56 protein-coding genes, 3 tRNA genes and 1 pseudogene (1 of these 60 cut by a window edge) are annotated in these 56,995 nt (G+C 64.5%); 25 read left to right on the top strand and 35 right to left on the bottom strand.

All coding sequences use genetic code 11. From position 1 onward, the window contains the following. The 9 genes and pseudogenes from E3O62_RS11265 to E3O62_RS11225 form a co-directional block, all read right to left on the bottom strand. A protein-coding gene (locus E3O62_RS11265) for an NAD(P)(+) transhydrogenase (Re/Si-specific) subunit beta (RefSeq protein WP_134398556.1) crosses the window boundary here: on the bottom strand, positions 1-223 show its 5' end (the start). 1,151 nt of this gene lie to the left of the window's left edge; only the first 223 of its 1,374 coding nucleotides appear in the window; the start codon lies at positions 221-223; the stop codon falls past the left edge of the window. After that, positions 220-543 carry an NAD(P) transhydrogenase subunit alpha gene (locus tag E3O62_RS11260; RefSeq protein ID WP_104099771.1) on the bottom strand — a complete coding sequence of 108 codons (324 nt, stop codon included), beginning with the start codon at positions 541-543 and terminating at the stop codon, positions 220-222. Before E3O62_RS11260 ends, E3O62_RS11265 begins: the two co-directional genes overlap by 4 nt. Next, on the bottom strand, positions 543-1,700 hold the full coding sequence (locus E3O62_RS11255) for an NAD(P) transhydrogenase subunit alpha (RefSeq protein ID WP_134398555.1): 1,158 nt from the start codon (positions 1,698-1,700) through the stop codon (positions 543-545). The genes E3O62_RS11260 and E3O62_RS11255 overlap by 1 nt, the downstream gene beginning before the upstream one ends. Positions 1,701-1,835: 135 nt before the next feature. Beyond that, positions 1,836-3,227, bottom strand: a complete 1,392-nt coding sequence (dnaB, locus tag E3O62_RS11250; protein WP_104100664.1) for a replicative DNA helicase — start codon at positions 3,225-3,227, stop codon at positions 1,836-1,838. A 443-nt stretch (positions 3,228-3,670) separates the two neighbouring features. Further along, positions 3,671-4,120 carry a 50S ribosomal protein L9 gene (rplI, locus tag E3O62_RS11245; RefSeq protein ID WP_104100663.1) on the bottom strand — a complete coding sequence of 150 codons (450 nt, stop codon included), beginning with the start codon at positions 4,118-4,120 and terminating at the stop codon, positions 3,671-3,673. An 8-nt stretch (positions 4,121-4,128) separates the two neighbouring features. After that, positions 4,129-4,392 carry a 30S ribosomal protein S18 gene (rpsR, locus tag E3O62_RS11240; protein WP_035835236.1) on the bottom strand — a complete coding sequence of 88 codons (264 nt, stop codon included), beginning with the start codon at positions 4,390-4,392 and terminating at the stop codon, positions 4,129-4,131. A gap of 56 nt (positions 4,393-4,448) precedes the next feature. Then, complete coding sequence (locus E3O62_RS11235; RefSeq protein ID WP_104100662.1) at positions 4,449-4,952, bottom strand: single-stranded DNA-binding protein; 504 nt, start codon at positions 4,950-4,952, stop codon at positions 4,449-4,451. 195 nt (positions 4,953-5,147) lie between these two features. Then, positions 5,148-5,516: pseudogene (gene rpsF, locus E3O62_RS11230) on the bottom strand (30S ribosomal protein S6); the annotation flags it as partial. 1,105 nt (positions 5,517-6,621) lie between these two features. Next, complete coding sequence (locus tag E3O62_RS11225; RefSeq protein ID WP_134398554.1) at positions 6,622-8,052, bottom strand: CCA tRNA nucleotidyltransferase; 1,431 nt, start codon at positions 8,050-8,052, stop codon at positions 6,622-6,624. 81 nt (positions 8,053-8,133) lie between these two features. Here E3O62_RS11225 and E3O62_RS11220 point away from each other — a divergent pair, with 81 nt between their 5' ends. The 6 genes from E3O62_RS11220 to E3O62_RS11195 all read left to right on the top strand — a co-directional run bounded on the left by E3O62_RS11220 (position 8,134) and on the right by E3O62_RS11195 (position 16,005). After that, on the top strand, positions 8,134-10,518 hold the full coding sequence (locus tag E3O62_RS11220; RefSeq protein WP_134398553.1) for a DUF6049 family protein: 2,385 nt from the start codon (positions 8,134-8,136) through the stop codon (positions 10,516-10,518). Further along, a complete protein-coding gene (gene murJ / locus E3O62_RS11215) occupies positions 10,511-12,130 on the top strand; it encodes a murein biosynthesis integral membrane protein MurJ (protein WP_370448918.1) in 1,620 nt (539 codons plus the stop codon). The genes E3O62_RS11220 and murJ overlap by 8 nt, the downstream gene beginning before the upstream one ends. 101 nt (positions 12,131-12,231) lie before the next feature. Further along, positions 12,232-13,194 carry a thioredoxin-disulfide reductase gene (trxB, locus tag E3O62_RS11210; RefSeq protein ID WP_134398551.1) on the top strand — a complete coding sequence of 321 codons (963 nt, stop codon included), beginning with the start codon at positions 12,232-12,234 and terminating at the stop codon, positions 13,192-13,194. Positions 13,195-13,237: 43 nt separating this feature from the next. Beyond that, entirely contained in the window at positions 13,238-13,561 is a 324-nt protein-coding gene (gene trxA / locus E3O62_RS11205) for a thioredoxin (protein ID WP_104100656.1), read from the top strand. Positions 13,562-13,679: 118 nt separating this feature from the next. Further along, on the top strand, positions 13,680-14,999 hold the full coding sequence (locus tag E3O62_RS11200; protein ID WP_134398550.1) for a PLP-dependent aminotransferase family protein: 1,320 nt from the start codon (positions 13,680-13,682) through the stop codon (positions 14,997-14,999). Positions 15,000-15,048: 49 nt separating this feature from the next. Further along, positions 15,049-16,005 (top strand): ATP-grasp domain-containing protein, encoded by a 957-nt coding sequence (locus E3O62_RS11195; RefSeq protein ID WP_134398549.1) that lies wholly within the window; start codon positions 15,049-15,051, stop codon positions 16,003-16,005. A gap of 2,146 nt (positions 16,006-18,151) precedes the next feature. Here the strand turns inward: E3O62_RS11195 and E3O62_RS11185 are convergent. From E3O62_RS11185 to rpmH, 8 genes are all read right to left on the bottom strand, one after another. After that, on the bottom strand, positions 18,152-19,102 hold the full coding sequence (locus E3O62_RS11185) for a ParB/RepB/Spo0J family partition protein (RefSeq protein WP_134398548.1): 951 nt from the start codon (positions 19,100-19,102) through the stop codon (positions 18,152-18,154). After that, positions 19,102-19,995: a ParA family protein gene (locus E3O62_RS11180; protein WP_134394368.1), complete on the bottom strand. Its 894-nt coding sequence runs from the start codon at positions 19,993-19,995 to the stop codon at positions 19,102-19,104. Before E3O62_RS11180 ends, E3O62_RS11185 begins: the two co-directional genes overlap by 1 nt. 132 nt (positions 19,996-20,127) lie before the next feature. Then, positions 20,128-20,760: a 16S rRNA (guanine(527)-N(7))-methyltransferase RsmG gene (gene rsmG, locus E3O62_RS11175; RefSeq protein WP_134398547.1), complete on the bottom strand. Its 633-nt coding sequence runs from the start codon at positions 20,758-20,760 to the stop codon at positions 20,128-20,130. A gap of 11 nt (positions 20,761-20,771) precedes the next feature. Further along, positions 20,772-21,287 (bottom strand): protein jag, encoded by a 516-nt coding sequence (locus E3O62_RS11170; protein ID WP_370448917.1) that lies wholly within the window; start codon positions 21,285-21,287, stop codon positions 20,772-20,774. A gap of 13 nt (positions 21,288-21,300) precedes the next feature. After that, positions 21,301-22,272 carry a membrane protein insertase YidC gene (gene yidC, locus E3O62_RS11165; protein ID WP_104100649.1) on the bottom strand — a complete coding sequence of 324 codons (972 nt, stop codon included), beginning with the start codon at positions 22,270-22,272 and terminating at the stop codon, positions 21,301-21,303. Between the two features lie 7 nt (positions 22,273-22,279). Beyond that, a complete protein-coding gene (gene yidD, locus E3O62_RS11160) occupies positions 22,280-22,576 on the bottom strand; it encodes a membrane protein insertion efficiency factor YidD (RefSeq protein WP_370448916.1) in 297 nt (98 codons plus the stop codon). Between the two features lie 18 nt (positions 22,577-22,594). Next, on the bottom strand, positions 22,595-22,984 hold the full coding sequence (gene rnpA, locus E3O62_RS11155; RefSeq protein ID WP_134398544.1) for a ribonuclease P protein component: 390 nt from the start codon (positions 22,982-22,984) through the stop codon (positions 22,595-22,597). 8 nt (positions 22,985-22,992) lie between these two features. After that, positions 22,993-23,130 (bottom strand): 50S ribosomal protein L34, encoded by a 138-nt coding sequence (rpmH, locus tag E3O62_RS11150; protein WP_104100646.1) that lies wholly within the window; start codon positions 23,128-23,130, stop codon positions 22,993-22,995. 401 nt (positions 23,131-23,531) lie between these two features. Between rpmH and dnaA the strand changes: the two genes are divergently transcribed. The 11 genes from dnaA (at position 23,532) to E3O62_RS11095 (ending at position 34,853) form a co-directional block, all read left to right on the top strand. Continuing rightward, the gene (dnaA, locus tag E3O62_RS11145; RefSeq protein ID WP_104100645.1) at positions 23,532-24,950 is read left to right on the top strand and encodes a chromosomal replication initiator protein DnaA; all 1,419 of its coding nucleotides are present in this window, start codon (positions 23,532-23,534) and stop codon (positions 24,948-24,950) included. Between the two features lie 363 nt (positions 24,951-25,313). Further along, on the top strand, positions 25,314-26,462 hold the full coding sequence (dnaN, locus tag E3O62_RS11140) for a DNA polymerase III subunit beta (RefSeq protein WP_134394362.1): 1,149 nt from the start codon (positions 25,314-25,316) through the stop codon (positions 26,460-26,462). 22 nt (positions 26,463-26,484) lie between these two features. Continuing rightward, positions 26,485-27,372: a phosphogluconate dehydrogenase (NAD(+)-dependent, decarboxylating) gene (gene gnd, locus E3O62_RS11135; protein ID WP_134398543.1), complete on the top strand. Its 888-nt coding sequence runs from the start codon at positions 26,485-26,487 to the stop codon at positions 27,370-27,372. Positions 27,373-27,377: 5 nt separating this feature from the next. Then, positions 27,378-28,550: a DNA replication/repair protein RecF gene (gene recF / locus E3O62_RS11130; protein ID WP_134398542.1), complete on the top strand. Its 1,173-nt coding sequence runs from the start codon at positions 27,378-27,380 to the stop codon at positions 28,548-28,550. Beyond that, positions 28,543-29,031 carry a DUF721 domain-containing protein gene (locus tag E3O62_RS11125; protein ID WP_241973444.1) on the top strand — a complete coding sequence of 163 codons (489 nt, stop codon included), beginning with the start codon at positions 28,543-28,545 and terminating at the stop codon, positions 29,029-29,031. The genes recF and E3O62_RS11125 overlap by 8 nt, the downstream gene beginning before the upstream one ends. Before the next feature lie 121 nt (positions 29,032-29,152). Continuing rightward, complete coding sequence (gyrB, locus tag E3O62_RS11120) at positions 29,153-31,129, top strand: DNA topoisomerase (ATP-hydrolyzing) subunit B (RefSeq protein WP_134394358.1); 1,977 nt, start codon at positions 29,153-29,155, stop codon at positions 31,127-31,129. Between the two features lie 64 nt (positions 31,130-31,193). Beyond that, positions 31,194-33,737, top strand: a complete 2,544-nt coding sequence (gene gyrA, locus E3O62_RS11115) for a DNA gyrase subunit A (RefSeq protein WP_241973445.1) — start codon at positions 31,194-31,196, stop codon at positions 33,735-33,737. Continuing rightward, the gene (locus E3O62_RS11110) at positions 33,730-34,137 is read left to right on the top strand and encodes a DUF3566 domain-containing protein (RefSeq protein WP_134394356.1); all 408 of its coding nucleotides are present in this window, start codon (positions 33,730-33,732) and stop codon (positions 34,135-34,137) included. Before gyrA ends, E3O62_RS11110 begins: the two co-directional genes overlap by 8 nt. An 84-nt stretch (positions 34,138-34,221) precedes the next feature. Continuing rightward, positions 34,222-34,295 (top strand) — tRNA-Ile (locus E3O62_RS11105). Between the two features lie 47 nt (positions 34,296-34,342). After that, positions 34,343-34,415, top strand: a tRNA-Ala gene (locus tag E3O62_RS11100). A gap of 108 nt (positions 34,416-34,523) precedes the next feature. After that, the gene (locus E3O62_RS11095) at positions 34,524-34,853 is read left to right on the top strand and encodes a hypothetical protein (protein WP_134398540.1); all 330 of its coding nucleotides are present in this window, start codon (positions 34,524-34,526) and stop codon (positions 34,851-34,853) included. Positions 34,854-34,931: 78 nt separating this feature from the next. Here the strand turns inward: E3O62_RS11095 and E3O62_RS11090 are convergent, their stop codons facing one another. Beyond that, positions 34,932-35,471, bottom strand: a complete 540-nt coding sequence (locus E3O62_RS11090) for a hypothetical protein (RefSeq protein ID WP_134394354.1) — start codon at positions 35,469-35,471, stop codon at positions 34,932-34,934. 125 nt (positions 35,472-35,596) lie between these two features. Here E3O62_RS11090 and E3O62_RS11085 point away from each other — a divergent pair, with 125 nt between their 5' ends. Further along, a complete protein-coding gene (locus E3O62_RS11085) occupies positions 35,597-36,136 on the top strand; it encodes a peptidylprolyl isomerase (RefSeq protein WP_134398539.1) in 540 nt (179 codons plus the stop codon). Between the two features lie 156 nt (positions 36,137-36,292). Further along, a complete protein-coding gene (locus E3O62_RS11080) occupies positions 36,293-36,979 on the top strand; it encodes a rhomboid family intramembrane serine protease (RefSeq protein WP_241973443.1) in 687 nt (228 codons plus the stop codon). 182 nt (positions 36,980-37,161) lie between these two features. On the opposite strand, the gene E3O62_RS11075 is transcribed toward E3O62_RS11080, so the two are convergent. The 5 genes from E3O62_RS11075 to E3O62_RS11055 form a co-directional block, all read right to left on the bottom strand. Then, complete coding sequence (locus E3O62_RS11075; RefSeq protein ID WP_134398537.1) at positions 37,162-37,881, bottom strand: glycosyltransferase family A protein; 720 nt, start codon at positions 37,879-37,881, stop codon at positions 37,162-37,164. After that, complete coding sequence (locus tag E3O62_RS11070; protein ID WP_134398536.1) at positions 37,878-39,263, bottom strand: bifunctional PIG-L family deacetylase/class I SAM-dependent methyltransferase; 1,386 nt, start codon at positions 39,261-39,263, stop codon at positions 37,878-37,880. Before E3O62_RS11070 ends, E3O62_RS11075 begins: the two co-directional genes overlap by 4 nt. Next, positions 39,257-40,333, bottom strand: coding sequence for an acyl-CoA dehydrogenase (locus tag E3O62_RS11065; protein ID WP_134398535.1), 1,077 nt, complete (start codon positions 40,331-40,333; stop codon positions 39,257-39,259). The genes E3O62_RS11070 and E3O62_RS11065 overlap by 7 nt, the downstream gene beginning before the upstream one ends. Positions 40,334-40,409: 76 nt before the next feature. Continuing rightward, entirely contained in the window at positions 40,410-40,904 is a 495-nt protein-coding gene (locus E3O62_RS11060) for a Dps family protein (protein ID WP_134394349.1), read from the bottom strand. A 269-nt stretch (positions 40,905-41,173) separates the two neighbouring features. Continuing rightward, positions 41,174-41,419, bottom strand: coding sequence for a cell division protein CrgA (locus E3O62_RS11055; RefSeq protein ID WP_104100630.1), 246 nt, complete (start codon positions 41,417-41,419; stop codon positions 41,174-41,176). An 83-nt stretch (positions 41,420-41,502) separates the two neighbouring features. Between E3O62_RS11055 and E3O62_RS11050 the strand changes: the two genes are divergently transcribed. Genes E3O62_RS11050 through E3O62_RS11045 form a run of 3 tightly spaced genes read left to right on the top strand, consistent with a single transcriptional unit; the run spans position 41,503 to position 43,136 of the window. Then, entirely contained in the window at positions 41,503-42,330 is an 828-nt protein-coding gene (locus E3O62_RS11050) for a class E sortase (protein ID WP_134394348.1), read from the top strand. 9 nt (positions 42,331-42,339) lie between these two features. Next, positions 42,340-42,501: a DUF4175 domain-containing protein gene (locus E3O62_RS16590; protein ID WP_166786469.1), complete on the top strand. Its 162-nt coding sequence runs from the start codon at positions 42,340-42,342 to the stop codon at positions 42,499-42,501. Continuing rightward, on the top strand, positions 42,498-43,136 hold the full coding sequence (locus tag E3O62_RS11045) for an aminodeoxychorismate/anthranilate synthase component II (protein WP_134394347.1): 639 nt from the start codon (positions 42,498-42,500) through the stop codon (positions 43,134-43,136). The genes E3O62_RS16590 and E3O62_RS11045 overlap by 4 nt, the downstream gene beginning before the upstream one ends. A 24-nt stretch (positions 43,137-43,160) precedes the next feature. Here E3O62_RS11045 and pknB read toward each other — a convergent pair whose 3' ends face one another. The 7 genes from pknB to E3O62_RS11010 form a co-directional block, all read right to left on the bottom strand. Beyond that, positions 43,161-44,870, bottom strand: coding sequence for a Stk1 family PASTA domain-containing Ser/Thr kinase (pknB, locus tag E3O62_RS11040; protein WP_134398534.1), 1,710 nt, complete (start codon positions 44,868-44,870; stop codon positions 43,161-43,163). A 63-nt stretch (positions 44,871-44,933) separates the two neighbouring features. Continuing rightward, positions 44,934-46,637: a serine/threonine-protein kinase gene (locus tag E3O62_RS11035; RefSeq protein WP_134394345.1), complete on the bottom strand. Its 1,704-nt coding sequence runs from the start codon at positions 46,635-46,637 to the stop codon at positions 44,934-44,936. Then, positions 46,634-48,085 carry a penicillin-binding protein 2 gene (locus tag E3O62_RS11030; RefSeq protein ID WP_134398533.1) on the bottom strand — a complete coding sequence of 484 codons (1,452 nt, stop codon included), beginning with the start codon at positions 48,083-48,085 and terminating at the stop codon, positions 46,634-46,636. The genes E3O62_RS11035 and E3O62_RS11030 overlap by 4 nt, the downstream gene beginning before the upstream one ends. Continuing rightward, positions 48,085-49,491: an FtsW/RodA/SpoVE family cell cycle protein gene (locus E3O62_RS11025; RefSeq protein WP_134394343.1), complete on the bottom strand. Its 1,407-nt coding sequence runs from the start codon at positions 49,489-49,491 to the stop codon at positions 48,085-48,087. Before E3O62_RS11025 ends, E3O62_RS11030 begins: the two co-directional genes overlap by 1 nt. Next, the gene (locus E3O62_RS11020) at positions 49,475-50,704 is read right to left on the bottom strand and encodes a PP2C family serine/threonine-protein phosphatase (RefSeq protein ID WP_134394342.1); all 1,230 of its coding nucleotides are present in this window, start codon (positions 50,702-50,704) and stop codon (positions 49,475-49,477) included. The genes E3O62_RS11025 and E3O62_RS11020 overlap by 17 nt, the downstream gene beginning before the upstream one ends. Before the next feature lie 4 nt (positions 50,705-50,708). Continuing rightward, positions 50,709-51,293: an FHA domain-containing protein gene (locus E3O62_RS11015; RefSeq protein WP_134394341.1), complete on the bottom strand. Its 585-nt coding sequence runs from the start codon at positions 51,291-51,293 to the stop codon at positions 50,709-50,711. After that, the gene (locus E3O62_RS11010) at positions 51,290-52,039 is read right to left on the bottom strand and encodes a DUF3662 and FHA domain-containing protein (RefSeq protein WP_134394340.1); all 750 of its coding nucleotides are present in this window, start codon (positions 52,037-52,039) and stop codon (positions 51,290-51,292) included. The genes E3O62_RS11015 and E3O62_RS11010 overlap by 4 nt, the downstream gene beginning before the upstream one ends. A gap of 239 nt (positions 52,040-52,278) precedes the next feature. Between E3O62_RS11010 and E3O62_RS11005 the strand changes: the two genes are divergently transcribed. Then, a tRNA-Leu gene (locus E3O62_RS11005) sits at positions 52,279-52,362 on the top strand. Positions 52,363-52,594: 232 nt separating this feature from the next. Here the strand turns inward: E3O62_RS11005 and E3O62_RS11000 are convergent. The 4 genes from E3O62_RS11000 to E3O62_RS10985 are packed head-to-tail and all read right to left on the bottom strand — an operon-like array spanning position 52,595 to position 55,174. Beyond that, positions 52,595-52,939 (bottom strand): hypothetical protein, encoded by a 345-nt coding sequence (locus tag E3O62_RS11000; RefSeq protein ID WP_134398532.1) that lies wholly within the window; start codon positions 52,937-52,939, stop codon positions 52,595-52,597. A gap of 10 nt (positions 52,940-52,949) precedes the next feature. Next, entirely contained in the window at positions 52,950-53,942 is a 993-nt protein-coding gene (locus E3O62_RS10995; RefSeq protein ID WP_134398531.1) for a hypothetical protein, read from the bottom strand. A 30-nt stretch (positions 53,943-53,972) separates the two neighbouring features. Then, positions 53,973-54,347 carry a hypothetical protein gene (locus E3O62_RS10990; protein ID WP_134398530.1) on the bottom strand — a complete coding sequence of 125 codons (375 nt, stop codon included), beginning with the start codon at positions 54,345-54,347 and terminating at the stop codon, positions 53,973-53,975. Next, on the bottom strand, positions 54,344-55,174 hold the full coding sequence (locus E3O62_RS10985; protein WP_134398529.1) for a site-specific integrase: 831 nt from the start codon (positions 55,172-55,174) through the stop codon (positions 54,344-54,346). Before E3O62_RS10985 ends, E3O62_RS10990 begins: the two co-directional genes overlap by 4 nt. Before the next feature lie 70 nt (positions 55,175-55,244). On the opposite strand from E3O62_RS10985, the gene E3O62_RS10980 reads away from it, so the two are divergent. Further along, positions 55,245-55,532, top strand: coding sequence for a helix-turn-helix transcriptional regulator (locus tag E3O62_RS10980; RefSeq protein ID WP_134394336.1), 288 nt, complete (start codon positions 55,245-55,247; stop codon positions 55,530-55,532). A gap of 370 nt (positions 55,533-55,902) precedes the next feature. After that, positions 55,903-56,112: a hypothetical protein gene (locus tag E3O62_RS10975; RefSeq protein WP_134394335.1), complete on the top strand. Its 210-nt coding sequence runs from the start codon at positions 55,903-55,905 to the stop codon at positions 56,110-56,112. 447 nt (positions 56,113-56,559) lie between these two features. Here E3O62_RS10975 and E3O62_RS10965 read toward each other — a convergent pair. Then, the coding region (locus tag E3O62_RS10965) for a transposase (RefSeq protein ID WP_174720136.1) at positions 56,560-56,995 on the bottom strand (436 nt) is incomplete at its 5' end.

The raw sequence follows: 56,995 nt of genomic DNA, 5'->3' as shown, positions 1-56,995 counted from the left end.
CGGCGATCGCCGACCCCACCGCGATGGCGATGATGATGGCCGGGATGTTCTCGATCCGGGCGGAGAGGAAGACGGTGATCACGGCCAGCAGCGCGCCGGCGGCCCCGATCAGGTTGCCGCGGCGGGCGGTCTTCGGCGAGGAGAGCCCGCGCAGGGCCAGGATGAAACAGACCGCGGCGATCAGGTAGAGCAGGCTGGTCCACTCGGGGCTGAGCAGGCTCATTTCGTCGCGTCCTTCGGATCGGTCTTCGGGCCGGCGCCGGCCGGTTTGCGGGGGGCGAACATTTTGAGCATCCGGTCGGTCACGACGAAGCCGCCGACGAGATTCGCGGTGGCCATCACCACGGCGAGCAGGGCGACCGCGAGCAGCCACGGCTCCAGGGTCTGCCCGGCGACGATGATGGCGCCGATCAGGATGATGCCGTGGATGGCGTTCGCCCCGCTCATCAGTGGGGTGTGCAGGGTGCTCGAGACCTTCGAGACGACCTCGAAGCCGACGAAGACCGCCAGCACGACGACGGTCAGTAGGGTGATCGGATCCATCAGTGTTCTCCTGTCGCGGCGTCGGCCACGGCGGCGGCCGTGGGTTCGTGCCGGATGGTGCCGTCATGCGTCAGGCAGGCTCCGGCGACGACCTCGTCCGTGAAATCGGGCGTCACCGTGCGGTCGACGGTCATCAAAGCGAGCAGGTTGGCCACGTTCTTGGCGAAAAGCCGCGAGGCGTCCGCCGGCATCGTGGAGGGGGCGTCCTTCATGCCCACGAGCGTGACGGAGCCGTCACCGGCCTGGGTGGGCACCAGGGTGTCCACACCGGCGAGAACACCCTCGACGTTCCCGCCGGTCTCGGCGGCCAGGTCGATCACGACCGAGCCCGGACGCATCGCGGCCACCATCTCGTGCGTGACGAGCAGCGGGGCCGCGCGACCGGGGATGGCCGCCGTCGTGATCATGACGTCGGCTGCGGCCACGTAGGGTGCGAGCAGTTCGCGCTGGCGCACGGCACGGTCTTCGCTCAGTTCCCGGGCGTAGCCACCCGCACCCTCGACGGCGTCCAGGTCGAGGTCGACGAAGGTGCCGCCCATGGAGGTGACCTCATCGGCCGAGGCCGGGCGCACGTCGTAGGCCGAGACCCGGGCACCCAGGCGCTTGGCCGTGGCGATGGCCTGCAGTCCGGCCACGCCGGCCCCGAGCACGAGCACTCGTGCCGGCGGAATCGTGCCGGCTGCGGTCATGTAGAGCGGGAAGAAGCGGGGGAATCGGATGGCCGCCTCGAGCACCACGCGGTAGCCGGAGACCAGCGATTGGGACGTGAGCGCGTCCATCGACTGGGCGCGCGAGATGCGCGGGACCAGCTCGAGGGCGAAGGCCGTCGCGCCGGCCGTGGCCAGGGCGGCGACGGTGGCCAGCTCGGAGGCCGGCGACGCCAGGCCGACCGTGATCGTGCCGGGGCGGAGAGTAGCCGCGAACTCCGGGGCGAGGGGGCGCACGTGGCAGTAGACATCGAGGTCGCCCGGGGTGAGGTGCGTCACAACGGCGGCACCGGCATCCGTGTAGGCGGCGTCGCCGTGACCGGAAGGGGCGCCCGCACCGGACTCAACCAGCACCTCGAGTCCAAGGGTGGTGAGCTGGGTTACTGTCTCGGGGGTCGCCGCGACGCGGCGCTCACCCTGCAGGCGTTCTCGTCCGATGCCGACTCTCACGCGCGTCTCCTTCGTGGCGAACGGCCACGAGCGAGAACGGACCGATCCGAACGCTTGCGCGGCACTTTCGTCCCCGTTCGTAGCGTAGTGGGATTCGCGTGCCGCCCGGAGAATATGACCGCGCTGGGGTGGGTATCAGGCGCCCGGCACCATATCGGCGAAGCGGGAGTAATGGCCGTGGAACGCGACCGTGACGGTGCGCGTGGGGCCGTTACGGTGCTTGGCGACGATCAGGTCCGCCTCGCCGGCACGCGGATTGTCCTTCTCGTACGCGCTCTCGCGGTGCAGCAGGATGACCATGTCGGCGTCCTGCTCGAGCGAACCGGACTCGCGCAGGTCTGAGATGGCCGGCATCTTGTCCGCGCGCTGTTCGGGACCACGGTTGAGCTGGGAGAGGGCGATGACGGGAACCTGTAGCTCCTTGGCCATCAACTTGAGCGCGCGGGAGAACTCACTGACCTCCTGCTGGCGCGACTCGACCTTCTTGCCCGACGTCATCAGCTGCAGGTAGTCGATGATGACCATCTTGAGGCCGACCCGTTGCTTCAGCCGGCGGCACTTGGCCCGGATCTCGACCAGGGTCATGTTGGGGCTGTCGTCGATGTAAAGCGGGGCGTCGTTGATACGACCGCGGGTGGCGGCAATGGTGGTCCAGTCGCGCGCGTCGACGGCGCCCTTGCGCATGCTCTGCAAGGGCACGGATGCTTCGGCCGCGAGCAGACGCATCGCGATTTCGCTGCGGCCCATTTCCAGGGAGAAGAAAATGCTGGGCATGTCGTGCTTGATGGAGGCTGCCCGGGCGAAGTCGAGGGCGAGCGTGGACTTACCCAGCGCCGGACGGGCCGCCACGATGATCAGCTGGCCGGGATGGAAGCCGTTGGTCAGCTCGTCCATATCGGCGAAGCCGGTGGGGACACCGGTCATCTGACCGTCCTTGAGCTTGGCAGCCTCGATCTCCTCGATCGCGGCTGTGACCGCATCGGTCAGCGGCACATAGTCTTCGGTTTCGCTGCCACCCGTGACGGCATAGACCTCGGCCTGGGCGGTATTGACCAGATCCAACACCTCGCCCTCACCCGAATAACCCATCTGGGCGATGCGGGTGCCGACCTCGACGAGGCGCCGGAGGAGGGCGCGCTCGGCGACGATCGAAGAGTAGAAACCGGCGTTGGCCGCGGTCGGCACGAGGCTCGTGAGCGTGTGCAAGTAGTCGGCGCCGCCGGCCCGGGATAGTTCGCCGAGCTTGGTGAGCTCGTCGGTGACGGCGATGACGTCGGTCGGCTCGCCCTGCGCGTAGAGCGACAGAATCGCGTCGAAGATGATCTCGTGCTTGGGAATGTAAAAGTCTGCGGCGCGCACGGTCTCGACGACGTCGGCGACGGCATCCTTGCTCAGCATCATGCCGCCGAGCGCGCTCTGCTCGGCCAGGAGGTCGTGCGGGAGCGTGCGCTCGGTGTGCCGGGCTTCCAGTCCGCCGCGTGAGTCTGCCCCGCGCTTGTCCGCCAGACCCAAGTGAGAGATCGACACTTGTGCCTCCTTTACTCGTGGTGCAGTTCTATCAGGGCCCACCGACATCGCTGCCGGGCACTGTGCATACCCCGATTGCGGCCGCGTGCTCACCATACGGACCCGGCTCGGCGGAGAACAAACCACCCTGTGGATAAGCCTGTGGAGAATCTGGGCGAAACGCCGCGTGTCTTGTGCACAAGCTGTGGAATCAACTGTGGACAACTTAAGTTTTTCAGCAGATAAATACCATTTGATCAGGCATTAATTCTATTCACAACGATGTGAAGAAAACCTGTCTAAAGTACGTGTTGAATCTTGTCGAGGTGTGGGAAAACCTGTGTACAGCACCTCATGTTCTGGGACTGAAATCACCCCCAATTGGGTGTGCGGCATCGCTTAAACAGGTGTGGCGGTGGGTTCCTTTCGGAACCCACCGCCACACGGGTGCACAGCTGTAACGCTTACTTGGCAGCTACCACCAGCAGTGTGATGGTCGCACTCAGTTCGTCACGAAGGCGAACCGTTGCCTGGTGCTCACCCGTCATCTTGATCGGGCTGAGCTCGATTTTGCGCCTGTCGAGGGCACCGAGACCCGCTGCGGCAACTGCATCCGCAACATCCGTGGTCTTGACGGAGCCGAAAAGGCGTCCGCCTTCGCCGGCCTTGACGACCAACTTGACCTTGGCGTTCTCGAGTGCAGCCTTGAGGGCCTGCGCCTCCTCGAGGGTGGCGTGCTCGCGGGCTACGCGAGCGGCCTTGATCTGCTGAATCTGCTTCTCGCCACCGCGAGTCCAGGAAACAGCAAATCCCTGCGGGTAGAGGTAGTTGCGGGCGTACCCGTTCTTGACCTCGACGATGTCACCGGGTGCACCGAGGCCGGAGACCTCGTGCGTCAGAATGATTTTTGACATGAGGTGTCCTACCTGCCTGAACCGGCGTAGGGCAGCAGCGCCATTTCGCGAGCGTTCTTGACGGCGCGGGCGATGAGACGCTGCTCCTGAACGGAAACACCGGTGATACGACGGGCGCGGATCTTTCCACGCTCGGAGATGAACTTGCGGAGGGTGGGGACATCTTTGTAATCGATGACACCAACCCGGATCGACTTCGCGGGAGCGGCATTCTTGCCACCCTTAGCACCGCGGAGCGGCTTGCGGCGGTCGCCGCTCGACTTTCCAGCCATGATTTCCTTACTTTCTCAAAGAAGTGTTTTTCAGCCAACAGCCTGTACGGCTCGGCTTAGAAGGGTGTCTCGTCGCTGAAGTTTCCCGGAGTGTTCCAGACATCTCCACCGGTGTTCGCGGCGGGGGCGCTGGCAGCCCAGGGCTCGTCGTTCGAGGCAACGGCAGGTGAGCCACCGCCTCGAGGAGAAGACGAGGACTGCGCGCGAGTGAGCTGAGCGGTGGCGTATTTCAGCGAAGGACCGATTTCATCGATCTCGAGCTCCATGCTCGTTCGCTTCTCGCCTTCCTTCGTCTCATACGAACGCTGCTTGAGACGCCCGGAAGCGATGACACGGGTACCCTTGGTCAGTGAACCAGCTACGTGCTCGGCGAATTCACGCCAAACGCTCGCGCGCAGGAAGAGCGACTCGCCATCTTTCCACTCACTGGTCGCGCGATCGAAATTGCGCGGAGTGGATGCGATGGTGAAGTTGGCAACCGCCAGCCCGTTCTGCGTATACCGCAGCTCGGGATCGCTGGTCAGGTTGCCCACCACGGTAATTACGGTCTCGCCGGCCACGGGCTACTTGTCGCTTGCCTTGTCGGCGGACGCGGCCGGGGCGGGAGCAACAGCTTCTGCCGTGGCAGAAGCGTCGACAACCGGGGCTTCGACCTTGGCCGGAGCAGCCTTGACCGCGGCGGCAGCAGCTGCCGATGCTGGCTTCACGGACGCGGCGACCTTGGCGGTCGGGGCGGCAGCGGCGGCTTCAGCCTTCGCAGCGATTACCTTCGGGTTGGCTGCCTTGCGGGCGGCCTTCTCGGCGGCAAGCTTGCTTGCGACGGCAACCTGGGCAATGCCTTCTTCTGCGCGCAGAACTTTGGTGCGCATGACGGCTTCCGACAGCTTCAGCTGGCGGTCGAGCTCGGCCGTGGCAGAAGCGTTGGCGGTGAAGTCGACAACGGCGTAGATGCCTTCGGACTTCTTGTTGATCTCGTAAGCGAGACGGCGGCGACCCCAAACGTCAACCTTGTCAATGCTTCCACCATCGTTGCGAACAACGTTGAGGAACTTGTCAAGGCTGGGAGCTACGGTGCGCTCATCGATCTCGGGATCGAGGATAACCATCAACTCGTACTGATGCATGACTAACCCACCTCCTTCGGACTAAACGGCTGCAGAATCTCTGCAACAGGAGGGTTGTGCATGTGTTGTGAGCGGAGGCCGGGAATCCGGCGCACAGACAACCTGCCAAGGCTACCGGAAACGGCGGCCCTCCGCCACCGCCTCCGCCCGTTCACCCGGATGGCGCCCTCGTCGCCGCCGAGTCCATCACCGCTGTCGCGAGAATCGCCAACTGTGTCGACCATCGTCGTTCTATCGGCGATGGTCGGCAGGAACGGCGACGGTCGCTTCACCTGTTGGGGTATTTCCTTGGTTCGGACGCAGTCCGGCGGCGAGCAGGAGCCGCTTCAGGCTCTCTCGGCGGAGCGCTTCCGCCCAGATCCAGCGCTCCATTCCGTGCCCCGTCCCGCGAAGCCGGTCCTCGTGAAGCTTTTCTGACCACACGACTTCTTCACTGGTACGCCCGTTCATGAGGGCGCGGGAATCCGCACAGGTGAATCTGTCCCCGGCTGAGGGACTCGCCCACCGAACCGGATCGATTGTCGCCGAAGACAATGGCGATCCGAGCGGCTCGTGCCCCACGCGTTGGTCCGTCGGAGTCGGGTCGATCAAGCGGGATGTCGCGGTCGATCCCGAACGCAGCCGTGCCGTTCGGAGGTGGCCCTCGTCGGGCCATCTGCCGAGGAGGGGCAGTCCCCACAAAACAGCAGCCGATTCGTGAGAGTAGACGGGCTGGGACTTTCTGGTGGCTTCCACAGCGCGCATACGCAAGAAGTACCGATCACGATCGCTGATGGTGTCCCGGCCGGTCGCGTCAACGGCAACGCCACGTCGTAGGCGAACGGCGTGACCGGACCCGACCAGCCGTTGAACAGGACGCCCATCGCTGCCGAGAAACCGAGCGTCACGACCGAGATACAGTGGCCGCCAGTCATGCGGGGAGTTGGGATTCATAGCGCCATGCTGGTGGTGCGGCCAACTGGCTCCGATCGCAAGGGCGGCTCCTGTGTCCAAGATCGGCGGCGGAGGTCCTGTGGAGGAATAGTCACACCTCCGCTCGCGAAATGCCACCGCATCTCGAGTCTCACCTCGGCGAAGAGTTGGCCCCGGAAGGCGCCGGGAGGGCCTACTGTGCGCGCTCGGCCCACCAGGCGATCAGGCGGCGGGTGGCCTCGTCTTCGCCGAGCGGCCCGTCATCCAGCCGCTGCTCGAGCAGGTACCGGTAGGCCTCGCCGACGTCACGGCCCGGACCCACGCCGAGGACGGCCATGATCTGCTCACCGTCAAGATCGGGGCGCACCGCCGCCATCTCTTCCTGTTCGTTCAGCTCCGTGATGCGCTGTTCCAGGTCGTCGTAGGCGAAGCCGAGCCGGTCCGCCTTGCGGCGGTTACGGGTGGTGACGTCCGCACGGGTCACGATGTGCAGTCGTTCGAGCTGGTCGCCGGCGTCCCGCACGTAGCGCCGCACCGCGGAGTCCGTCCAGGCACCCTCGGTGTAGCCGAAAAAACGCAGGTGCAGTTCGATCAGGCGTGCCACGGCGGCAATAGTGTCGTTGTCGAAACGGAGGGCCTGTAGCCGCTTCTTCGCCAGCTTCGCGCCGACCAGGTCGTGGTGGTGGAAACTGACCACGCCGCCCGGCTCGAGCTTGCGGGTCGCGGGCTTGCCGATGTCGTGGAGCAGCGCCGCCAGGCGCACGATCAGGTCGGGGCCGTCGAAGCTGCCGCGGGACTTCTCGTAGCCGATGGCCTGGTCCAGCACCGTCAGGGTGTGCTGGTAGACATCCTTGTGGTGGTGGTGCTCGTCGACTTCGAGGCGCAGGGCGGGGATCTCCGGCAGCACCCGGCTGCAGAGCCCGGAGTCCACCAGCAGTTCGAGCCCGGCATGCGGATTGTCCGCACACAGCAGCTTCGAGAGCTCGTCGCCGATGCGCTCGGCTGAGATATTACGGATGCGGTCCGCCATCGCTTGCATCGCTTCCGCGGTGTCGGCGTGGAGGGCGAATCCGAGCTGGGCGGTGAACCGGGCCGCCCGCATCATGCGCAGCGGGTCGTCGCCGAACGAGATCTCCGGGGAAATCGGCGTGCGCAGAATACCGGCCAGGAGGTCATCGATGCCGTTCGCGGGGTCGACCAGAGTCAGCCCCGGCAGGCGCAGAGCCAGCGCGTTCACCGTGAAATCGCGGCGCAGCAGGTCGTCCTCCAGGCGGTGGCCGTAAACCACCTTGGGCTTGCGGGTCTGGCCGTCGTAGCTGTCCGACCGGTAGGTCGTGATCTCCACCTTTTCGCCGGCGATTTGGGCGCCGATCGTTCCGAAGGCGCGGCCGATATCCCAGTGGGCATCCGAGATCGGCTTCACGAGGTGCAGGATCTGGTCCGGCGTGGCATCCGTCGTGAAATCGAGGTCGTTGAACGGCCGGTCGAGGAAGGCGTCGCGGACCGGTCCGCCGACGAGGGCCAATTCGTGTCCAGCCGTCTGGAACGCGGTCGCCAATCGGGAAACGGTCGGGGTGGCAGCCAGGTCGCCCAGTCGCTTGAGGGCTGTCGCAACGCTCTGCATGACCCCCATGTTAGTTGGTGAAGCTACGCCGGCTGCCCCCGTGCGGCGTTACCCCCGCGTCGAAGCCGTAGAATCCCGTACATGGTGGCCGAGTCTGTTCTCAAGCGTCGGCCCGCGCTCCCTGGAGCGATGCGCGGCCTCTGGTCACGCACGAAGAGGCCGATCGGCGCCGTTCTGATCGGCCTGCTGGCCGGAGTTCTGCCGGTCGCCTCCGCCGGTCTGCCCGCATCCGCGACCACGTCTGAAACCACATCGGCATCTGCCCCGACGGCGAAGACCCCCGCCGCCGTAAGGGCCAATGCGGTGAACCTGAGCGTGGCACCCGCCACACTGGCGCCCCTCCAGGCCGGCCAGGACCTCACCGTCACCGTCACCGTCGAGAACGCGACCCCTGACACCATCTCTCCGGGCACCATCAACCTCTTCCTCGCGGAACGGGCCCTGATCAGCCGCAACGCCCTCAACAGCTGGCTGGATCCGGAGAAGAACAGCAAACCCGGCGATCTCATGCTGAGCGAGCCCACGACGGCGTCCATTCAGCCGGACAGCACCGAGATCTTCACCTTGACCGTGCCGGCCGGCTCCGTGGGCCTCACCAGCGGCAACGCCTGGGGTGCCCGCGGCATTGCCGCCACCCTGAGCACAGACGACAGGGTGCGGGCCGAGGGCCGAGGCACCTTCGTCTGGTATTCCGACGAAGAGGTCACCCCCGTCAACATGTCGGTGATCATGCCGATCACCGTCCCCGCGCAATCGACGGGCCTGATTACGTCAAAAGCACTGGAAACCTTCACGGCGCCGACCGGTGTTCTGAGCCGCCAGCTCGACGGCGTGGTCGGACGCCCGGTAACCATTGCCATTGACCCGCTGATCCTTGTTTCCATCCGAATCCTCGGTTCGGCGGCACCGCCCGGCGCAATCGCGTGGCTGAACCGGCTGGACGAGGCTCCGAATGATATATTCCCGCTCAGCTATGCAGATGCCGACCTTGCCCTGCAGGCTCAAGCCGGCACCGGGCCGCTGCTGACGCCCACCACGTTCGACCAGGCGATCGACCCTGCCTTGTTCGCCGCGACCGACCAGCCCGTGCCGCCGAACTCCGACCCTGCCCTCCCGCCAGGCACCGAGACACCGGCGCCGACAACGGACCAGCCCGCACCCCCCAGCGATGGCACACCACCCACCACGAAAGAGTTGCTTGCTTGGGAATATAGCGCCACTGACATCGGCTGGCCGGCCGAGGGTGACGTTGCGAGTGCAGACCTGGACGTTTTCGCGGCCAGTGGCCTCAACACAACTATTTTGGGCGGATCGAACGCATCCGGGGCCGCCGGCGACTTCACCCCGAATGCAACCCTTGATCTCGGCACCGGCCACGGTTCGGGTCTGGTCGTCGACGACCCGCTGGCTGCCGCCCTGCGCACTGCCGCGGCGGCGACGACGGATGTCGCGTGGCGCGAAGCCATGTCCCAGGTCAGCTCGCAGCTGGCGGTCGTCTCGGCCGAGCGCCCCGGAACCGCGCGCACCCTCCTGGCCACTTTCGACCGCGGGTGGCCGCCCAGCGCGGACCGACTCACCGAGACCATCGACGCGCTGGCCGGCTTGCGGTGGTACGCGCCGTCCACCCTGCCGGAGGTGCGGGCATCCGTCCCAGCCGAAGAGGTCGAGTTTGACAGCCAGGCCGAGCCGGAGGATCGCGTGGCCCTGGCCGCCGAGCTCTTCGAGGCCGATAAGACGGTCACCGACTTTTCCTCCGTACTGTCCGACCCGGCGATCGTCACAGGCACGCAGCGCCTGGACCTGATGGCCCTGCTGTCCAATTCCTGGGCATCCCAGGAGGCCAGTTGGGCGGATGCCGTCGGCACCAGCCTCGCGAACTCCGCGGCGCTCGTGGGCTCCATCACGGTCGCGACCAAGGGCCCCATCAACGTGGTCGGCAGCCAGGTCGACATACCGGTGACCCTGGACAATGCCCTGAGCCAGGCCGTGACGGTGATGGTTCAGGTCGTTCCCTCCAACGGGCGCCTCCTGGTCGGCGAGGCGGTGGAGTCCACCATCGAAGCCCAATCCGCCCGCACCGTGACCATCCCGGTGACGGCCGCAGTGGGAAACGGCGCCGTCACCCTGCGCGTGACCCTGCTCACTCCGGCGGGAACGGTCATCTCGCAACCCGCACTCATCCCGATCAACGTGCGCGCGGACTGGGAAGGCCTCGGATCCCTCCTGTTCGCCGCGTTCGTGGTGCTGTTCTTCGGGTTCGGGGTGTGGCGCAACATTCTGCGCCGCCGACGGGAACGTGCCGAAACTGAGACTGCGGACGCCCCTGAGCCAGAGGCAGAACCGGCCACAGTCCCTGACACCGGAGCACACCCAGGAGAAGAGCCCGAATCCGGGGCCGCCGACGCTGCGCCCGGCCCGCTGAACCCCGACAGCACGGCCGATGCCCCAACGGAGCCCCGTGCCTAAGACCGACAGCATCGGCCGGGCGAGCGCGTTCCTCGCCTCCGGAACCATTGTTTCTCGCATCCTCGGCTTCGTGAAGCTGATCGTGCTGGCGGGGGTGATCGGCCAGGTCGGTCAGAGCACCAACGCCTTCGCCGTGGCGAATCAGCTTCCGAACACGGTCTACGTCATCGTGGCCGGTGGGGTGCTGACGGCCGTCCTGGTGCCGCAGATCGTGCGCGCCAGCCTGCACGCCGACGGTGGCACGGCGTACATCAACAAACTCCTCACGCTGGCCCTGGTGATCCTCGCCGCGACCACCATCGCAGCCACCGCGCTTGCTCCACTGTTGACCCTGATCTACGGGTCCAACATGAAGCCGGATTCGCTGGCCCTCGCCACGGCGTTCGCCTTCTGGTGCCTGCCACAAATCTTTTTCTACGGCCTGTATACGGTCCTCGGAGAGGTCCTGAACGCCCGCAAGTCCTTCGGCCCGTTCACCTGGGTTCCCGTACTCAACAACGTCGTGGCAATCGCGGGCCTGCTCACCTTTTCGGCGCTCTACGGAGCCGACCCGAACGGGACCCGGCTGGCCACCGCGTTCACGCCCGCGATGATCGCCGTCCTCGCCGGGAGCGCCACGCTCGGCGTCGTGCTGCAGGCGGTCGTCCTGTTCTATTTCTGGCACCGCATCGGTCTGCGCTTCCGCCCCGACTTCCGCTTCCGCGGCGTCGGTCTCGGCGTGGCCGGCCGGATGGCGAGCTGGACCTTTGGGATGCTCCTGCTGACCACCCTGGCCGGCGTCGTCGAGACCCGGGTGGTCACCCTCGCCGGCGACTCCGACGCCTCGGTCGCCGCACTCAACACGGCCTGGCTCATCTTCATGCTCCCGCATTCGGTGATTACCGTCTCGGTCGCCACCGCCTACTTCACCCGGATGAGCGAGCACGCCTCGGTGGGCAAGCTGGCCCTGGTCAGAACGGATGCCTCCTCCGCCATCCGCGGCACCACCCTGATCATCGTGCTCGCCTCCGCCGTCATCGCGGTCTGCGCCTACCCGTTCGCCCGGGTCTTCGTCGCCCCCTACGACCAGGTACAGAGCATCGGCAACGTCATCGTCGCCTACGTGCTCGGCCTCGTCGCGTTCTGCGTCCTGTTCGTCGTACAACGCACCTTCTACGCGCTCGGCGACACCCGTACGCCGTTCTACTTCACCCTGTTCCAGGTGACGCTGGTCATCATCGGCGTCCTTGCCTGCTCGCTCCTGCCCAGCGCCTGGATCGCAGCGGGCGTCGCACTCACGGTCACCGTGTCCGGCATCGCGCAGGCCCTGCTGGCGGCAGGGCTGCTCCGTGTGCGCCTCGGCGGCATCGACGGCCGGCGCATCCTGCGCAGCCTCGTGAAGTACTTCGTCGCGGCTGTGCCCGCGATCACGGCCGGCGTTCTCCTCCTGCTCGTGCTTGGCGGCACCCAGGAGGCCGGATTCGCCCTGTCCGGGAAGTTCCAGGCCGTTCTCACCATGATCGTCATCGGCCTCGCCATGTCAGGCGTCTACTTCGGCCTGCTGCTCCTCATGCGCACCGCTGAGCTGCGCGGCTTCATCGACCCGCTGATCGACCGCATCCGTCGTCGCTGACCGGTCCCCAGCCGGCGTGGAATAGCATCCGATTAGGATGTGTTGTATCCGGCAGCGAGGCAATCGAGATCGCTTCCCCCATAATCTGAAGGAGTCTACGCGTGCGTCAGATCATCATCATCGGCTCCGGACCGGCCGGTTTCACGGCCGCGATCTATGCCGCCCGGGCGAACCTGAAGCCGCTTCTGATCGCAAGTTCGGTCGAGGCCGGCGGCGAACTGATGAACACAACCGAGGTGGAGAACTACCCGGGCTTCCCCGACGGCATCCAGGGACCGGAACTGATGTCCAAGATGCAGGAGCAGGCCGAGCGGTTCGGCACCGAGGTCGCCTATGACGATGTCACCGAGCTCGAGCTTTCCGGCGACACCAAGACCATCACTCTGGGCAGCGGCGAGAAGCACGAAGCCCTCGCCGTGATTTTTGCCACGGGTTCCGCCTACCGCAAGCTGGGCCTGGACGACGAAGAGCGCCTATCCGGCCGCGGCGTTTCCTGGTGCGCCACCTGCGACGGCTTCTTCTTCAAGGAGAAGACGATCGCCGTGATCGGAGGCGGCGACTCCGCGATGGAAGAGGCCACCTTCCTCACCCGCTTCGCCAGCAAGGTCTACGTCGTGCACCGCAAGGACACCCTGCGGGCCTCCAAAATCATGCAGGACCGTGCGTTCGCCAATCCCAAGATTGAATTCCTCTGGAACTCCCAGGTCGTCGGCATCACCGGCACGGATGCCGTCGACGGCCTGGTTCTGCGCAACACCGTCTCGGGTGACGAAACCTTGCTCCCTCTCGGCGGAATCTTCGTGGCCATCGGCAACGACCCGCGCACGCACCTCGTGCACACCAAGCTCGACTTGACCCCCGAAGGCACCATCGCCGTCGCCGGTCGCAGCTCGAAAACCAGCCAGACCGGTGTTTTCGCCGCCGGGGACGTGATCGACCCGACCTATCGCCAGGCGGTAACCGCAGCGGCCTCCGGAACCGTCGCCGCACTCGACGCGGAGCACTACCTGGCCTCGCTTCCCGAGGACCTGCTGGCCAGCGCCGGCGAACCCGCACTCGCATAACCCCTCACCGAAGTCACCTAACCCTCAACTAAGGAGTAACCACATGTCTGCACGCGCCGTCACCGACGTCACCTTCGACCAGGAAGTCATCAACAACGAAAAGACCGTTCTGGTGGACTTCTGGGCGGAATGGTGTGGCCCGTGTCGCGCCGTCAGCCCGATCCTCGACCAGATTGCCAGCGAGAACGCTGACAAGCTCGACATCGTCAAGCTGAACGTCGACGACTTCCCGGCGCTGGCCGCCAAGTACCAGATCACCTCCATCCCGGCGATGAAGGTGTTCCAGAAGGGCGAGGTCGTCAAGACCGTCATCGGCGCCAAGCCGAAGGTCGCCCTCGAGAAGGATTTGGCCGCCTACCTGGCCTAACCGGCCCTGCCTCTTCCGAGGCCCCGACCCGTCCGGCTCACGCCGGGCGGGTTTTTTGGGATTCGGGCCGGATGGTACCGACCGCATACGATTGAAACCTCACCAGATCGGAAGTGACGTGACAGCGAAGCGCTCCCCCCAGACCGGCAACAACCTCGACCCGTGGTACCACCACTACGCCGAGCGAGCCGCGGGGTTGCGCGCCTCCGAGGTCAGGGCTCTCTTCGCGGTCGCCTCCCGCCCCGAGGTCGTCTCACTGGCCGGTGGCATGCCCTTCGTGGCCGCCCTACCGCCCGACCTGGTCATCAACGCCATGGACCGGGTCATGCGCCAGCAGGGCCCCGTGGCTCTCCAATACGGCTCTGGTCAGGGTGTTCCCGTTCTGAGGGAGCAGATACTCGAGGTGATGGGGCTTGAAGGCATCCGTGCGCACGCAGACGATGTCGTCGTGACGACAGGGTCCCAGCATGCCCTCGAATTGGTCAGTAAGCTTTTTCTCGACCCGGGCGACGTGGTGCTCTCGGAGGGCCCCAGCTACGTCACGGCCATGGTCATCTTCAAGTCCTATCAGGCCGAGGTCGAGCACGTTCCTATGGACGAGCACGGCCTCATTCCCGAAGCGCTCCGCCAGCACATCCAGCGCCTCAAGGCAGCCGGCAAGACCATCAAGTTCCTGTATACGATCCCGAACTTCCATAACCCGGCCGGAGTGACCCTCAGCTGGGCCCGTCGCCTCGAGATCCTCGCGATCGCCCGGGCGAACGACATCCTGGTGTTGGAAGACAACCCCTACGGCCTGCTCTACTTCGACCAGCCGGCACCGGATGCGATGCGCTCGCTCGAAGAGGACGGAGTCGTCTACCTGGGCACGTTTTCCAAGACCCTCGCCCCGGGCTTCCGGGTCGGTTGGGCGCTGGCCCCGCACGCCATCCGGGAGAAGTTGGTGCTTGCCAACGAGGCCGCGGTGCTCTCCCCCAGCTCGTTCAGCCAGCTGGTGATTTCCGAGTACCTGGCGACGTCCGATTGGAAGGGCCAGATCAACACCTTCCGCGGGGTCTACCACGAGCGCAAGAACGCACTGCTGGACGCCCTGGAAGAGTACCTGCCCGGCCTCACCTGGACCAATCCGAACGGAGGGTTCTACGTCTGGGTCACTCTCCCAGAGGGACTGGACTCCAAGGCCATGCTGCCGCGGGCGGTCAAGGAACTCGTGGCGTACACGCCCGGCACCGCGTTCTTCGCCGACGGCGACGGGCGGCGCAACATGCGCCTTTCGTTCTGCTACCCGACGCCGGATCACATCCGGGTCGGAATCCGTCGCCTTGCATCCGTCCTCCGTGATGAACTCGACCTGCTCGAGACCTTCGCCGGCACCGGTTCCCTGAACCCGCTGCGCGCAGAAGGCCGCTTCAACTCCCCGCCCCCCGACATTTCGTAGTTCGTCTTCCTCGGTATCCACACCAGCCAAAGCAAGGAAAACCCTGACCATGAGCGATTTTTTGCCACTTGACATCGTTGTCCTCGCGGGCGGGATCTCGCACGAACGGGACATCTCACTGCGTTCGGGTCGCCGGGTCGCGGATGCACTGACGAGCCTGGGCCACACCGTCACCGTTCTGGACCCGCAGGCCGGCCTGCTCGCCGATCTGACCATGCGGAAACCCGATGTGATCTGGCCGGTTGTGCACGGAGCCACTGGTGAGGACGGGGCACTCCTGGCCCTGCTGGAGACCACCGGGATACCGCATGTTGGCTCGCTGGGTGGACCGGCCCGTCTGGCCTGGTCGAAGCCGATCGCCAAGGAGATCGTGCGCCGGGCCGGCTACGCCACCCCCGACGCAATCGCCCTGTCCTCCGAGACGTTCCGCGATCTCGGTGCCGCCAGCGTCCTCGAGTACCTTCTGACGGCCCTGCCCACGCCGCTCGTGGTGAAACCAGCCGAGGGCGGCTCGGCCCAGGGGGTCAACATCATCGACTCCCCCGCCGGACTGCCGCGTGCCATGGTGGACGCCTACACCTATGCCACGGTCGCCCTGGTGGAGGAGAAGGTCGAGGGTACCGAACTCGCGGTCACGGTCATCGACATCGGAGACGGCCCCGTTGCACTGCCCGCCGTGGAGATCGTGCCCATTGACGGCGTCTACAGCTTCGAAGCCCGCTACAACGCGGGAGAGACGCTGTTCTACACACCGGCCCGGATCCACGCGGAGCTTGCGGAGCTGGTGGCCGAAACCGCGGTCGCCATCCATGAACTGCTCGGCCTGCGCCACATCTCCCGCATCGACCTGATCGTGGACTCGGATGGCGTTCCCTGGTTCCTGGAAGCGAACGTGCTTCCGGGTCTGACCGAGACGTCCCTGGTACCCATGTGCATCGAGGCTTCCGGTCAGTCTCTCGGGGCCGTCTACGACGCCCTCGCCCGAGCCGCCATCGCCGGCTCGTAGTACGCGCCGTGGACCGTGTTTCACGTGAAACATGGTTCTGGCGCTACTGATGCCCGTCGGTGGACGAGCTCTTCGAGGGCGCGCCCCCCCCCTCACGCTGGTGGTTGTTGTCGAGCACCCACCCCGGCGCCCACACCGCCCACACCGCCCACACTGCCCGCCCTGCCGGAATGGGCGCCCTGCAATCCCTGTGTCTGCCCGACGAATGCCCGGACGCCGGCGCCGGGTGTGTGTGCGCGTCACCCTTTCCGCCAGTGTAGTGAAAGAGTCCGCGACCTCACTTCCAGGTGCTGCCGACGACGTCGCCGAAGTCTTCCTGCGTCGAGAAGCATTAATGGATCAACAATGCTCGCGAGGGACAGCCCCGGCCACACTCGCCACCGTCCGCTGACCGAGACCCTGTTCTGCGGAATTCAACGTTTCACGTGAAACGCCCACGACACCTGCACTCGCTGACCGCACCAGACACCAAGCAACCGAGTCTCCATGTACGACCGGCCCGAGGACATCCACGGGGCGAGCAGGCTCGGTGTGACTGACCCCTCCCCTACCCACCCCTGTGGCAGCGTTCCTCCTTCGCGAATTCGGCCGCCGTGACCCGAGCCGGTGGAATGAGACCCGACCACAGACGACCTAGTGTGCCTCCACGGAGTCGGCACACAGCGCCAAAGCGCGGTAGGACATTCTCACCGTTCCGCCGCACCGTGTGCCCAGGATCACTCGCGATACACACCGGAGACATTAATCAGGTCGGCGCAAGTGGCTGATCGAAATGCGACTGTGACAGACGCCAGCCAGGCCGTGGGCGGTTGCATCCGCTGACAATCCCCGATCTCACGAACACACTCAAATCGTTGGTCCACTGTCGAGACCGGAATGGGCACCAGCACAGGTGCGCGGAGGTGGCGACGCTGCGAAGCTGCACCAGTGTCGAGCTTTTTGGGGACGGGATCCGAACTCGAAGTGTGTTTCACGTGAAACATGACCGTGTCGAGACGGGACGGGACGGGGAGACGATACTTCTCGCCTACGCAGCGCGCTGTATCCCGTGCGCATGGAGGCCCACCCGGTCTGAACGTCATATCTGTGGGTCTTCCTGTCGGGATTCTTGAGCTCGACGCGGTTGGTTCCCGGCATTCTGGATCAGGGAAAAAAACGCGCTGCCGATACGGCCTTACGCGGGTCCTGGTGAGTTCGCGCAGCACTCGGTGCAGGCGCCTCTCCTTCGTGTTTCATAAACGGCGGGGCCAACCACACGAGCCGTGGGGAACAAGTCCTCGGTTGACGGGATCCCAGGGTGGCTTCACCGATGAACCTTACCCGCGAAACACTTATGATCCACCGAGTTGGTCCGCGTCATGCACGGTCACCTGGAAGGACCCGCGGTGCCCGACGCGTGACGACGTCGACCACCGAAACGGATCGACGCGAACCAATCTTGGGCACGGTGCACCACCGGGACGGGACGGTGGCCACGGTGGCCACGGTGGCCACGGTGGCCACGGTGGCCAAGCCTGTCACAACCTGTGAGCACTGGATCGCTGGACTCTCTGCAGGCAAGTCTCTTTCGGCGCAGGCCGGCTGCTCACTCGAAGTGAGCGCCATGAGTCGAACCGTGCATCCAGGGTGGGCTGATCGGTCTGCTTCTTGAGTGCACCGTTTCTGAAGCGCAGGATTTAGGCCCCATAGGGGCCGTGATGCGGATTTTTGTTTTGCCTCGGTCGTGCTTAGGTTGCTTCCTGGTGACGTCTAATGTGCAGTTGATGACCGATTTGATCGACCCGGAGACTCTGCTGGCGACGACCGCGGGTCGGTCTGACGATGTGCAGGCCGGCCTGAGCGGACGGTCCAGCGTACCTGGATGGACGTGCAGACGAGGTGTCGGGTGTCGGGTGTCGACAGGCTCCACCACCGGAAAGGGTGAAGGGGCAGACTCTGGACTGGCTTGAACACCGCGGCCGGGTTCGACGCGCGGGTGATGGCCGATGCTCATGTTTCACGTGAAACACGGTCGGCTCGGAGCGAGATGGGCAGGGCGGGTGTCGCCTCACTCGAACACAGGGTAATCGACCACCGGCTAGCCAGCCACCGGCTGGTCGCCCACCGAGCGGTCAAACAACGGGGCGCTCGTCACTGTGGGGTGAGGCTAGCTGGCTCCGAAACCGGGTTCACCGAGGACGTCGAGAATGCGATTGAGATCACCGATCGTGGCGAAATCAACTGTGATCTGGCCTTTTCGTGCGCCCAAGTGGATCTTAACGCGGGTGTCGAGTCGGTCACCGAGGCGTTCCGCGATCTCGTCGAGGTGTCCCTGACGACGTCCGCCCATGGGCTTGACAGAATCGACACGTGGCTGCATCGCGGCCGCAGCCTCCGCTGCCCGCACGGAAAGATCCTCGTTAACGATCTTGTCGGCCAGCTTGACCATGCCCGCCTGATCCCCGACGGAGAGGACCGCTCGCGCGTGCCCGGCAGACAGAACACCGGCGGCAACGCGCATCTGCACGGCCTCGGGAAGCTTCAGCAAACGGATGGTGTTGGTGATCTGAGGCCGCGACCGACCGATCTTCTGTGCCAGCTCTTCCTGGGTGATGCCGAAATCGGCCAGCAGTTGCTGGTAGGCGGAGGCCTCCTCAAGCGGGTTCAGCTGTGCGCGATGCAGGTTCTCCAGGAGCGCGTCACGCAGCATGTCGACATCCGCCGTCTCACGGATGATAGCCGGAATGGTGGTCAGCCCGGCCACCTTCGTCGCGCGAAGCCGACGCTCCCCCATCACCAATTCGTATTTGCCGGGCTGCTCCACAATGGAACGAACCACGATGGGCTGAAGCACGCCGACTTCCTGGATGCTGTGTACCAGCTCGGCCAGGTCGGCCTCATCGAAGGTGCTCCGCGGCTGGACGTGATTCGGCACGATGTCGCTGGGATTGAGGTGAGCGAGCCGCGCACCCGGAACCGGGAGGAGCCCCTCGGTCTCGTTCGGGCGCACCGCATTGGCGTACGGGAAGAATACATCGACTGGACGCGCCTGCGTCGGATCGTCCTGAATGGGGATAAGTGCACCGATCCCCCGGCCAAGCCCAGTCCGTTTAGCCATTAGAGTGCGACTCCTGTCTTGGGGGCGCCCCGATGGGCGATCTCTGCTGCTGCTTCGAGGTATGAGAGTGATCCGGCAGAGTTGAGGTCGTAACTGATAACGCTCTGACCGTAGCTCGGCGCCTCAGAGACACGCACGGAACGCGGTATAAGGGTGTTCAGAACCTGCTTGGGGAAGTGTTCACGCACATCCTGGGCCACGTGGTTCGCCAGGTTGGTGCGGCTGTCGTACATCGTGAGCAGAATCGTGGACACCCCGAGGTCCGGGTTCAGGTGCTTCTCGATCAATTCGATATTTTTGAGCAGCTGGCTGAGACCTTCGAGCGCGTAGTACTCACACTGAATCGGGATCAGCACCTCGCGGGCCGCGACGAAGGCGTTGATCGTCAAGAGTCCCAGAGACGGGGGGCAGTCGATGAAAACGTAATCGTAGGGGTCATCCATCGTTTTCAGGTGCGATTCGAGGGCACGGTTGAGACGCTGCTCACGGGCGACCAGGGAGACGAGCTCTATTTCTGCACCCGCGAGGTGGATGGTGGCCGGCACACAGAACAGCGAGCCGAACTCCGGGCTGGTCTGAACGACCGCAGCCATGTCCTCGTCGTTGACGATGACGTCGTAAACGCTGGGGGTCTCCGCGCGATGTTCGACGCCCAGGGCTGTGGACGCGTTGCCCTGGGGGTCCAAGTCGATCACCAGAACGCGCGCGCCCTGACGGGCCAGAGCCGCCGACAAGTTGACCGCGGTCGTGGTCTTGCCGACGCCACCCTTCTGGTTCGAGATGGTGATGACGCGCGTCTTCTCCGGCTTCGGCAGTCTCTCAGAGGCAATCCGCTGTCGGCGCCGCGTCAGGTCAGAAATCTCACGCGCAAGCGGGGTCGTATCGTCAAACACCGCGGCCGCTTTGCTTGATTGCTGGTCTTCGCCAGGTTGTTTCACGTGAAACCTTCGCGTTCGACGATTGATGAGCCACCCCCGCAGGGACTCCGGTTGTGCCTCAGCCCTGACAAGAGCAGACACCAGGGACTAATCCACTGTAGCCCTTATGACTCGGGTCACATCCTGCAGCACACCCTCGCCGAGAGTGATCACCTCGACATTGCTGAGCCGGAACTTACGGATGGCCTTCGCCGCGGCTTCGACCTCCGCCGCGGCGCCCGCGCCCTTCATCAGCACCAACTCGCCGCCGGGATTCAGAAGGGGGGCCGTGAGAGGAATCAGGGTGCGGAAGGCACTGACCGCACGGGCGGTCACCTGGTCAAGCCGCCCAGGCAGCCGAACGTCTTCCGCCCGAGCCCGGAGCACGGTCGCATTGGTCAGGCCGAGCGCGGTCACTTGGCCGGTCAACCACGCGACCCGGCGCTCCATGGGCTCGATGAGTACGAACGTCACATCCGGCCGGGCGATCGCCAGCACCAAGCCGGGTAACCCGGCCCCCGAACCGACATCGCCGACGAGACCGGGTCGAAGCAGCGGCGCCACGATCGCACAGTTGAGGATATGTCGACTCCACAGGCGTGGTACTTCCACCGGGCCGATCAGGCCGAGTTCCGCGCCCTGCGCAGCCAGGTGGGCCACGAAGGCGCGGGCAACCTCGATCTGGTCACCGAAGAGATCCGCGGCAACGGCCGGCTCCGCCTCAAGAGTGTGAGTCACGATATTTCGATGTACTACGCAGCGGAGATGACCGTGTGGCGGTCCCGGCCCTCGCCCATGGACTCAGAGACGAAACCCGCTTCCGACACCAGGTCATGCACGAGCTTGCGCTCGTAGGAAGACATCGGCGGCAGTGATGCCTCGGCGGCACCCGCCTGGATGCGTTCCACGGCGTGGGACACCAGCGAAGCCAATTCGGCCTGCCGGGCATCGCGCGAGCCGCCGATATCCAGGATCAATCGCGAGAAAGCTCCGGTCTTGTTCTGCACGGCCAGTCGCGTCAACTCCTGCAGGGCATTGACGGTTTCCGGCTTGGAGAGCAGACGCAGGTTCGCGACATCCGCGGAATTGACGGACAGGTATGCCCGCCCATTCCGCGCGTCAATGTCGATGTCCCCGTCGAGGTCGCAGATATCGAGGAATTCCTCGATATAGTCCGCGGCGATATCCCCCTCCTGCTCGAGCTGGCCGAGCGTGGGGGAATCGTCCGCCGGTCCAGGTGCGGCGATAACGTCAGTGTTCTCAGTCACGTTGGGTCTCTTCTTATTTTTTTGGGCCGGATTGCTTCTTGGCACGATTCTTTGCGACCGGCTGCTGACGCTGAGGCTTCTTGGGTTCTTCGACCACAATGACGTCACCATCCGTGGCGATGAGTTTACCCTTTCGGGCCAGTCGCTCTTCGCGCGCCTTAGCGGCCTCACTGCCGGGCGTGGGCATATTCCGGATGACCAGGAACTGCTGGATCATTGTCCAGATGTTCGAGGTGAGCCAGTAGAACATGACGCCGAGGGGGAAGGCGACACCGGAGAAGGCAAAGACAAGGGGAAGCAGGTAGAGCATGATGCGCTGCTGCTTGAACATGGGGCTTGCCTTGGTCTCCGGCGACATATTCTTGGAGACGATCTGTAGCTGGGTGATGAACTGCGAGGCGGTCATCAGGACCACCATGATGGCCGCGATCCACATGACGACCGCATTGAAGTCCTGACCAGCTACCATTTTCGTCCACTGAGACGCGAACGAGTCATGCAGCGGCGCGTCGCCGAAGAGGGTGGCGTTTCCAAAACTCTTCGCGAGATCATCGTTGAGCGGGCCGACCCCAGCCTGACTGCGTTGCGCGTCATTCAATACTGAGAACAGGGCGAAGAAGATCGGCATCTGTAGCAACAGAGGCAGGCAGGAGCTCAGCGGGTTGGTGCCTGTGCGCTTGTAGAGCTCCATGGTCTCACGGGACATGGCCTCGCGCGAAAATTGGTCTTTCTTGCCCTTGTACTTGTCCTGGATCTTCTTGAGTTGCGGCGCGACCTCTAGCATCTTGCGCTGGCTCTTGATCTGCCGAACGAAGATGGGAATCAGGGCGGCCCTGACAACGATCACGAGACCAACGATCGAGAGCACCCATGTGAGGCCGTCGTCGTAGTTCATCCCCATGACGGAGAAGAGGGAGTGGAATGCGACGAGCAGAGCCTCGACGACCCATTTCAGCGGCCAGAGAATCGTACCTAGGAGGTCCATCTTTGCGTCAGCCCTTTCCGTGGCTCGCTGCGATAACAAAACCAAACGACGTCACGATGAAGCGACGCTTCCGACTGAGGGGAACGTCATCGATCCCGCCTTCGGCCCACGGATGGCATCGGCCCAGCCGCAGTGCGGCTCGGGCTGATCCCATGACGAGTCCGTATTCCTGAACGGCGCCGAGTGCATACGCCGAACAGGAGGGGTAGTACCGGCAAACATCGCCGTAGAGCGGGGAAATCACGGCTCTGTACGCACGCAGTACGAGAACCCCCGCGTTGCGTGGGAGGAGTACGAGCGTCATTAAGAACCTGTTCATCAGTCAGCGATCCGATCGGATCGCTGCCGGGGCCTTACCGGCGACGGATGTGACCGCGGTGCGCTGATACTTCTCCAGGGCCACGGATAGTTCCGCATGCAGGGACGACCACGGCGCATCCGCTGCCGACGGCAGAGCGCGGATGACAACATCCGTGCCGGGCCGCGTAGAGAGCAGCACGGCGTAGCTCGCCGCCTTCAAACGACGTCGGACTTGATTGCGCCGCACGGCGTCACCCACGTTTTTCGCCACAATGAAACCAAACCGTGCCGGAGCCCCGTCGGGATTCCGGCGCAGATACGTCACCAGGTGCGGGCCGACGATGCGCACACCCCTGCGCACGACCGACTTGTAGTCGTCACCGGCGGTGATGCGATTGGCCCCCGCGAGCACGAGAGTGCTTAAGCGGAGAGTTCGATGCGACCCTTGCGACGGCGAGCACCCAGAATCGCGCGGCCGGCACGGGTCTTCATGCGAAGGCGGAAGCCGTGCACCTTGGCGCGACGGCGATTGTTCGGCTGAAACGTTCTCTTGCTCATTGTCTTGTCTCCACGTGTTAAATCTCCGTAGGCCAAACTGAGCGGCCGGGAAAGAGTGAGGTAGCCCTCGGGCTGGGGTCAACTGATTAAAACTACGGCTTTGGCCGGTGATGGTCAAACTCGACCTCCCGAAATCATCGGTTGTACACACAATTGCGCCCATTTCGAGCATCGACACGCGCACGAAATACGAACGAATTTGGCCGGACTGGCGGTGATTGACTACCGTGAGGACAAGTTATCCACAGGTTTTCAACAAACCCTGTGAATTGGGGCTTATTTGCCCACAGGCGGTGGATAACCTTGTGGATGCTTTGGCTGGATTATGCGTTCAGAGACGAGCCCAGTCCTCGATCTCCGTCGTTGTAGAAGGCAACAATGAGAGAAAAGCGGAGAAAACCATGGCCACCGAAGAACAGCCCATCACGGAGACCTGGCGGTCTGTCCTGACCAGCCTGGAATCCGACGACAGCATCACGCCGATGCTGTACGGCTTTCTCAACCTGGTCGAACCCAAGGGTATCGCCGCCGGCACGTTCTACCTTGAGGTGCCCAACGAATTCACGGCCAGCATGCTCAATCAACGCATGCGGGTGCCGCTCCTGACGGCGATGGGCCACCTGGATGAGGCGTCCGCGGTGTCCACTTTTTATGTGGTCGTCAATCCCGAGCTGGAAAAGGAATCCATCCGGCCGGTGCACGAATCAAGTTCTCCGCCCGATGTGGAAACCCCAGCCGCACCGCAATCGGTATTCGAGAGCAGTTCACCCGAGCGGCCCCATGACACCCGGTTGAACTCGAAGTACAGCTTCGACAACTTCGTGATCGGCCAGTCCAACCGCTTCGCACACGCCGCGGCGGTAGCGGTAGCGGAGGCGCCGGCGAAGGCCTACAACCCCCTTTTCGTCTATGGGTCGTCCGGCCTCGGCAAAACCCACCTCCTGCACGCAATCGGCCACTACGCGATGAGCCTGTACCCCGGCATCCGGGTGCGTTATGTCAGCTCCGAGGAATTCACCAACGACTTCATCAACTCGATCGCCAACAACCGTGGTTCCGCGTTCCAGTCGCGTTACCGCAACATCGACATCCTGATGATCGACGACATCCAATTTTTGCAGGGTAAGGCGGAAACGCAGGAAGCCTTCTTCCACACCTTCAACACCCTGCACGATCACAACAAGCAGGTGGTGATCACGAGCGACCTCCCGCCCAAGCACCTCACCGGTTTTGAGGACCGAATGCGGTCACGCTTTGAGTGGGGCCTGATCACGGATGTCCAGGCCCCCGACCTGGAAACGCGCATCGCGATCCTACGCAAGAAGGCACAGAGCGAGAAACTCCAGGTCCCGCACGACATTCTCGAGTTCATGGCCTCAAAGGTCTCCTCGAACATCCGTGAACTCGAGGGAACCCTGATCCGGGTAACGGCCTTCGCGAGCCTCAACCGCACCCCGGTCGACATGGACCTGGTGCAGACGGTGTTGAAGGACCTGATCACCCTCGATGAGGACAACGTGATCGCGCCCGTCGATATCATCACCAACACCGCCGACTACTTCAAGCTCTCCGTCGATGACCTCTACGGGTCATCCCGGTCGCAGGCGATCGCCACGGCGCGCCAGATCGCGATGTACCTCTGCCGTGAGCTGACCAACCTCTCCCTGCCCAAGATCGGCCAATTATTCGGCAACCGCGACCACACCACGGTGATGTACGCGAATAAGAAGATCAGCGAGCTGATGAAGGAACGCCGGTCGATCTACAACCAGGTGACCGAGCTCACGAACCGCATCAAGCAAAACCACCGTTACAAATAGCGGTATTTCTTCAGTTTTCACACCTGTGGATAACCCTGTGGAAATTGTTCACACAACTGGGCACAACCTGTAGAAACTCAGCACGTGGTTGTGCAAACTCCCCTTCATGCCAAACAGGCACGACACCGAAGTGTGCTGGGCACTCACAGGCTGCCAACAAGTTACAAGTTTGTAGTTCCCAGTCGGCAGACGGCATCCCACGAGTTATCCACAGTTTCCACACCGGTTAAGAAGATTAACAATTAACTTCTATTTCTCTCCATCCAACAACCTTGAGTGCTCGGCGGTTGCAAAAATTTGCTCCGTGAAACACGGCTACCATTGAGGCCGTATCCAGGTCTCTAACCGAACAGGAGTGACTTCGTGAGATTTCAGGCCAACCGGGACGTCTTCAGTGAAGCCGTCTCTTTCGCTGTCAAGCTCCTTCCCCAGCGCACGACGCTGCCGATTTTGAGCGGTGTGCTGATCGAGGCGACGGCAACCGGGCTGATCCTCTCCTCGTTCGACTACGAGGTCTCCGCGCAAACCGAAATCGCCGCCGACGTCGAAGAAGTCGGCAAAGTTCTCGTCTCCGGACGACTCCTCGCCGACATCGCCAGCCGGATGCCCAACGCACCGGTGCGGTTCTCGACCAACGAATCCCGGATCACGGTCAGTTGTGGCAGTGCAAGCTTCACGTTGCTCTCCATGCCGGTTGAGGAATACCCGAGCATTCCGCAGGTCAGCGCGCAGTCCGGCCTCGTGCCCGCCGAAGAGTTCTCGGCCGCTGTCGCCCAGGTGGCTGTGGCCGCCTCCCGTGACGATGTCACCCCCGTGATCACCGGTGTACAGCTGCAAATCACGGAAAACAGCCTCAGCCTCGTGGCCACGGACCGGTACCGCGTTGCCGTGCGCGAGATCGACTGGGATAAAGGCAGCACCACGACCACCGACACGGTCACGGCCCTCGTTCCGGCCCGCACCCTGCAGGAGGTCGGCAAGACGTTCGGTCACAGCGGCACGATTTCCATCGCGATCACCCACACCGACGACCGAGAGCTCATCGCGTTCACCGCCGATAAGAAAACCGTCACCTCCCTTTTGATCAAGGGAAACTATCCACCCGTGCGGCGCCTGTTCCCCGATAACGTGGACAACTACGCGGTGATGAATACGGCGGACCTGATCGAGGCGACTCGTCGAGTGCAGCTCGTCCTCGAGCGCGAGGCAGCACTGCGGTTCACCTTCACCGCCGACGGTCTCACCCTCGAGGCGGTTGGATCCGAGCAGGCCCAGGCATCGGAGACGATCGACGCGATCCTGTCCGGAACGGACACGGTCGTTTCGTTGAAACCCCAGTTTTTGCTGGACGGGCTGGGCGCGGTGCACTCTGAATTTGTGCGAATCTCCTTCACGAAGACCGAGAATCCCAACAAGCCGGGCCCGGTTCTGATCACCAGCCAGACCTCTCGGGATCAGCCGGGCGCCGACAGCTACAAGTATCTGCTCCAGCCCAACCTACTGTTGCGCTAGAACAATCTCGGAAGGAACAGCCATGCACATCGGCATCATCGGCCTGGGAAAAATGGGCGCGAATATGCGCGACCGTCTGCGGGCCAATGGCGTCGAGGTCACTGGTTTCGACCGGAACCCCGAGATCTCGGACGTTGCCGGCATCGCCGAGCTGATTGCCGGTCTGCCGGCTCCGCGGCTTGTTTGGGTAATGGTCCCGGCCGGTGCCGCGACGGATGCCGTGATCGCCGAATTGGCCACTGAGCTGTGTGCCGGCGACCTCGTCATCGACGGCGGAAACTCGCGCTTCACCGATGACTTCGCCCATGCCGCTCTACTGGCGGCGTCGGGCGTGCATTACGTCGACGCCGGAGTGTCCGGGGGCGTGTGGGGCCTGACCAACGGATTCGGGCTGATGGTCGGTGGCGCCGCCGAACAGGTGGAGCGCGCCATGCCCGTCTTTGACGCCCTGCGCCCCGAGGGTCCACGGGACGAGAGTTTCGTGCATGCCGGCGCGGTCGGCGCCGGGCATTACGCGAAGATGGTGCACAACGGAATCGAATATGCCCTCATGCAGTCATACGCCGAGGGCTATGAACTGCTGGAGAAGCGTAGCGACCTGATCACCGACGTTCCCGGCGTGTTCAAGGCCTGGCAGCGCGGCACCGTGGTGCGGTCCTGGCTGCTTGAACTTCTCGTGCGAGCTTTGGACGACGACCCGGAACTTCAGAACATCGAGGGTTTCGTCGAGGACTCCGGTGAGGGCCGCTGGACCATCGAAGAGGCCATCAATAACGCGGTTCCCGTACCGACGATCAGCGCGGCCATTTTCGCGCGGTTCGTGTCCCGGCAGGACGACTCCCCCGCGATGAAGGCGGTCGCGGCCCTGCGCAATCAGTTCGGCGGCCACGCCGTCAAAACGGCCGACTGACCCGAGTGCGGGTCCAACACCTTTCGCTGACCGACTTTCGTAACTATGCGCAGGTCGAGGTGCCGTTCGCGCCGGGACCCAATCTGCTCGTGGGCCGGAATGGGCAGGGAAAGACCAATCTCGTCGAGGCCCTGGGATTTCTCAGTACCCTCAGTTCGCACCGGGTCTCCAACACCTCCGCCATGATCAGGGCCGGTCGCGACGCGGGCATCATCCGGGCCAAGCTCGAGTTCAACGGCCGCGAGATCCTGACCGAGGTGCAGATCAACCGCTCGGGCCTGAACCGGGCCCAGGTCAACCGGTCGGTGATCAAGACTCGAGAACTCCCACGTTTTTTCTCCAGCGTGCTCTTCGCCCCTGAAGATCTGGCACTGGTTCGGGGTGACCCGTCCGGACGCCGACGATTCCTCGACCAATTGCTTGTGCTTCGCACCCCCCGGCTCAGCGGGGTTCTGGCCGACTACGACCGGGTGCTGCGCCAGCGGAATACGCTGCTGAAGTCGGCGCGGGCCTCGGGCGTGCGCACAACCCAGCTTGGAACACTCGAAATCTGGGACGATCGCCTCGTTGCTCTCGGCTCCGAAATCATCGATGAGCGGGCCGAACTCGTTCGCCTGCTCGGGCCACCTCTGGGCGCCGCGTACCGGGCGGTCGCGGGGGAAGACCATGGGCCGATGCTGGTTCCCTCGCTCAGCATCCTGGGTGCAGACGAGGATGCAGCGATGGAAGCGATGGCCTCGACGGGCTCGGTTCCCCCCGGTTCGGTTTCGTCAGGATCGACCACCGGGGACTCGTTTCGCACGGCACTGGCCGCCCTTCGTCGCAAGGAGCTCGACCGGGGTATGACCCTGGTTGGACCGCATCGGGACGACCTGGTCTTCGTGCTCAATGCACTGCCCGCCAAGGGCTATGCCAGCCATGGTGAGTCGTGGTCGTTCGCCCTCGCCCTGAAGCTCGCCTCGGCGGAGCTGCTGCGCCGGGATTCCACGATGGGCGACCCGGTCCTGATCCTGGACGACGTCTTCGCCGAACTGGATCTGAGCCGCCGGAAACGTCTGGCCGCCGCCGTCACCGGTTTCGAACAGGTCCTGATCACCGCGGCGGTGCTCGAAGACGTGCCGGAAGAACTCACCGCGCACACCATCCACATCCATGCCGGGGCGGTCGTCGATGGCTGAGCCGAGCGAGGCCTCCCGGGTCTACCTGCGCTTCAAGGACGTATTCGGTGACCCAAACGCCAAGCGCAACCGCGCCCGACGGCGCCCTGGAACCGAAATCGGCTCGAGCGTTCCGTTTGGCGCGGGCCGGGATCCTCGGGGACTGAGCGATACGATCAACTTGCTGACTCTGCAGCTGGGCTGGAATTCACCACTGGCCCAATCGGAGCTGCTTGTCTCCTGGACCCTGCTGGCCGGCGAGGAGACGTCGAAACACTCGACCCCGGTTGGAATCGACGAGGGCGTTCTGACGGTGCAGTGTGAGTCGACGGCCTGGGCGACGCAGCTGCGCATGATGCGGGTGGAGATCATGACGCATATCGCCGTGAAGTATCCGGACGCAGGCATCGAGTCGATCCGTTTTCAAGGGCCTAACGCCCCCTCCTGGAAAAAGGGTCCCAGATCAATTCCAGGGCGCGGTCCACGCGATACCTACGGGTAGCTGTCCAAAACAGGTCAACCCGGTGCATTAAACGCCGCAGATGCCCGATTTGGCCCGCAGTGCTTGGCACGTTTGGTAGGCTAAAGGGTCGCCCGCGCGACGGTCAGGAGCCCCATTACAGATGTCAGTTGACCCACAGATCGAGCCGGAGCACGGATACGGCGCAGACGATATCCAAGTTCTCGAGGGGCTTGAAGCCGTTCGTAAACGACCCGGAATGTATATCGGGTCCACCGGACCTCGCGGCCTGCACCACCTCGTCTACGAGATCGTGGACAACTCCGTCGACGAGGCCCTCGCTGGTCATTGCGACACCATCGACATTAAGATCCTGGCGGATGGCGCGGTTCGCGTTGCCGACAACGGCCGCGGAATCCCGGTCGACATTCACAAGGCGGAGGGCCGATCGACCGTCGAGGTCGTGCTCACCGTTCTGCACGCCGGAGGCAAGTTCGGCGGCGGAGGGTACTCGGTGTCCGGCGGTCTGCACGGCGTGGGCAGCTCGGTTGTCAACGCGCTGTCCAGCCGCCTCGAGGTGGAGGTACGCCGCCAGGGTCACGTCTGGCGCCAGAGCTTCCACGACGGCGTGCCCAACGCTCCACTCACCATGGACGAGCCGTCGGAGGCAACCGGCACCACCATCACGTTCTGGCCGAGTTCGGAGACCTTTGAGACCACGGTTTTCGACTTTGAGACCCTGCGGGCCCGCTTCCAGCAGATGGGCTTCCTGAATAAGGGACTCAGCCTCACGCTCACCGACGAGCGGCCGGAGAACCTCGACGACGAGGGCACGCCGGTCACCAAGACCTTCCTGTACGAGAACGGCCTTGTCGACTACGTCGAATACCTTAACCGGGCCAAGAAAGCCGACCTGGTCAACGACGAGATCATCTCGTTCGAGTGGGAAGATCACGAACGCAAGATGGCGCTTGAAGTGGCCATGCAGTGGACGACCGCGTACACCGAGAGCGTGCACACCTACGCGAACACGATCAACACCCACGAGGGCGGTACCCACGAGGAGGGCTTCCGCGCCGCGCTCACCACCCTCGTCAACAAATACGCCCGGGAAAAGGGCATCCTCAAGGAAAAAGACGACAACCTCACCGGTGACGACGTGCGCGAGGGCCTGACCGCCGTGGTCTCGATCAAGCTCGCCGAACCGCAGTTCGAGGGACAGACGAAGACCAAGCTGGGCAACACCGAGGCGAAGTCCTTCGTGCAGAAGGTCGCCAACGACCAGCTGTCCGACTGGTTCAACCGCAACCCCAACCCGGCGCGGGAAATCATCCGCAAGGCGCTTCAAGCATCGAACGCACGGATGGCCGCCCGTAAAGCGCGAGAGACCGCCCGGCGCAAGGGCCTCCTCGAGGGTGGCGGCATGCCCGGCAAGCTCAAGGATTGCCAGAGCAAGGACCCATCGCTTTCTGAGATCTTCATCGTGGAGGGTGACTCGGCCGGCGGATCCGCCGTGCAGGGCCGCAACCCCGAGTTCCAGGCGATTCTTCCGCTGCGGGGCAAGATCCTGAACGTGGAGAAGGCCCGGCTCGACCGTGCCCTCGGCAACGCCGAGGTTCAGGCCATGATCACGGCCTTCGGCGCCGGCATGGGTGAAGAATTCAACCCCGACAAGGTGCGGTACCACAAGATCGTTTTGATGGCCGACGCCGACGTTGACGGCCAGCACATCACGACCCTGCTGCTCACATTGCTCTTCCGGTATATGCGGCCCCTTATCGATCTCGGATATGTCTACCTGGCCCAGCCGCCGTTGTACCGCCTCAAATGGGCGAACTCGGCACACGAGTACGTCTACTCCGACCGAGAGCGCGACGCGCTCCTCGAAGACGGCGCCGCGGCCGGCAAGCGCATTCCGAAGGACAACGGGATCCAGCGCTACAAGGGTCTGGGCGAGATGGACTACAAGGAGCTGTGGGAAACCACGATGGCACCCGAGTCCCGCACTCTGCTGCAGGTCACCCTCGACGATGCTGCCGCCGCCGACGAAATCTTCTCCACCCTGATGGGCGAGGACGTCGAGTCCCGCCGTAACTTCATCCAGAAAAACGCGAAGGACGTGCGTTTCCTTGACATCTGACCACTCCAACACCGGCGGCATCTCGGGCGAGGGCCCCGACGGGACCGACACGGACGCCGCGTCCCTGGCGGCAGACACCGCGGCCAAGGCTGCGCACCTCGTGCAGCACGGCAAGATCGATCAGGTCGACCTGCAGCTGGAAATGCAACGCTCCTACCTCGACTACGCGATGAGCGTCATCGTCGGACGCGCGCTGCCCGACGTGCGCGACGGCATGAAGCCCGTGCACCGTCGCGTCATCTACGCCATGTTCGACGGCGGCTACCGTCCGGACAAGGCGTTCTCCAAGTGTGCCCGCGTGGTGGGCGACGTGATGGGGCAGTTTCACCCCCACGGTGACTCTTCGATCTACGACGCGCTCGTGCGCCTCGTGCAGCCTTGGAGTCTTCGTTATCCGCTGGCTCTCGGGCAGGGCAACTTCGGCTCCCCCGGCAACGACGGCGCCGCAGCCCCACGGTACACCGAGACGAAGATGGCCCCGCTCGCACTCGAAATGGTGCGCGACATCGACGAGGACACCGTCGACTTCCAGGACAACTACGACGGCCGCACACTCGAGCCCACCGTGCTGCCTTCCCGCTTCCCGAACCTGCTGGTCAACGGCTCGGTCGGCATCGCCGTGGGTATGGCCACGAATATCCCGCCGCACAACCTGCGCGAGGTGGCGGCCGGCGCCCTGTGGTACCTGCAGAACCCCGATGCGACCCGCGACGAACTGCTCGAAGCGCTGATCCAGCGCATCAAGGGCCCCGACTTCCCCACCGGCGCTCAGATCCTTGGCATCAAGGGCATCCAGGATGCCTATCGCACCGGCCGTGGTTCCATCACCATGCGTGCCGTGGTGAGCATCGAGGAGCTCCAGGGTCGCACCTGTCTGGTGATCACCGAGCTGCCGTACCAGGTCAACCCGGACAACCTCGCGATCAAGATCGCCGATCTGGTGAAGGACGGCAAGATCGGCGGCATCGCCGACATCCGTGACGAGACCAGTGGCCGCACGGGTCAGCGCCTTGTGATCGTTCTCAAGCGCGACGCGGTGGCGAAGGTCGTGCTGAACAACCTCTACAAGCACACCCAGCTGCAGGAGAACTTCGGCGCGAACATGTTGGCCATCGTCGACGGGGTGCCGCGCACCCTGTCCCTCGACGGCTTCATTTCCGCATGGGTCGCGCACCAGGTCGAGGTCATCGTGCGGCGCACCCAGTTCCGCCTGAAGAAAGCCGAAGCGGATGCGCACATCCTGCGCGGCTATCTCAAGGCCCTCGACGCCCTCGACGAGGTGATCGCACTCATCCGTCGCTCCCCCACCGTCGACGACGCTCGTACCGGCCTGATGGACCTGCTCGACGTGGACAAGCTCCAGGCCGATGCGATCCTGACCATGCAGCTGCGACGCCTGGCTGCTCTGGAACGACAGAAGATCATCGATCAGGCTGCCGAATTGGAACTGCAGATCGTGGAGTTCCAGTCGATCTTGGCCAGCCCGGAGCGTCAGCGCACCATCATCAGCGATGAGCTCACCGAGATCACCGACAAATTCGGTGACGACCGGCGCACCGAGATCATGTTCGGCTTCGACGGTGATATGTCGATCGAGGACCTCATCCCCGAAGAGGAGATGGTGGTCACGGTTACCCGCGGCGGCTATATCAAGCGCACGCGCAGTGACAATTACCGCAATCAGCACCGCGGCGGCAAGGGTGTCAAGGGAGCCCAGCTGCGGGCGGACGACGTGGTCGAGCACTTCTTCGTCACCACCACGCACCACTGGCTGCTGTTCTTCACGAACACCGGGCGCGTCTACCGGGCCAAGGCCTACGAAGCGCAGGAATCCGGCCGGGACGCGAAGGGCCAGCACGTCGCCAACCTGCTCGCGCTGCAGCCGGGTGAGGAGATCGCGCAGATCCTGGACATTCGCGACTACGGCGTGGCCCAGTACCTGACGCTTGCGACCCGCGACGGCCTGATCAAGAAGACCGAGCTGAGCGAATACGACACGAACCGCACGGGCGGCATCATCGCGATCAAGCTGCGCGAGGGCGACGAACTCGTCTCGGCCCTGCTGGTCGAAAATGACTCCGACCTGCTGCTCGTCTCCAAAAAGGGAATGTCGATCCGGTTCACGGCGTCGGATGAGGCGTTGCGCCCGATGGGACGCAGCACCTCCGGTGTCATCGGAATGCACTTCCGCGGCGAGGACAGCCTGCTGGACGCATCCGTGGTCTCGGACGACGGCTATGTGTTCGTCGTGACCGAGGGCGGCTACGCCAAACGCACCGCGGCCGACCAGTACCGCCTCCAAAACCGAGGCGGCCTGGGCATCAAGGTGGCCAAGCTCAACGACGACCGTGGCGACCTGGTGGGTTCACTGATCGTCGACGAGGAAGACGAGGTGCTCGTGGTACTTGCCAGCGGCAAGGTGGTACGCTCTGACGTCTCCGAAGTCCCGGCCAAGGGACGGGACACGATGGGCGTTGTTTTCGCTAAGTTTGCGGATGAAGACAGAATCATCGCCATAGCGAAAAACACCGAGCGCAATCTGGTGGCCGAGATCCTTGCGGCCGAGCCGGAAAACGCCTTGGGAGAGGAAGAACCTGTAAATGAGTAGCGTCGCTGAAAAGCTCGCCAAGAAATCCAGCCACAAGCCGGCCGCGACCAAGCAGGTGCGGCTCAAGCTCGTCTACGTGGATTTCTGGTCGGCCGTCAAACTGTCTTTCCTGATCGCTCTGTGCCTGGGCATCGTCACGATCGTGGCCACGTTCCTGATCTTCACAATCTTGAACGGAACGGGCATCTTCGGCAAGGTCGACGACCTGTACACCGATATCGCCGGCGCTTCGTCCGATCTGGCCAGCATTCTGTCCATCGGGAACGTTATGGGCTTCGCCTTCGTCGTGGCCATCTTGAACACGGTCGTTATCACCGCGCTGGGAGCCGTCTACGCGGTTCTGTACAACCTGAGCGTGAAGATCACCGGCGGTTTGCTCGTCGGATTCACCAACAACTAGTCGTCGGATGTTGCCGGTCGGGTCGCTTTGCGGCTCGATTGGGAGAATCCCGCTGCATCGGGTAGTCTCAAACCTGCCCATTGGGGGGATATAGCTCAGTTGGTTAGAGCGCTTCGCTGATAACGAAGAGGTCCCAGGTTCAAATCCCGGTATCCCCACGCACGAACAGTTTCGACACTGCGGCATACAATCCCCGTGATCATGCGGGGCCATAGCTCAATTGGTAGAGCGCCTGCTTTGCAAGCAGGAGGTCCGGGGTTCGATTCCCCGTGGCTCCACAACAGAAGAACGCCCGGCCCCTTTTTTGAGGGGCCGGGCGTTCCTCATTTATGGACCCTCAGTCGCCTTCGCACCGCTTCAGCCTGCGATTTGGTACGGTGAGGCGCATGTCAGCCAACAACCGCCCAGCACTAGCGGCCGCAATGCCACCCTCCCGGCCCCCGGCCGACAGGCTCGCGATCACGGCCCTCTGGATGGGCATTGTGGCCTTCGTCGCCTGCTGGCTCCCGGTCCTCGGGCTATTGCTCGCCAGCGTAGGGATTGTGCTCGGCATTATCGCGCTGCGGCGCTCGAATCGCCGGGAGCTGGCGCAGATCGGGCTGATCCTCTCGATCGTCGCCGCGCTCTTCAATGTGGTCATCGACGTGATTGTCGTCGTGTCGCTTTTGACGCAGCTCGAAGAACTCGACGGTGCCTCGACGATTTTTATCGGCTGACCCGGTAACCCGAAAGAAAAAGGGGAGGGCCCGCATCCACTGGATGCGGGCCCTCCCCGGGTGTTGCAGTGGTGAGGTCTAGTCTTCGACTGACGTGGCGACGGCGGGCTCATCTTCTGCGACCCACAGCTCGTCGTCGGCGCGGAAGGTCTGCCAGACGGCGTAGGCGACGCCGGCGGCGGCGGCCAGGGCAACCCCGAGTGCGATGTAGGTGCCGGCGCCAGGACCCTTGTTCTCCAGCACGACAGGCTTCTGAAACCGCACGCGGTTCAGTGCCGCACGAACGCGGGCGTCGCGGGCGACGTCTCCGACGCTCATCACCGAGCCGATGGCCGTGCCGATTCCGCTGCCGATTCCGGGCAACACCCGGTCGATGACCTGATGGCGCACGCCTTCAGCGAGATCCTGAGTGGCCTGCACTCCAGGGCGCAAAAGGTGCTCGTAGCTTTCACGCACGCGGGGAGCAACTTCTTCACGGGTGAGGATGCCGGCCTGGCGGCTGGCCTCCCGTGCAATGGCGTTGGCACGCTCGAGCACTTCCTGCTGGTTGTTCCATAATTCGTCTGCGCTCTTACGCAGCCGAGTAAGTTCCTTGCGGCGCTTGCGTGACAGGCTCATCTGGACCCTCCATCGATGTCATGTGGCGAACACTGTCCATCTTGCCACGCAATCGTCTGGGAGGGCTCTGGGTAGAGCCGGTGTCGATCGGAATCCACCAATCCGGCTGTGCAAGAATTGGCTTCATGTCTAAGCACACTGCCGTCGCAACGCTCAATACCACCCTCGGACCGATCAAGGTCAACCTCTTCGGCAATCACGCGCCGAAGACCGTCAAGAACTTCGTCGGTCTCGCAACCGGCGAGATCGAGTGGAAGCACCCCGCCACCGGTCAAACCTCCAACGCACCTCTCTACGACGGTACGGTCTTCCACCGCATCATCAAGGACTTCATGATCCAGGCCGGTGACCCGCTCGGCCAGGGCACCGGCGGACCGGGCTACCAGTTCGACGATGAAATCAACCCGGACCTCGACTTCACCCAGCCGTACGTGCTCGCCATGGCGAACGCCGGTATCCAGGGCGGACGCGGAACCAACGGCTCGCAGTTCTTCATCACCGTCGTTCCGACGACCTGGCTGCAGGGCAAGCACACCATCTTCGGTGCCGTCGAAGACGAGGACTCCCGTGCAATCGTCGCCAAGCTCGCGACCGTGCCCACCGACGGCCGCGACCGTCCGCAGACCGATGTCGTCATCGAGAGCGTCACCGTCGAGCAGGTCTAGGCTCCGCCTACGATGACAGGCCTGCCCGGAACCGCCGCTAACTTCTGCTACCGGCATCCGGGCAGGCAGAGTTACATCCTTTGCCAGCGCTGCGGCCGCACAATTTGCCCCGACTGCCAAACTCAGGGCGCCGTCGGCGTCATCTGCCCCGAGTGCATGAACGAGCAGCGCAGGAATGCCCCGCGCACCAAGCCGGCCATCCTGACCCGGCTGAAGAGCACCTCGCACCCGGTGACCACAGTGATCATCGGCGTCACACTGGCGGTATACCTACTGCAGTTCATTCTGGGTAATGGTTTCACCAGCCTTCTCTGGTACGCGGGCGTCTACTCCTCCCCCGGGAACTTCGAGCCGTGGCGCATATTGACGAGCGTGCTCGTGCACGGCTCCATCTTCCACGTACTGCTGAACATGTACACGCTCTGGATCTTCGGTCAGATCCTTGAGGGAATGCTCGGTCGTGGCCGTTTCCTCGCCCTGTACGTGCTGAGCGGCCTCGCCGGATCCCTGGGCGTCCTGTTCCTGTCCGACCCCCGGATTCCCGTTGTCGGCGCCTCCGGCGCCATCTTCGGCCTGATGGGCGCGTTCCTGATCATCCAGCGGCGCCTGGGCGGCAACGCGACCCAGCTTTTGATCCTGGTCGGCATCAACTTGGTGATCGGATTCCTACCGGGGCTGAATGTGGCCTGGCAGGCGCACGTGGGCGGTCTGATCGCTGGGGCGGTGGTCGGGCTGATCTTCGTGCAGACCCGCCGCATCAAGCAGCAGCGGCTGCAGACCGTGCTGATAGCGGCTTTCGGGGCGTTGCTGGTGGTGCTCAGCGGCGCGATGTTCCTGACCTAACTCGCCGAGTGAGCCCCGATTGCCCTGGGCAGTGCGGGTTCGCGGAGGGTGGCCGAGGAGGGTGTTCCCGATGTAGACGCGTCGACGGAGATTTTGCGCTAGCGGCCCGTTTGGGCTGAGGAACGGGTGTCAACCCGTGTCCTTCCGGGAGCGACACAACCAAACGATGAGGACTCAAACCCCTAGGGCGTGGCTTCGGCCGCCTGATCACGCAGATAGCCGGCGAATCCTTCTGGAGTGCGCCCGGCGAGGCGACCGGAGGTAAGCACGGGGATCAGTTCGGTGCGAATCTCGCTCACCCTGAGACTGCGCAGGGCGGAGACCAGCCGCACGTCCTCATGCCCGTCGACGCACGCGAATTCTCCGGCGTGCAGGTACCGGTCGGCGCGCACTCCGAGGTTCGCACCGTGAACATAGGTGTGACCCTCGACCAGGCGGTGCTGGGCGTCCCACCTCTCCCTGCTTCCGTCGGACAACCCGTCGTCGGGAATCACGGTTCCCAGGACGAGATCGATGGAGTTGCGGGCGAATGCGAGCTGAACGGTCAGCCAGTTCGGCGGCACAGCGGAGTCGGCATCCGTCGTCGCGATCCACGTGGCCGAGGTGAACTGGTCAGAGGTCGGCACAAGGTGCCGCACCCCGGCGCGGCGGGCAACGCCGACAGCGCCACCGTTCGTCTCGATGCTCGCGAATATCGGCCACTCCGAGGCGACGTCGGCTGTACCATCACTGCACCGGTCGAGCACGACCACGACGTCGATGACCGGCGGAGCCTGACCGGCCACCCCGCCGACCTCTTCGACAGCCACGGCCAACGCCGCCAGGCATCTCGGCAGGAGCTCCTCCTCATTGCGGGCCGGTACCACGACGATGATTCTGTCGATCGCTCCGCGGCCGCTCACGGAACCAGACCCTCGCGTTGTGCTACCGAGCGCGCCGGCGCGGCTTCGAACACCTCGAGCAGGAAGTCGCGTTCCCGGTGCTCCACCGTGCGCTCGAACCCGGCCAGCCTGCCGAGTTCTGCGTGCACCTGGTCGCCGGTCAGTGGATACTCCGGCACCGGATGCCGCCAGTGGCAGGCCACGAGCACACCACCGGCAGCAAGGCTGTCGCGGCATCGCCCGAGAACCGCTCGCAATTCCTCCGCCGAGAAGTAGTATCCGACCTCGGAGAACACGATGAGATCGAAGGTGCCCTCCGGCCACTCGGTCGGCAGGGTGCGCCGTGCGAAAGTGACGCCGGAGCGTGACCTCAGCCGGGCGCGGGCGACCTGGAGCGGCTGCTCGGCGATGTCGACCGCGGCGACAGTGTCGCACCGGTCGGCAAGACCAGCCGTCAGCATGCCGATCGAGCAGCCCAGTTCCAGCGCCGCTCGGAAGCGTTTCCGAGGCAGCGCCGACAGGGTCAGTGACCGCTTGCGCTCCTCGTACCAGCGAGTTTCGAAACCCCACGGGTCACGGTTCCCGGCGTAGAACTCCTCAAAGAAGTTCCCGGCCAGACTCGCTCTATTCCCCGACTCTTTCTCAGTTTCGATCTCGACGAAAATCTCATAGGCGCGTTCGAAGTGCGCACCGAATTCCGCCTGGATGATCGCTTCGTCGCCGGGCAGCTCGGACAGCGGCTGCACCTGACTGGTGTGCAAGGCCATTGCCCTAGATTTGCGTCGACGGTCTTCGGGCGCCAGGTCGAGGGTCCGCAGCACGCCATCCGACCAGATCGGGTCCCCCGGGGTGGACCAGTGCCAGGCCCAAATCGGATATTCGAAGAGGCTGACACCTCGGCTGCGGGCCGCGCGGAGGGCGGCCTCGGCCGCCGCCGCATGGTCAGGATGGCCGTCCAGGCTCCAGGGGGCGACCAACCAGGTTCCCGGCCCGCCAGCCCCGAGCTCGGCGGAAATCGCCCGGGACACCTCCTCCGGGCGCTCGGCGAGGGATCCATCGGGGAGCTTGACCAGGCGCACCAGGGCCGTGGGCGCCAGGGCGGTGACGGCAGCCGTCACCTCAACCCGGCGCAATGCCGCAAGCCGCCCGGGGTCGTGCGTACGCGACCGGGGATGGGAGGCCTCACCATTGGTGAGCACCACAACCGTCACCGGAACTCCGGCCCGCCCGGCCCGGGCGATCAGCCCGCCGGCACCGAGCGTTTCGTCGTCGGGATGCGACGCGACCACGACGAGTCGACGCAATTCGTCGATGCGCAGTGCCTGCACGCCGGCCGCATCACCATGTACCGCCGTCCACACGGTTTCGGCCGTGCCGGCATCCGTGTGACTGAAGCTCACCACGGGGATACCCCGGCGTCCCGTAGTCGGCGGCCGAGCGCCGCGTCGTCCCGTTCGGCGTGGTGCTGGCGAACGTAGAGCTGCAGATCGGCGATGCGCCCAGCGTGCCGAGCGTCGAAGGCGAGCGGCGCGGGGCCGAGCGCGTGGCCCGTGCGGGCGATCACCTCGTCGACTGTACGCGCGACCTGGCCGCGCACCCGAGCTGCCAGGAGTGCACCCTGGTCACCGACGGCGTCCCCGGCGTCGATCGCCGCCGCGGCGGCAGCCAGGGTGGTCCCGGCGGCGGTCAGCGCGAGGTCGAGGGCGCCCAGGTACGCGAGCGCGATCTGATCGGGCTCTCGCTCCAGTACGGACTCCCAGACCCGCCTGGCTAGACCCACGGCGCCACCCCACCAGCAGGCCGCGACGCCGATCCCACCCCAGGCGAAGCCCGGTCTGCGGAGGTACCAGCCGTCGTCGCCGACCGGCCGAGCCATAGTGCCCCGGAACTCGACCGGGCCGCTCGGCACGGCGGGGAGCCCTCGGCTCACCCAGGCGTCCGTGCGGACGGTGATTCCGGGGTCGGCCAGGTCGACCACGAACAGCCGCCGGGTGGTGGCCGCGGTATTCGCCGTGACCAGGGCGTGGCTGAGCGAGCCGGCGAGCGAGCACCAGGGTTTCGTGCCGTCGAGACGCCACCGTGCGCCGCCGACCGGTCTCGCCTCGACACGAGACCCCGCGGCCTCGGCGGCGAAGACGCCCCAGCTCGGCTCCGGGCTGCCCCCTGCGACGAGCCCGGCCGGATCCAGGGCGGCCTGGTCGAGGATGGCTAGGGCGTCCAGATGCGCCTCGGCCACCCGCGCGGCCGTGAGGTCCGCGGCGGCCAGGGACGCCAGGGTTTCAAGCAGGCGTAGCGTCTGCCCTGAACCTGGTCGGGGAACGGAGCCGCCGAGCGCGCGGGCCAGTTCCAGGGCCCGCCCCGCGTCTCCGTTCACGGCGAAGGCAGCCGTTGCGGCGTCGCGCAGGCTGGACTCCGCCGTGCGTTCCCCGGGCACGGTCAGCCAGGCCGGGCCCGGACTTTCGATCCTCGTCAAACCGACCTCCTGGTTTGGTACCGACCACACCAGGGTCGGTGTGCAGGGGCGTGAAGCAGGAGCCGCAGCTTCCGACTCAGGCCTTGCCGGCTGGCCTGGTCGGGGCCTTGGCCGGCGCCTTGCGCGGGGTGCGGTTCTCGGCGCTGACCATCCAGGCGTACTGTTCCAGCTTCTCGATGAAGCCGTGCAGGATGTCGGCGCTCGTCGGGTCTTCCTCGTCGACCGCGTCGTGGACGGCACGGATGTTGTCGACCGCCGCGTCGAGGCGGTCGGTGACCAGGCCGACGGTCTCCGAGGTGTCCACCTCTCCGGCGGGGAACTTGGGCAAGTGGGTGGTCGCCGTGACCGTCTCGCTTCGGCCGTCCGGCAGGGCGTCGAGCGCGCGCATCCGCTCGGCCAGCTGGTCGGAGAATAGCCGGGCATCGTCGATGATCTCGTCGAGCTGGAGGTGCAGGTCCCGGAAGTTCTTGCCCACGACGCTCCAGTGCGCCTGCTTGCCCTGCACGTGCAACTCGATCAGGTCGACGAGGACGGACTGCAGGTTGGAGCCGAGTTCTGCTGATGCTTTCATGAGTTACGCCTCTTCTCACACAGCGAAAACACGTCTCGACCGCGTCTCGGCCGGTGCCCCCGCTTGGTTTCACACAGCACCCTAGCAGGTGCACAATGTGAGTCACAGCGCCGGGTTTCAGCGGGCGGCGCGGCCGCGGTTTTGACTGCCGGGAAAGTTATCCACAGGTTTGTCCACATGGGGATAATTACACCGTTGTCATTATCCCGCCGCGGGGGTGCAGGACGGGGTCTCGACAGGCTTGACCACCGGGCCGGATAAGGTCGGGATCAGCGCCAGCGGGTGGTCATCAGGAAGCCCACGAAGGCGATCCCGAAACCGACCAGAATGTTCCACGACCCGAAACCAGCGACGGGCAGTGTTCCCTGGCTCACGTAGAAGACGATGATCCAGGCCAGCCCGATGAGCATGAAACCGAACATCACCGGCTTGAACCACACGGCGTTCGGACCGGCCTCGCCGGAGCGGGCGACCTCGGTGCGGGCGGGCTTGCTGCGGGGATTCGAGCGTGACATGCCTGCGATTCTAGCGTCTTTGGCTGGATTGACCGGCAGGCGCCCGGCAGAGAGGGCCCACCTCCCCGATTAGAATTGAGTCCATGTCCGAGCGAGCAGATCAGCCTCCCGCAGAGGCGACCCGCCACGCCCCCCGCCACAAGAGTCGCCCGCGACTCAGTGCCGTGGGAATCATCGGCGAGCTGCTCACCACGGCCGGTATTCTGGTGCTCGCATTCCTGGGCTGGCAACTCTGGTGGAATGACATGATTATGGCCGGTCAGCAGTCGAAGGCGGCAGCCGAGATCAGCCAGACCTGGATTGACGACGAGCGGTCCAGTCGCGATCAGGCCGCGGATTCCCCGCAGACAAGCGCCCCGGGGGAGTCGGCGCCGACCGACTTCGGCGACCCGGTCGTCCGTGAGGCTCCCCCCAGCGCCCAATCCTTCGCCGTGCTTTACGTGCCGCGATTCGGGGCGAACTATCACCGGTCCATCGCCGAGGGGATTGGCAACAATGTGCTCAACAGTTCCCGGTCGGGGATCGGCCACTACCCCGACACCCAGATGCCCGGTGAGGTCGGCAACTTCGCCCTGGCGGCGCACCGCAGCGCCAACGGCGGTGGCATGCACCTGATCAACGAACTCCAGCTGGGCGATGCGATCTATGTTCAGACCGCCGACGGCTACTACACCTACCGGTTCCGCGACCTCGAGTACGTCGCCCCGACCGCGGTCGATGTGATCGCGCCGGTGCCGCACAATCCGGATGTGGCGCCCGTCGATCGGTTCATCACTCTCACGAGCTGCAATCCCCTGCTCTCCACGGCCGAGCGCATCATCGCGTACGGTGTCTTCGAGGCGTGGCAACCGACATCTGCCGGCCCGCCGGCCGAAGTCGCGACCGTTATCAATGCCCAGGCCCAGGGCTAGGAGGCTCGAATGTACGCTGCTCTCTGGCGGGTTCTGCCCGGACCGGTCTGGCTCCGGATCGTGCTGGTGTTCGTGTTGCTCACAGCCGTGTTGTTCGTCCTTGCCACCTGGGGGTTCCCATGGGTGGATTCCATTGTCAACAATCAGGAAGTCACGGTGGGAAGCCCATGACCCGCATCCTCGTCATCGATAACTACGATAGTTTCGTCTACACGCTCAACGGCTACCTGATGGAGCTCGGAGCCGAAACGGTCGTGCTGCGCAACGATGCCTTCGCGCCGGAGGAGGCCGCGGCGCGCATCGCGGAATTTGACGGCGTGCTCATCTCACCCGGTCCCGGCAAGCCGTCCGACGCCGGCGTCTCCGTGCCGATCGTGCGCGCCGCCCTCGATTCCGGCCAGCCCCTGTTCGGCGTCTGCCTGGGGCACCAGGCGATTGCCGAGGCCTTCGGGGCCACGGTCACCAACGCCGAAGAACTCATGCACGGCAAGACCAGCCTGATCACGCACGACGGCAGCGAATTCTACGCCGGGGTGCCGCAGCCGTTCACGGCGACGCGGTATCACTCGCTCGCCGTCGTCGACGGCACCGTGCCGAGCGACCTGATCGTCACCTCACGCACGGCGGGCGGCGTGATCATGGGGCTCCGGCACGTGAGCGCCCCTATTCTGGGTGTGCAGTTCCACCCCGAGTCGGTGCTGACCGAGGGCGGCTACCTGATGGTGGCCAACTGGCTGGCTCTGGCCGGACTGCCCGGCGCCCGGACGACGGCCCAGGGCCTCACTCCCCTTCTGAAGTTCAGCTGAGGCGGTCAGCCGCCGGGCCGGGACTCAGTCGGCAGCCGGGCCGGTGCAGTAGACCAGCGTGACCTCGGACTTCTGGGGCACGTCGCCCGGAGCCAGGGACTGCTGGGTCACCGGCGAGCCATCCTGCTGGGGACAGGTCTCATCGGGTGTGGGGATGGGGAACAACTGCACGTCGGCTGCGGCGAGCATATCGATCGCCGCGCTCAGGAGCTGACCCTCGAGGTCGGGGAGGGCTACGAGGCCGCTGGAGACGATGAAATCGACCGTGACGCCGGTTTTTTCCGTCGTCGCGGCGACTGGGTCGGTTCGGAGCACCAGACCGGCGGCGATGGTCGGAGAGTTCTCGCGAGTGACCGACCCCGCGGTGAGGCCGAGGTCCGTTACCGCGGTCTGAGCGTCGGCGAGGGGCAGGTTGGTGACATCCGGAACGTCGACCGGCTGGGCGCCGGTGGAGACATAAACCTCGATCAGGTCGGTCGGCTGGGCAATCGTGCCTGCCGGAGGGTCTGTGCGGATCACCTGGTCCTTGGGCACCGTGGCGCTGGCCTCCTCGGCCCGGATTGCGGCCAGGTCCTGGTCCAGAAGCGAATTCTGGGCGTTCTCATAGCTGAATCCGGTGAGCGACGGCACCCGGCGCGAGTTGTCGGGCAGATCAACGCTTGGCGTGAGGCTGAAGGCCCAGATCATGACGGAGAGCACGATGACGACGACGCTGAGGATACCGGCCCAGATCCAGATCACGGGTGGGCGGCGCTGCGTACGCACCATGGATTCGTCTTCGGTGAGCTGCTTGAGCGCGAGCTCGGAGCCGGAAGCCGCCAGCGGGGCAGCAGCGAACAGCCCGCCGCTGGAGTCATCGGACGTGGGGTACTCCGGAATCTGCCCTGCCCCAGCCAGCTCGACGTCGGTGCGGAACTCCACGGCACTCTGGTAGCGCGCGAAACGGTCCTTCGCCAGGGAATGCAGCACGACGGCGTCGAGCGCGGGGGACACCCGGGAGTTGATCGAGCTCGGTTCGACCGGGGTCTCGCTGACGTGCTGGTAGGCGACAGCCACGGCGGAGTCTCCGCGGAATGGCGGGCGGCCGGCGAGCATCTCGAACAGGACCACGCCCGTGGAGTAGAGGTCGGTGCGGGCATCCACCGATTCACCCTTGGCCTGCTCGGGGGAGAAATAGGAGGCCGTGCCGAGGATGGCCGTGGTCTGCGCCACGGTCGTCGAGGAGTCGGAGATGGCCCGCGCAATGCCGAAGTCCATCACCTTGACCTGACCGGTCTTGGTGATCATGATGTTGCCGGGTTTGATATCGCGGTGCACGACGCCCGCGCGATGAGAGTACTCGAGGGCTGTCAGAACGCCGACGATGATGCGAACGGCCTCGTCGGACTGAACCGGGCCCTCGCGGATGATGTCCTTGAGCAGTCGACCGTCGACGTACTCCATCACAATGAACGGGATCTGCGATTCGTGGCCGCCGATCTCGGAGACAGACTCCTCGCCCGCGTCGAAGACGCGCACGATGGTGGGGTGAGCCATACGGGCGGCCGCCTGCGCCTCCTGGCGGAAGCGGGTGCGGAATGCCGGGTCGGCGGCAAGCGATGACTTGAGCAGCTTGATCGCGACCGTGCGGCCGAGCCGGGAATCGGTGCCGATGTGCACATCGGACATTCCACCTCGCCCGAGGAGCGCACCCACCCGGTAACGACCAGCGAGCAGACGGCCTTCATCAGTCAAAGCATTACTCCCAGCTCGCGCACACAGATCACCGTATTTTAGCCGTACCTTCCTGAGCCTCCGCTACGCCGCCGGGGTGACGGTGACGGGTGTACTGGACTCCGAGTAGGCCGATGCGACCTGGCCGCAGATGAAGCGGAACTTGACCGTGAAGGTGCCGGCGTCGGGACCCGCGGTGATCTTCGTAGAGGTAGCGTCCGGGCTGATCGGGCCGGGGGAGACGGCGTCGCCGTCGGCCACGACCTCATAGCCGGAGAGGGTCTGGCCGCTTGGGCAGGACTGTGCAGCCCAGGTGACCGTGGCCTCTGCTCCGGCGGCGACCGAGGCGGGGGCGACGGTGGGAGCCGCGGTCGGGTCGTCGGGGGTGACGGCGGGGGCGTAGACCGTGACCGTGATCGTGGAACCCTTCGTCACCGGGCCGGTGGGGTTCACGTCGTAGACGGTGTCGGCGATCTGCTCCGGGGTGGTGGCCGCGTTGCCGGTTTGGACATCCGCTACGAAGCCCAGCCCGGATAGCTTGTCGCGTGCCTCCGTGCTGGTCAGTCCCTGGTAGTCGGCCAGACTGACCTCGACGGTGTTGCTCGTTGGGGTCGGCGTGGGCGCCGGGGTCGCCGAAGGGGTGGGCGTTTTGCTCGGCGACGGAGTCACCGATGCCGGTGCCGACGTGGTCGGCGTCTCCACCGGCGTCGTGTTGTCCTGAGTGAACAGGGCGATCAGGGTGCCGGTGAGTACGAGCGCGAGCAGGGCGATCAGGCCGATCAGCGGCCAGGTCCACGGGCTGCGCTTCTTCTCTTCGGGTTCCGCCGCCGCGGAGGCACGCGTCGCGGGCGCTCCGGTGGGCAGCACGGTCGTGGCTTGCATTCCGCCGGCGCCGGGCATCAACATGGTCGCGGAGGTGGGCGTGACGCCGTTCATGATGGCAGGCACGGATGCCGCAGCGGCCGCGATGTCGCCGCGGCGGAGGGCTGCGGCGGCACGGGACAGGTGCGCGGCCGAGGCCGGACGGTCCGCGGGGTTCTTGGCCAGGCAGGAGATCACCAGGTTGCGCACCGGCTCCGACACCGTGTCGGGCAGGTCGGGGGCGGTCTCATTGATCTGCGCCATTGCGATCGCGACCTGGGACTCGCCCGTGAACGGCCGGCGCCCGGCGAGGCTTTCGTAAGCGACGATGCCGAGCGAGTAGATGTCGGTGGTGGGCGAGGCGGAGCGGCCGCTCGCCTGCTCGGGTGAGAGGTACTGCACGGTGCCCATGACCTGGCCGGTCGCGGTGAGCGGCACCTGGTCGGCGATGCGGGCAATGCCGAAGTCGGTGATCTTGACGCGGCCTTCGGGCGTGATCAACAGGTTGCCCGGCTTGATGTCGCGGTGCACGAGTCCGGCGGCGTGCGCGGCGTGAAGCGCGGCGGCCGTCTGGGAGACGATGTCCAGCACCTTGTCCGCGGGGAGGACATGCTCGCGCTCGAGGATGGTGGACAGTGCTTCCCCGGGTACGAGTTCCATCACGAGGAAGGCGCTGCCGTCTTCTTCGCCGTAGTCGAACACGTTGGCGATGCCTTCGTGGTTGACGAGCGCGGCGTGACGGGCCTCGGCGCGGAACCGCTCGAGGAACCCAGGGTCACCGAGGTACTCGTCCTTGAGAATCTTGATGGCGACCGTGCGACCGATTACGAGGTCGATCGACTTCCAAACCTCGCCCATCCCGCCAATGGCGATCCGGGACTGCAGCTCGTATCGTCCCCCGAAGGTGAGCCCTGATGTGGGTCTCATTTGTTCAGCACCGCCTCTAGTACTTCCTTTGCAATAGGTGCGGCAAGCAGATTGCCGTACCCTGTCTGGCCAAGTCCCCCGCCATTTTCAACGAGAACGGTGATCGCATATTTCGGATCCTCTGCAGGAGCGAATCCGGTGAACCACAGGGTGTAAGGCTCGTCCTCGGCGTTCTCCGCCGTGCCCGTTTTTCCTGCCACCTTGACCCCATCTATTCTTGCATTGCTGGCGGCGCCATCCTGGACTCCGTTGACCATCATTTGGTTCAGTGTTGCCGCCGTTTCGGCGCTCATCACCCGTTTCATCGCTTCCGGTTCGAAGACCTGAATCGGACTCAGGTCCGGGGCGGTCACCTTGTCGACGAGGTTGGGCGTCATCAGCTGGCCGCCGTTGGCGATCGCCGCTGAAACCATCGCCATCTGCAGGGCCGTCGCACGGACATCCGTCTGGCCGAAGGCCGAAAGTGCGGTCTGGGCGTCGTCGAGAACCGTGGGGTACACGCTCTGAGACACGTCGAGGGGGATCGAATAGTCGCTGTTGAAGCCGAACTTCTCGGCCGTGTCGCGAATGGCCTTGTTGCCCAGCTGCAGACCCAGTTCGGCCAGCGGAATGTTGCAGGAGAGACGCAGGGCGGTGGCGAGGGTGACGGTGTCCCCTCCGCCGCAGGTGCCGCCGCCGGAGTTGATGACGATCGCCGACGAGCCGGGCAGCTGGTACGTGGGCGGGTTCGGGAAGGTGCTCTCCGGGGTGAACTTACCCGATTCCAGGGCGGCCGTCATCACGACGAGCTTGAACACCGAGCCGGGTGGGTTGAGAGTCTTGGTGGCGCGGCTGAGCAGCGGGTTACCGTCGTCGTTCAGCAGCGACTGATAATTGTCGGTGACCTGCTGGTTGTCGTGCACGGTGAGCAGGTTCGGATCGTAGCTGGGCTTGGAGACCAGGGCGAGGATGCGACCGGTCGCCGGCTCGGAGACGACGACGGAGCCGGTGAGGTCGCCGAGGGCATCCCAGGCGGCCTGCTGCGCGACCGGGTCGATTGTGACCTCCACAGAAGCCCCCTTGGGGTTCTGGCCGGTGATCAGGGCGTTCATCTTGTCGAAGAACTGGGCGTCCGACGTTCCGCTGAGTTCGCCGTTAAGGGAGTGCTCCAGCCCGGTGGGCGCACCGTTGAGCGGAATGAACCCGGTGATCGGGGCGTAGAGCGGCCCATTGCTGTAGGTGCGCTGAAACTTGTATTCATCGTCGGCGGGCATCGACTGGGCGATCGGCTCGCCCGCGACGAGGATCGGACCGCGTTCGACGGAGTAGCTGTCGTAGAGCGTGCGGGTGTTGCGGGCATCCGCGGACAGGCTGTCTGCCTGGAAGACCTGCACGATCGTCGTGGAGACGAGCAGGGCCACGAACATAAGCAGGACCACGATGCTCACTCGTTTGAGTTCACGATTCATCAGACCACCAGCCTGGGTTGGTTGCGCACAGTGTCGGACAGGCGCAGGAGCAGGGCCACAATGATCCAGTTGGCGACGAGGGAGGACCCGCCGGCGGCGAGGAAGGGTGTGGTCAGACCAGTGAGGGGAATCACGCGGGTGACGCCGCCGATCACGATGAAGCACTGCAGGGCGATGACGAAGGAGAGACCCACGCCGAGCAGCTTGCCGAAGTCGTCATTGCCGGCGAAGCCGATGCGGAAGCCGCGCGCGACGAGGAGCAGGTAGAGCGCGAGGATCGCGAAGATGCCGGCCAGGCCGAGTTCCTCACCGAGGCTGGCGATGATGTAGTCGCTCTGGGGGACGGGGGTGATCTCTGGACGGCCCTGGCCCAGGCCCGTGCCGATGAGCCCGCCTTTGGCGAGACCGAAGAGCCCCTGCACCAGCTGGTAGCTGCCGCCGTCGGCCGCGTAGACATCCGGGTTGAGGGCGTCGAGCCAGTTCTGGAACCGGCCGTTGACGTAGTCCAAGGTCTGGCTGGCGATGAGGGCACCGCCGAGGAAGAGGGACATGCCCAGCAGCACCCAGCTGAGGCGCCCGGTGGCCAGGTAGAGCATGACCAGGAATAGACCGAAGTAGAGCAGGGCGGTTCCGAGGTCGCGCTGGAAGATGATCACGGACATGGACAGCGCCCAGACGACAAGGATCGGGCCGAGGTCGCGCAGGCGCGGGAAACGCATGCCAAGAAATTTCTTGCCCACCATGGAGAGGCTGTCGCGGTTGCGCACGAGGTAGCCGGCGAAGAAGACGGCCAGGGCGATCTTCGCAATCTCGCCCGGCTGGAAGGTGGCGAAGGATCCGACGCCGATCCAGACGCGCGCCCCGCTGACCTCGCGGCCGAGGCCGGGCACGAGTGGGAGCAGCAACAGTGCCACACCGACGAACCCGGCGATGTAGGTGTAGCGGAACAGCACCCGGTGGTTGCGGATGATCAGGATGACCGCGATCGCGCAGCCGATGGCCAGGGCGCTCCACACGGTCTGGCGCACGGAGGCGCTGGCCCAGCCGGACTCGTCGTTGGCCAGGTCGATGCGATAGATCATGGCGATGCCGAGGCCGTTGAGCAGGGTGGCGATGGGCAGGATGAACGGGTCGGCCTCCCGGGCCACGACGCGCAGCACCACGTGCATGGCCAGAACCAGCACCGACAGGCCGGCGCCGAGCAGCACCAGTGTCGTGTCGATTCGGCCGAGCGCGCCGAGCTGCACGAGCACGACGGTGGCCGCGTTGATGCCGCAGGCGATGAGCAGCAGGACCAACTCGAGGTTGCGCAGCTTCTGGGGCAGGTGCAGTCGGCGCACGCGACCCGTGCGGGGCGGGCGCGCGGGCGCATCCGTCGTCGTGGACCGGTTACTGGACGCTGGCATCTTGGAGCCGTTCGACGATAAGCAACGCATCCGCGAGGGAGGTTGCGCTGATGGTTTTTTCGACCTGCTGCCGGTCGTAGACCCGCAGTTCGGACAACTCCAGGTCGGTGTCCTCGAAGACGGAGGACAGGGAGAGAGGGCCGAGGTCCTGCTGCACGCCCTGGAAGATGGCGACCGTGCTGCCTTCCACCCCCACGTAGTAACGGGACTGGGTCCACCGGTAGCCGAGGAAGCCGGCGCCGACGATGGCCAGGACCAGCAGGATGATGCCGACCAGCCAGGTAATCTTGCGGCGGCGGGCGCGGCGATTGTCTTCCTCGATCAGCTCCGAGAGATAGTCCTGGGAGTCAGGCTCGAAGTGCGTCTCCCGCACGGGGTGTAGGCGCAAGCTCGACATGCGCAGCGCCCGGCCGCGGGTGGGCTCCTCGCCGAAGGCGAGGGGAGCGGATGCCGACCCGACCACGGTGGGCATGTCGATGCGTTCGGCGGGTGAGCCGATGTCGACGACGACGATGGTGACGTTGTCAGGGGCTCCGCCGTCGAGGCTTTCCTTGACCAGGCGATCGGCCACGCCCTGGGCGTCAAGAGGGGTGAGCAGGGCCGCGGCGATGCCCGAATTAGAGACCACGCCGCTGAGCCCGTCGGAGCAGATCAGCCAGCGGTCACCGGGGAAGGTCGCAAGGATGGAGGTGTCGATCTCCGGCGCCGATTCGACGTCGCCCAGCACGCGCATGAGCACAGAGCGGCGCGGATGCACCATGGCTTCCGCCTCGGTGATGCGGCCGCTGTCGACGAGCCTCTGCACGAAGGTGTGGTCGATCGTGATCTGGGAAAGTTCGCCCTCGCGGAGCAGGTAGATGCGCGAGTCACCGATGTGCGCGATCGCCACCTCGTCTTCCAGCACGATCAGCGCGCTGACGGTGGTGCCCATGCCGGTGAGTTCGGCGTGCTCGAACACGGTCTCGGCGAGCTGTGAATTCGCGGCGATCAGCGCCGCCTGCAGGGCGAACTCGGCGTCTTGCGGGGACTGGAAGTCCCGGTCAGCTTCCATGATGCGTTTGGTGGCGATCGCCGAAGCGACGTCGCCGCCGGCGTGCCCGCCCATGCCGTCGGCAACCAGGAAGAGATGGCGCCCGGAATATCCGGAGTCCTGGTTGTTGGACCGAATCTTTCCAACGTGGGACGTGGCCGCGCTGTGACTGACTGTCGCCATGCAGCTACCGCCGAAGCTCGAAGCTGGTTGCGCCGATCTTGACGGTGGTGTTCAGGGGGACCGGAGTCGGCACGGCCAAGCGGTTGCCGTCCAGGAAGGTGCCGTTGGTCGAATCGAGATCCTGGATCATCCACTTGTCGTGCCAGAGCATCAGACGCGCGTGGTGGGTGGACGTGTAGTCGTCACGGATGACGAGGCTCGAGTCGCCCGACCGCCCGATCGTGATCGAGTCGCCGGTGAGCGGGAACTCGGTGCCGGCCTTCGGGCCGGAGGTGATCACGAGGCGGGTCGCGTTCTGGCTGGTGGCCTTGTCGTCCACGGCGGTGAACGCCGGGCTCGGCCGAGCCGTGAACTGCTCCGTCGGCGCAGAGGCCGCGGTGGCGGGAGGCTGGGTGGCGCTCGGCACGGGCGTGGCGCTCGGGAACGTGGCGGGCGCGCCGGCTGCGCCAGCGACATCTGCCTGCATCTTGCGGGCGCGCTGGCCGAACAGGTCGCTGCGCAGGGCATAGACGATGCCGAAGATGAAGAGCCAGAGCACCAGCAGGAAGCCGAGGCGCAGCACAAGCAGGGTGAGCTCGCTGACGCTCATGCGGTGGGTCCCCAGAATCCATCCATGTCGTGACGTTCGCGGCCGCCGTCGCGGCGACGCTCGGTCACCGGCTCGGAAGAGGATGCCTGCGCGATGACCCGGAAGACGATGCGGGTGCGGCCGATGGTGACGACGGAATCGGGCTCGAGGATGGCCTGCGTGACCGGTGAACCGTTGAGCTGGGAGCCGTTTGTCGAGCCGAGGTCGCGCACCTGGGCACGGGAGCCGTCCCAGAGGATCTCGACATGCCGGCGGGAGGTGCCGGAGTCGTCGATGGTGATGTCGGCGTCGCTGCCGCGGCCGATGACGGTGTGCGACTGCGTCAGGGGGTAGCGCTTGCCGTTGACCTCGACCACGGGGATCCAGGCGACGCTGCCCTTGATCGTGCTGGAGTCGATTTGGACCATGCCCTCACTGAGGCCGCGATCCGCGGACAGGGTGATCGAGACGCCGCCGGCGAACTGGTAACGCTGCTCGCGGCCGTGCAGCTGCACGAGTTCGGTGAGCTCGTCGAGGAGGGTCTGGCCGAGGGCGGACATGCGCTGGAAGTCGGCATGGCTCATTCGCACCGTGAAGCGATTGGGCGCGAGAATGCGATCGCGGGACACGACCGCTGCTTTTGTGTCGAGTTCGCGACGCAGCGCTGAGGTGATTTCCACCGGCTGCAGCCCCGACCTGAAGGTCTTGGCGAACGCACCGTTGACGGCGCGTTCGAGACCCTTTTCAAAACTATCCAGAATGCCCACAGGTCTCCCGATCCGATCCTTTCGGCTATGAGCATGTTACTTGTCCCAAGTGTTAACTCACCCGCCGGGCAATACCCGGTGAGGGTTGTCATCCTACGGGAGCCAGTCCGGGTCGCCATGTCGGGCCCCTATCGGGCGCGTGTTCAGGATGTTCGCCACGCCGCGCAGACCTGTGTTCGCGTGGCCTGCCTGCCTCGAATGGCGTTGTGCCCTCGGAAAGTGCTAATCTGCCTAAGTTCGCGCGAGTGGCGGAATTGGCAGACGCGCTGGCTTCAGGTGCCAGTGTTCGAAAGGACGTGGGGGTTCAAGTCCCCCCTCGCGCACAGTGGGTGTTTCAGGAAATCCAGGAATGGTTTTCATGAAATCCAAGCGAACAGGCCGGTTGAGCAGAAAAGCTCAGCCGGCCTTCTGCATTTAACGAGTCCGAGCGAAGTCAGGAGCGGTTTCGATGCTCGCCGCTCGGGGTTTTGCGGGTTAAACGCCAACCAGCCTGCTGGTAGGCAGGCTGAAGCGTTCGGTGCGCGGGGTGACGTTCGGAATTGGCGGAGGTTCCCGCTACTGCGGCGGTGCCAGGGCGGGAAGTGCGCTGTGTTTATTCAGCGGTGTTCCGGTGGCTTCTTTGCGTCGGCGTTCTCGGGAGAGACTCTCGCCGCTGTCACGTTCCGCGGTCTTCACGAAGAAGTCGAATATCCTCCGCAGGTTCGATGAGACTGCGGCGAGGGTTGCCGCGAGGTAATTGAAGGCGAACCCGCGACTGGACCGTTTGCTGACGTTGGCGAGGTCCTCGAAATTCTTTGACTTCAGGGTCTTGTTGGCGGACTCGACGAGGCTGCGCATGCCGAAGTATTTCCGGTGCTCTGGGGATTTGAAGGCGAACTTCTGGAGGTGCTTCACGGCCAACCCGGGGTTCTTATTCCGTTCGGCTGGGGCTCCAGCATCCATCGGGATGGTGACGGTCGCTGGTGTGACGGGTCTGGCGACGCGCTTCCCGTTGGCACGGTCGATTGCCATGTAGGTGCCGGGAGTGGGATACATGAAACGCTGGAATCCGTCTTTGTCGGGGCGCCCTTTCGGCTTCATTCGGTAGGCATCGCGTCTGGCGAGGTAGGCCTGGAAGGTGATTTTGTCGAGCTGTCGCTTGGGCTTCTCGGGGTTGAGGGGGGTCGCTCACCCGGGTGTTGTAGTTCTTGGCGGCATCGATGAGATCCTGGGGCATCCAGGTGACGTACCAGTTTCCGTCGACCAGGATGAGGTCGCGCCACTGGTTTTGTAGTCCGAGGTCTGGCTTCTTGTAGTCGATGACGAGTTCGCAGCCTCGCTGTCGCACGGGAATGTGGAAGTTGCGCGGTTTCTCTCCGTTGTAGGCCCGGTCCACGATCACGAGGCCGCTCGTGAACCCCCGTCGCTGATGAGAGTCCAGGAGTCGGACCCCAGAACCGATGATTTCACCCGGCCGATGGAACCCAACCGCGGTGATCAGGGAAGGGAAGACCGTGTTCTGGCCTGGTTTGTCCCACACCATGACGCTGATTTCGAGCTCGTAGCCCGCCTTGTCGGTTTTTGCGCCCTGCCCGTCGTGTTTTCCGCCCCGGCGGTACCGTCCCGAGTGCGGGTCGGCATTCCCTCGCCGCATTCCTTTATCTGTTGGGTTGGGTCGCCCGGTGCCTGGGATGAGGGTGGCGTCTGCGGCGATGTTGCCGTGGTATCGGGCCCAGATATCTGCAAGGAGCATCCGTACGCTCGTGTGGAGGAGCTGTTCACAGAGCCAGTCGAGGCGAGCCAGATTGCGTTCGGACTTCTGCAGGGCTTTCGGCGTCGATTGCTTGGCGAGGAGTTTGGCGAAGGGTTTGGGCTTAAGTCGCTTGTTCCGAGGGGCCGGATGCGGGTCGATGAGGTTCATCATGCGGTTCGCTGAGCGCCAGAGGCGCTGATATCAGTCGTCGTGGTCGCCGGACCGGTCCTCGATGCCTAGGAGGACGAATTCCTCGGCGCCGAAGTGGACGTCAAGGGTCTCAGCGATGCGATGGTAGTTGATGCCGTAGCCGAGTTGGACGTGAAGAAGAAAAAGGACCAGAACTGCCCGGAACGGAATGGGGGGCTTGACTCCTGCATTCGACTTCAGTCGCATGGCTCGCCATTCGAGCAGTTTCGTGACTACTCCGGAGTTGTCGACGATCCGGATGGCATTGGTCAGGTAGGCGCGCGATACGGGGCCGCGGGCGCGCTCTCGCTTGTACTCATGGCGGGTCATGCCAAATGTTGCTTGCATCCGCTGTTCGAGCAGCGCTGCGTCGGAAATGGTGCTCACGGGGTGACCTCCCCGCGCAGCTGTACCCGGTAGCTGTCATCGTCGAGTAAATCGACGTACTCCAGGTAGCGGGGCAGATTTTCGAACTTGTCGACGCCCAGGGCCCGCATCAACTCCTTGATTCGGGTGCCGGTGCGGAGATGGGCGACAATCCAGGTTGCCCGTAGTCGGTCACCCCGCGGCCTCTGGCCCACTGTGTATTGAGTGAAGCTGGAGAGGAGTTTGCCATCGAGGGTGCGGTTCGGCTTGCCCCAGATGGGAATGTCCCGGGGGACCTGCGCCAGTATCGCGACCATCCACGGCTCCCACTGGCCCTCGAGGGGGACAAGTCGGGGGTTGGTGCCACGGACGGTGATTGTGACGCCGAGCTCGTCAACGAGGATGTCGTCGGGATAGATGGTGCTGACATCGCTGGAGCGGAGGCCAGCTCCCGCGCAGAACACAAGCATGAGCATTGCGGGCCGTCGCTTCTCCGCACTGGGTTGTCCGACCGCCCACAGCGAGAACTCCTCCATTTCCTTCTTTGAATAAGGCGCGGCGATGCGCTTTCTGGACAACGGGGTCATGGTTTCGGGGTGTTCCTCGGGAGCGACGACCTCGGAGACCCGCATCAGAATCGCACGGTAGTTGCGGCGGGTGCCCTCTGAACGGTCGGGGTTCTCCTGGCTGCAGTACATGTCGATGGCCTGTCGGCTGAAAATGGCATCGGCCTGCAACGGCCAGCCCTGCTCAGCCACGCACCACAGCGCAAACGCGCTGGTGACGGTGAGGAGCAACGAGGCGGTGTACGTGGTCCTGGGAGCGGCGAGGGAACAGGCGTCCTTCACGAACGCTTCAATGCGCGTCCGACAGGGGCGAATCCGAGAACGCGCCGATGGCTGCGGATAGGCTCTGCATATGAGTCCGCGCCCAGCTCGTGTCGCCCCACACGAGTTGTGTGTCGACTGGCCGACGATGCCGAGCGATGACCCGGTCGCCGAGATAGCGCGACGGTTGGTGCTCAACCTGCGGGAAGCCATCGGTGACCGAAGCATTAGAGAGGTTGCCCGCGTTACCGGCGTTGACCGGGCCACTATCGCTGCCGTGCTCAATGGCCTGTCCTGGCCGGACATTGTGACGCTCGCAAAACTCGAGATCGGGCTGCACCTCTTGCTGTGGCCCCCGCGTGCGGGCGAGACGGCCTGAGGAATGGTTGGAAGGTGTATTCACCCTTACTCTGTGCATTCAGTTTTCATGAGAAGTAGCTTCACAACAGGGAATGTCACCATTCAGACAGTAAATTACACGCTATTTTGGTGTCTTTCCTATCAAAATAAGCGTCAAAATCGTTCAAATTCGCGTTTTTCGATAGCCTGATTGCATGCGTAGACAAGCTGTTCCGGGAGGCTTCAAATTCGAACCGCGGACCTTAGTGGGCGTGCGCAAACAGTTCGGCAAGTCATCTGTGCCGCTTCACCCCGCACCGGGCGTTGATGAGAACGACCCACGATTTCTCGCCGCGCAGCTACAGCACCAAGTTGCGAACGCGGTCCGTGAAGGGGTACTCGTCCGCGGGATGACCCTCGAGCAGTTCGTTCTGAGCGAGAGTGCGACCTCGCTACAGCCGGGCCTCACCTATGACCGGCTCATTCGAATCCAACGTGGAGAGACCCTGATGCAGCTGGCCGATCTATTCAGTTGGGCGCGACGATTCGACACGGTGCGCGCGATCCTCGCCGACGAGCGAAACTGGCCGGCTGCCGCGAACCGCAACAGCCCTAGCTAGCGCTGCGCCTCGCTTTCGAAGCCATCGCCAGCCGCAACAGGCTTGTATTAGCCGGGTGGCCCGGCCCCCATCAACGCGAGCCTGGAATCGGTGACCAGTAACGGCATGTTCCGCGGTGCGTTTGCCAGCCAACGGTGCCTGGTTCCCAGGCCGGCTACTGCGAGTAGCAGCAGATGGATGACGGCAAGCCGCAGAGCAGGGGATTGGGTATGGGCTTCCTTGTGCGATCCCTGAACGCGCAGTCGTGACGCACGAGGTGCGGGTCAGCTGAAGCTGAGCGGTGGTCGCCGGTCATTCATCGCAGATATTGATTCGTTCAGCTTGACGAATGCATCGTCCAACCACTCCTCGTCGATCCAGAAGGGTCACGTCCCGCTGGGTGGTGTAATTCCTCGTCACCGTGCGGGTCAGTTGGTTTAGTTTAGGCGGCAGCGAGTTCTGGGAGTATCACCGCCTCGTCGAGGACCTCGATGGGTTGTTCATGGTGGCCAGCTCGAGCATGGAGGCTTCGGAGAGGTAGCGGCGTTCGCCAGCTTCCCATTCATCGTGTTGCTCGATCAGGACTGACCCTGCCAGGCGTAGCAGGGCGGCAGCGTTGGGGAAGACGCCGACGACGTCGGTGCGGCGTTTGATCTCTTTGTTGACCCGTTCCAACGGATTCGTGGACCAGATCTGTCGCCAGTGTCGCCGCGGAAAAGCAGCGAACGCGAGTAGGTCGGGTTGTGCGTCGGTGAGCATCGCCGCAACTTTGGGGTGCGAGCGGCCGAGCATGGTGGTGACTTCTCGGAACTGTTTCTCGATGTGTTCGCGGTCGGGTTGGGCGAAGATGGTGCGGATGATCGAGGCGACCATGTCCTGGGATCCTTTCGGGATCACGGCGAGG

The organism is Cryobacterium sp. TMT2-15-1, from assembly GCF_004402345.1.
In the GTDB taxonomy this organism is placed as follows: domain Bacteria; phylum Actinomycetota; class Actinomycetes; order Actinomycetales; family Microbacteriaceae; genus Cryobacterium; species Cryobacterium sandaracinum.
Note: the sequence above shows the minus strand (reverse complement) of the source record. Positions and strands in the feature narration are given on the sequence as shown.

Bases quoted from the DNA above. Each gene is read 5' to 3' on its own strand.
- E3O62_RS11260 (WP_104099771.1), bottom strand. From the start codon at position 543: ATGGATCCGATCACCCTACTGACCGTCGTCGTGCTGGCGGTCTTCGTC.
- rplI (WP_104100663.1), bottom strand. From the start codon at position 4,120: ATGTCAAAAATCATTCTGACGCACGAGGTCTCCGGCCTCGGTGCACCC.
- rpsR (WP_035835236.1), bottom strand. From the start codon at position 4,392: ATGGCTGGAAAGTCGAGCGGCGACCGCCGCAAGCCGCTCCGCGGTGCT.
- E3O62_RS11225 (WP_134398554.1), bottom strand. From the start codon at position 8,052: ATGCAGAGCGTTGCGACAGCCCTCAAGCGACTGGGCGACCTGGCTGCC.
- E3O62_RS11220 (WP_134398553.1), top strand. From the start codon at position 8,134: ATGGTGGCCGAGTCTGTTCTCAAGCGTCGGCCCGCGCTCCCTGGAGCG.
- trxA (WP_104100656.1), top strand. From the start codon at position 13,238: ATGTCTGCACGCGCCGTCACCGACGTCACCTTCGACCAGGAAGTCATC.
- E3O62_RS11195 (WP_134398549.1), top strand. From the start codon at position 15,049: ATGAGCGATTTTTTGCCACTTGACATCGTTGTCCTCGCGGGCGGGATC.
- E3O62_RS11185 (WP_134398548.1), bottom strand. From the start codon at position 19,102: ATGGCTAAACGGACTGGGCTTGGCCGGGGGATCGGTGCACTTATCCCC.
- yidC (WP_104100649.1), bottom strand. From the start codon at position 22,272: ATGGACCTCCTAGGTACGATTCTCTGGCCGCTGAAATGGGTCGTCGAG.
- yidD (WP_370448916.1), bottom strand. From the start codon at position 22,576: ATGACGCTCGTACTCCTCCCACGCAACGCGGGGGTTCTCGTACTGCGT.
- rpmH (WP_104100646.1), bottom strand. From the start codon at position 23,130: ATGAGCAAGAGAACGTTTCAGCCGAACAATCGCCGTCGCGCCAAGGTG.
- dnaA (WP_104100645.1), top strand. From the start codon at position 23,532: ATGGCCACCGAAGAACAGCCCATCACGGAGACCTGGCGGTCTGTCCTG.
- gnd (WP_134398543.1), top strand. From the start codon at position 26,485: ATGCACATCGGCATCATCGGCCTGGGAAAAATGGGCGCGAATATGCGC.
- E3O62_RS11125 (WP_241973444.1), top strand. From the start codon at position 28,543: ATGGCTGAGCCGAGCGAGGCCTCCCGGGTCTACCTGCGCTTCAAGGAC.
- gyrB (WP_134394358.1), top strand. From the start codon at position 29,153: ATGTCAGTTGACCCACAGATCGAGCCGGAGCACGGATACGGCGCAGAC.
- E3O62_RS11110 (WP_134394356.1), top strand. From the start codon at position 33,730: ATGAGTAGCGTCGCTGAAAAGCTCGCCAAGAAATCCAGCCACAAGCCG.
- E3O62_RS11095 (WP_134398540.1), top strand. From the start codon at position 34,524: ATGTCAGCCAACAACCGCCCAGCACTAGCGGCCGCAATGCCACCCTCC.
- E3O62_RS11090 (WP_134394354.1), bottom strand. From the start codon at position 35,471: ATGAGCCTGTCACGCAAGCGCCGCAAGGAACTTACTCGGCTGCGTAAG.
- E3O62_RS11085 (WP_134398539.1), top strand. From the start codon at position 35,597: ATGTCTAAGCACACTGCCGTCGCAACGCTCAATACCACCCTCGGACCG.
- E3O62_RS11080 (WP_241973443.1), top strand. From the start codon at position 36,293: ATGAACGAGCAGCGCAGGAATGCCCCGCGCACCAAGCCGGCCATCCTG.
- E3O62_RS11060 (WP_134394349.1), bottom strand. From the start codon at position 40,904: ATGAAAGCATCAGCAGAACTCGGCTCCAACCTGCAGTCCGTCCTCGTC.
- E3O62_RS11055 (WP_104100630.1), bottom strand. From the start codon at position 41,419: ATGTCACGCTCGAATCCCCGCAGCAAGCCCGCCCGCACCGAGGTCGCC.
- E3O62_RS11050 (WP_134394348.1), top strand. From the start codon at position 41,503: ATGTCCGAGCGAGCAGATCAGCCTCCCGCAGAGGCGACCCGCCACGCC.
- E3O62_RS16590 (WP_166786469.1), top strand. From the start codon at position 42,340: ATGTACGCTGCTCTCTGGCGGGTTCTGCCCGGACCGGTCTGGCTCCGG.
- E3O62_RS11045 (WP_134394347.1), top strand. From the start codon at position 42,498: ATGACCCGCATCCTCGTCATCGATAACTACGATAGTTTCGTCTACACG.
- E3O62_RS11035 (WP_134394345.1), bottom strand. From the start codon at position 46,637: ATGAGACCCACATCAGGGCTCACCTTCGGGGGACGATACGAGCTGCAG.
- E3O62_RS11030 (WP_134398533.1), bottom strand. From the start codon at position 48,085: ATGAATCGTGAACTCAAACGAGTGAGCATCGTGGTCCTGCTTATGTTC.
- E3O62_RS11025 (WP_134394343.1), bottom strand. From the start codon at position 49,491: ATGCCAGCGTCCAGTAACCGGTCCACGACGACGGATGCGCCCGCGCGC.
- E3O62_RS11020 (WP_134394342.1), bottom strand. From the start codon at position 50,704: ATGGCGACAGTCAGTCACAGCGCGGCCACGTCCCACGTTGGAAAGATT.
- E3O62_RS11015 (WP_134394341.1), bottom strand. From the start codon at position 51,293: ATGAGCGTCAGCGAGCTCACCCTGCTTGTGCTGCGCCTCGGCTTCCTG.
- E3O62_RS10995 (WP_134398531.1), bottom strand. From the start codon at position 53,942: ATGATGAACCTCATCGACCCGCATCCGGCCCCTCGGAACAAGCGACTT.
- E3O62_RS10980 (WP_134394336.1), top strand. From the start codon at position 55,245: ATGAGTCCGCGCCCAGCTCGTGTCGCCCCACACGAGTTGTGTGTCGAC.
- E3O62_RS10975 (WP_134394335.1), top strand. From the start codon at position 55,903: ATGACCCTCGAGCAGTTCGTTCTGAGCGAGAGTGCGACCTCGCTACAG.